A 57,448-nucleotide genomic window follows, 5' to 3' on the forward strand; every position below is an offset into this window, starting at 1 on the left:
ATCTCGCTTTGCGCAAGCCCCTCATCAGCGGCCCAATTCACCAAAGCTTCGCCCTTGTTGCCGTCCATACCAATGTCCTCAAGATCAAGGCAGAGCGACAGGATAAAGCGGTAATATTGCGGGAAGAACCCAAGGCGTTTTTCAACATTGGCGTAAAACCCGGCCATCGGCGCGAGAGTCTCTTGCGAAAGTTTGGCACCGGTCACTTCGAGAATACTCAAAAGTTCGGCGTTTTCCTTGAGCCAGAAAACATCATCGCCAAAACGGCGGTTGCTGGCAAAACCGGACACAAGCGCGCCGTAACGGTCGTCCTGGCTTTGCACGGGATTTTTCGCAGTGAATTGAATAATCTTGGACATTTGTTTTCCCCCTTAGGATGGTGCGTGGCACCGAATTTTTACGAGAGACACGATGGCTAATCGGGTCGTTCCTTGGCTATTCTGGCATGGCGCGGGGATGGCTGGCCCCGCACCACGCAAGGTGTTCTGGGTTCGGAAATTAGAGACCGCAGGTGAAGGCTTGGACTGCGTCGCCGTCTGTGGCGTCGGTGGCATGTGTGGCGCCCAATCCGCAGGTGAAAGCCTCAACCGCGTCGCCCGATTGTGCGTCAGAGGCTGTGGTTGCGCCGAGGCCGCAAGTGAAGGCTTCGACCGCATCACCCGATTGTGCGTCAGAGGCCGTTGTCGCACCAAGACCGCAGGTGAAGGCTTCGACCGCATCGCCGGACATCGCATCGGAAGCTTCGGCTTCGAGACCGCATGTGAACATCTCGACCTTGTCGCCGCTCATGGCGTCATTGGCGACAGAGGCACCCAAACCGCAGGTAAACATTTCAACCGCATCACCAGTCAGCGCCATGGTCGAGGTCGAAGCGCCAAGTCCACATGTAAAGAGGGCCGTTGCATCGCCGGAGAAGATCTCGGAGCCGGCGATCGGGCCAAGGCCGCAAGTGAACATCTCTGTCGCGTCGCCGTCCATGGCAGTGGATGCGGCAACAGGACCGAGGCCACAAGTAAACATTTCAAGGCCTTCACCCATCATCACATCGGCGCTCGATGCAGCCTCAAGACCACAAGTGAACATCTCCAGACCGTGCCCGTCAAACAGCGAAGTGGCAGAGCGCGGTGCATCAATGTTGGCGACATGTGCGAAAGTGTGGTTAGCTTTGAATTGAGTTTGCATGGTCGTTATCCCCTAGTGTTGTGTTTGGTGTTTTGCAGACACCAACAGGTTTGCACCCTAAGGTTGTATCGCCAAGCCCCTAATATTCCTTGACGTGTATTACGAAGATCCGACTCACCCCTTAAAAAACCCTAACCCCATGATTTTGAACTGTTTCGATAATAGAAACAGTGCCGATAAAATTTGATTAACAGTGGCCACTTTTGGACACACACCCATAGGTTGCATCGAGAATCGCCTCTCTCGGCAAAGTTTTTTTGACCCCGAAAAACAGAATCACCCATAGGTTGATTCTGTTTTTCCCATCGCAATCAGCCTCGCGCTTGCGCGCACCCCGCCCGCTTGCGATAGATCAGGGGGCAAAAAGGAGAGCGCCATGAAGATCGCCACATTCAACATCAACGGGATCAAAGCCCGCTATCCGGCGCTATGCGATTGGCTCGACGAGGCGGCGCCCGATGTGGCCCTGTTGCAGGAAATCAAATCCGTCGACGAAAACTTCCCGCGCGAGCTGTTTGAGGAACGCGGCTATAACGTCGAGACTCACGGCCAAAAGTCTTTCAACGGCGTGGCCATCCTGTCAAAGCTGCCCCTTGAAGATGTGCAACGCGGCTTGCCGGGGGATGATACCGACGAACAAGCCCGCTATATCGAGGCGACGGTTGTCGGTGACAAAGGCGCGGTGCGGCTCTGCGGGCTCTATTTGCCCAATGGGAACCCGGTCGAATTTGAGAACGGCGCCCCCGCCCCGGGCGGAAAATACGCCTATAAGCTATCGTGGATGGACCGGTTGGAGACGCGCGCGCGCGCGCTATTGGCCACGGAAGAACCCTTCTTGATGGCCGGTGACTACAATATCATCCCGCAAGACGAAGACGCCGCCCGTCCCGAGGTATGGCAAGACGATGCGCTTGCCCGCCCCGAAAGCCGCGCCGCATACCGACGGATCGTCAATCTTGGATTGACAGAAGCCTTCCGAACACGGGTGTCCGGCGGCGGGCATTACAGTTTTTGGGATTATCAAGCCGGCGCGTGGAACCGCAATGACGGCATCCGCATCGACCACTTCCTGCTCAGCCCCGGTTGCGCCGATCTTTTGCTCGACTGCCAGATCGACAAAGACATTCGCGCACGCGAAAAACCCTCGGACCATGTGCCGGTCTGGATCGAATTGGATATCTGACCCGTTACGCTGCAGGGCCGGTCACATCATGGGCATAGAGCCAATCCAAGCTGCGCATCATCTTTTCCGGCGCCAGCGCCCCGCCAAGCCGCAAAACCATATGCGCGCCAAAGCGCAGCGGCCCGTGGGACAGATGGTATTTCCATGCATTGCCGGACGCCGCATCAATCACACGGCACACCCGGGCACGCCGGCGGGCCTGATAGGCGGCCAAACCGGCGGTGATACTGTCGCATCCGGCCAATGCATCGCCCAAAACCCATGCGTCTTCGAGCGCCATCGACGCCCCCTGTGCCAAAAACGGCAATGTGGGATGCGCCGCATCTCCAAGCAGCGCCAGAGCCCGCCCATGCCAGGATGCCGCGACCGGATGCCGAAACAACCCCCAAAGATGCACCGTTTCAACCCGCGCAAGAATGTCCTGCACCTGCGGCCCGAACCGCGCAAAGGCCGCCCGCAGGTTCGCCGGATCGTCTTGATGTGACCACCCTTCCTCGGCCCAGAGGCTGCGTTCTTCGACAGCCACAACATTCAACATTGTCCCATCGCGCAACGGATAGCAGACAAAATGCCGGTGCGGCCCCATATACAGCCGCGCCTCCGGCCCCTGCCCGTCGATATTGGGCACCACCGCGCGCCATGCGACTTGACCGGTGAAAAACGGATCGGCCTTGGGGTTAAGCACGGCGCGCCCGTGGCCGTGCAACCCGCCGGCGTCAATCACCAGATCGGCCATGACATGATCGCCATTGGCCAGATCAATCCGCGCAAGCCCCCCCGCCGGCGCGTCCGTGACTGAGGCGACCTTTTGCAACAAACGGATTTGAACCCCCACGGCGCGCGCGCCCTGTGCCAGCATCTCGATCAAATCGGCACGATGCGTGAAGAAATATTCCTGTTCCTCCAAGCGCGTCAGATCAAGCCGCAAAACCTCCGCCCCGTTAGAGCGGTAATCACGCAAAGAGACGGCCTTGCCCTGCACCGACCCCGCCCGCAACGCATCCCCAAGCCCGAGCGCATCAAGCACCGCCGCACCATTCGGAGAAATCTGCAACCCCGCGCCCACTTCGCGGATCGCTTCGGCCTGCTCGTATACCGTGACCGATGCACCACGCTGCGCCAGCGCCTGCGCCACGGCCAAACCACCAATACCTGCGCCGATCACGGCGATTTTTTGTCCCACTAGGCTCATGCCTGCTCCGCTCGCTTTGCCGCTGCTGGGGCGGCGATATCTGCGCCGGTTGCCCGCCATTTTGGCATAGGTTTTTCACTCTATATATAGGGGCCTGTATAGCCCCCTGCTCGCCCGCGCTTTGCGCCGTATCAAATCCGCGTCTTTTTCACAAAGAAACGCGATATAGAAAACCGGCCCGCGACAAGACAAAACGCCGGGGGTTTCCCCCCGACGTTTCAAATTCATTCCGCATCGACTGCCGACAATTTCCTCACCATAGCGGGATCAATCGTCGCGGTGGACTTTTTCACGGCGCTCGTGACGCTCTTGCGCCTCAAGGCTCATGGTCGCGATCGGCCGCGCATCCAGACGTTTGAGTGAGATTGGCTCGCCGGTGACTTCGCAATACCCGTATTCGCCTTCATCAATCCGGCGCAGCGCCGCGTCAATTTTCGAGACCAATTTGCGTTGACGGTCCCGCGTGCGCAATTCCAACGCGCGGTCGGTTTCCTCGCTGGCGCGATCTGCAACATCGGGGATATTGCGCGTGCCGTCTTGCAACCCTTCAATCGTATCGCGGCTGTCGGCCAAAATATCGTTTTTCCAATCGATCAACTTACGACGGAAATACTCAAGCTGACGGTCATTCATGAACGGCTCATCATCAGCCGGGTGGTAATCCTTAGGCAGAAAACTCTCTGCTTTCATATCGTGCCCCTCGCTCAGGCCAGTGTCCGACATAACTTACATAATTCCTCTTTTGGACAGGCGGCGCCCCTGTGCGTGCAATTACCCTAAGGGATAGGTCTTGTCCAGTTCACAAACCATCGCGTTGCAGTGATTTCGACCATGGTTTAACCTGCCGTGGAATAAAATCCCATGGAGCGAACAACAGATGAAATTCGAAGGCACATCCGATTATGTGGCGACCGATGACCTGACCATTGCGGTCAATGCCGCGGTGACGCTAGAGCGCCCGCTTTTGGTCAAAGGCGAACCCGGCACCGGCAAAACCGAATTGGCACGGCAAGTGGCTTCGGCGCTTGGGCTGCGGATGATTGAATGGAACATCAAATCCACCACCAAAGCACAACAAGGCCTTTATGAATATGACGCGGTCAGCCGGTTGCGCGACAGCCAGCTTGGCGAAGAAAGCGTGCATGATGTGTCCAACTACATCAAGCAAGGCAAACTTTGGGAGGCCTTCGCGGCCGATGAAAAGGTCGTGCTTTTGATCGACGAGATCGACAAGGCCGACATCGAATTCCCGAACGATCTTTTGCAAGAGCTCGATAAAATGGAGTTCCACGTCTACGAGACCGGCGAAACCATACGGGCCAAACATCGCCCGATCATGATCATCACCTCCAACAATGAAAAAGAATTGCCCGACGCCTTCCTGCGCCGCTGCTTCTTCCATTACATCCGTTTCCCCGAACCCTCGGTGATGCGCAAGATCGTCGAGGTCCACCATCCAGGGATCAAAAATGAGCTTCTGGCAGCGGCGCTGACGCAATTTTACGAACTGCGCGAGCAAGCGGGATTGAAAAAGAAACCCTCGACCTCCGAAGTGCTCGATTGGCTCAAACTCCTGCTGGCCGAAGACCTGACCGCCGAGGATCTCAAACGCGACGGCGTCAACGCCTTGCCCAAACTGCATGGCGCCTTGTTGAAAAACGAGCAAGACGTGCATTTGTTCGAACGCCTCGCCTTCATGGCACGCAGTCAAGGAGATCGGTAAAGCGCCCCTGCGCCAAGCCTGTGGCTGAAATAAGGCCGAAATTTAACTAAATGATACAGATCCCCTGTTCTGTGGCATCTTGGAAACGCCCCGCCGTCAAAAACGGCGGGGCGTTTTGATTTCGCGCCTTGCTGGCATGGCCCGCGCACCATTGACCACGCGGCGCAAACAATCGGTTTACGCACGATCGCCCGCACCCCGATTGCATGCGCCCCCGTGCCATGGCATCGCCTCATCTCATATATGCCGCAAGTCTTTGGCAGGTTCCCCAGCTTGCCTTTCGTGTGTTGCGCGGCCCCAAACGATACAACAAGAAGAGAATTCTATGATCAAAAAGACCCTCGCCACCCTCGCGCTCCTTGGATTTGCCAGCAGCGCCCAAGCCGTCGTCATTGATTTTGACGATATCACCGGCGCCAGCATCAGCGGCTCATGGCGCTATCTTGACGTGCCAACAGAAGGATTTGCCTTCTCGCGCCCTGCCAGCGTCATCGACGTCAGCCACAGCTATTACAATTTTGGCAGCCACAGCGGCGATTTTGCCCTGCTCAACAACGGCGGATCCGGCGTGATCAACGTCACCGCGACCGACTATTCCGATTTCACCTTTGATGGTGTTTGGGCCAAAGTATGGGGAACACCGCCCGAAAGCGGCGTCAGCACCGGAAACCGCTACGGCCTTATGCAGGGCTTTAACAATGGCGCATTGATTTGGTCGGTGAACACCATTTTGCACGGCAGCTACCAGTTTCTCGAAGCACAAACCGGTTTGATCGACCAACTGGTGCTGCGCATGGGTAACTATTATCTGATCGACGATCTGGCGCTCAATGAAGTCGCCCCCTCGGTGCCCGTCCCGGCCGGCCTACCGTTGATCGCCTCCGGTCTCGCCGCTTTGGGCTTTCTAGGCCGCCGCAAAACGCGCAAAGCCTGATCCGGCGACATCTCTAGCGGCGGCCTGCACAGTCGGGCCGCCATTTTCTTTGCGGCGCGGTGCAAAGGCACATCAATGCCCCACCACAGGTGCCCAGATCCCCGCGCCCCGCCCGCAGGTAGGATGCGTTATCAATCTAGGTTAACCACTGCTTTACCATAAAAGGCTACGCTCCCCCTACGCGTAGAAAACGCGTTTAAAGCAGGAGGTCAAAATGCCCTTTACCTTTACCCTTGTCGCGGTGTTCTTTCCCTTGATCGCCCTGATCACATTGAGCTGTATCGCTTATGTGTCCGAGCATATCGCGCCGCAGTTTACCCCTGCCCACGCAGGGCAACGGCCCGCCCAACACAAACGCCGCGCCCCTATCCACCGTTAAATCCCAATCTTTGCCGACCGTGCCATGGGAACTGCCGCCAAGACCAGATCAGGATGGGTCCTTGGATCGTGCCAAGTGCGCCGCATCCTGTCGGCGCTAAAGCTGCCGGAAATCAAAACTACCCTCACCGCACTGCCGACCGACGCAAAGAATTCTGCCGCCCCCGAATGTTCGCCCACCGCGGCCACATTTATACAATAGGCGCCATCCGGTTGCGCATAGAAAAAGGGTCGTCGGTGCCAAATCACCGCCCCAGCGACACGTCATATCGGTGAATAATTCGAACATTTACCCTGCATCAACCCAAGGGGTCACGCTGGGGCAAAGCGAGCCATTCACGGCAACCCCAAGGCAGGTTTTCGCGAAATGTTGCCGCAAAAACACATACTAAACATCTAATAATATGGAATTATTTTCCCTTCGCCACATTTGGACGCGGGTCAATGATTCGGCCACATTCTTGCCTTAATTCATCCCTAGAACCGACAGGATAAGAGGCGAGGTTACGAACATCCAAGAGCGAGAAACGCCGCGATGACCGAGCAAGCAGGTAAGACCACCGCAACACGACAAGCACCTTACGAGGTCTTTATAGGTGTGCCCGCCGCAGGCCCGTTCCGTTTTTCAGCAACTGTCACTCTTGGAAATGTCGTAGCCACCCCCTGCTCCTGCGGGTCCGGCTCAAATGCACATGTAAGTTACTGAGAGCCTGATGCGCCGAATTCATACCCCAAGCCGGTTCGTATTGCCCTTTCTTTTGATGCTGGGCGCCTGCATGCCCGGCACATCGGAAATGCCCACACGCGCCATGATCGCCAGCGCCCCGCAAAGCGCCCTGCCGCCGATGAAAAGCTTTTCCGCGCCGCGTCCTGCGCGCCCGGTGCTGTCCAACCGTGATATCGCGCGCGATTTTCTGGAACTCAGCTTCCAATTGGAATCGGGCCGCCAATTGCCGGCTTTGACCCGGTTTGAAGGCCCGATCACCCTGCGTGTAACGGGCACCCCCCCTTCCAGCCTTGCACCGGACCTCAACCGCCTTTTGCACCGTCTGCGCACCGAAGCCGGCATAGAGATCAACCAAGTCGCCCAAGGCACGGCCAATATCACCATCCAAGCCGTGCCGCGCAGCGCCATTCGCGCCGCCCTGCCACAGGCCGCCTGTTTCGTGGTTCCGAACATCACCGACATCGGTGAATACCGCGCGGCCAAGCGCAGCGCCAAAACCAATTGGGCCATGTTGAGCGAACGCCGGAATTTGGCGGTCTTCTTGCCCAATGATGCCGCGCCGCAAGAGGTCCGCGATTGCCTGCACGAAGAAATTGCCCAGGCCCTCGGCCCGCTCAATGATCTTTATCGCCTGCCCGATAGTGTATTCAATGACGACAATGTGCATACGGTTTTAACCGGGTTCGACATGATGATCTTGCGGGCCTATTACGCACCCGAATTGCACAATGGCATGTCCCGGAGCGAGGTCGCGGCGCGCCTGCCCGCGATTTTGGCCCGCATCAATCCCGCCGGACAGAACATCGCGTCCCGTGCCATTTCGCGCACCCCGCGCGAATGGATCCGCGCCATTCAAACCGCGCTTGGCCCCGGGGCCAACCCGATGCAACGCCGTGCCGCAGGCGCAGAGGCCTTGCGCGTCGCAGAGGCCATGGGATGGAAGGACCATCGCCGCGCGTTTTCGCATTATGCCATGGGCCGCCTTGCATTGGCAGATGATCCGAACGGGGCGCAAGAACAGTTTGTCGCGGCGCAACGGTTTTACGAACAAACCCCCGGCACCGATTTGCACCGTGCCTATGTCGCCTCGCAGCTGGCCGCCTATGCGCTCATTCACGGACGCGGCGAAGACGCCCTGCGCTTGATCGCGCCCTATCAAAACGTCGCGGCCCGCCATGAGAACGCCGCGCTGTTGTCAACGTTGATGTTGCTGCGCGCCGAAGCGCTCGATCTGGAAGGGCGCGTGTCCGAAGCCCGCACCGTACGACTGGACAGTCTCGGCTGGGCGCGTTACGGGTTTGGCGCGGATTGGGCCGTACGTGCAAAACTGCGCGAGATCGGATCGCTCAGCCCGCTGAAAGGAAAGCGTGGCGCATTATGATCGTAGTAGTAGGAGTCATTATCGGAGCGATTTACGGCGGGCTTTTGGCGCGCAAACGCAAAGGAAAACCGCTTGATATCTTGCAATACACCGTCGTTTACGGATTGATCGGTGCATTGATCGGGCTTTTTGCAACCATCATCGCCCATCGCTCGATGTTGTGATCGCGCCGCAGGAATTCGCCGCAAAACCCGTTGATCCCACTTGGCAAATCCCGCGACCAACGCTAGCTTGGCGCCATGTTCTTACCCTTCTTTGAAAACCTGCGCTCCGCAGGGTTGCCCGTCTCGCTGCGCGAATATCTGACCTTTCTTGAGGGGATGCGCGCCGGTCTTGTCACCTATGATCCCGAGGCGTTTTATTACCTTGCCCGCGCCGCAATGGTAAAAGACGAACGCCATATCGATCGGTTTGACCGCGCCTTTGCCATCTCGTTCAAAGGGCTGGACACCATCAGCACCGACGACATGTTAGAGGCCGTGGACATTCCCGAAGAATGGCTGCGCAAGATGGCGGAAAAACACCTCACCGAGGAAGAAAAAGCCGAGATCGAAGCGCTTGGCGGCTTTGAAAAGTTGATGGAGACGCTGAAAAAACGTCTCGAGGAACAAAAAGGCCGTCACCAGGGCGGCAACAAATGGGTCGGCACGGCGGGCACCTCGCCCTTCGGCGCCGAGGGCTACAACCCCGAAGGCGTGCGTATCGGCCAAAAAGAAAGCCGGCATGGGCGTGCGGTCAAAGTCTGGGACAAACGCGAATTCAAAAACTTCGATGATCAGGTCGAATTGGGCACCCGCAATATCAAGGTCGCGCTCAAACGTCTGCGCAAATGGGCGCGCGACGGGGCACATGAGGAATTGGACCTCGACGGCACCATCCGCGCCACGGCCGAACACGGCTATCTTGATGTCAAAACCCGTCCCGAACGGCGCAATGCGGTCAAGGTTTTGCTGTTTCTCGATGTCGGCGGTTCGATGGATCCGCATATCAAAGTGGTCGAGGAATTGTTTTCCGCCGCGCGGTCCGAATTCAAACATCTCGAACACTTCTATTTCCACAACTGCCTTTATGAAGGCGTGTGGCGCGACAACAGCCGCCGTTGGGCAGACCAAGTCCCCACAGAGGAAATTTTGCGCACCTATGGGCCTGACTACAAATGTATTTTTGTAGGGGATGCCTCAATGTCCCCCTATGAGATTGCCTATCCTGGCGGGGCCAATGAACACTGGAATCCCGTGTCAGGGCAGGTCTGGCTTGAGCGCACGCGCGAACAATGGAAAAGCAATCTCTGGATCAATCCGGTTCCGGAAAAGCATTGGGGCTATACCCAGTCCATCAAGTTGATTTCGGAAATTTTCGAGGATCAAATGGTGCCGATGACCCTTGATGGGCTTGAGCGCGGCATGCGGGATTTGACCCGCTGATCTGTCATCCTTGCCGTCCGCCCTCTGCGGCCCCATATTAACGCCATGCTGCGTGTTCTCCCCATTCTTCTGGCCGTGGGCTTTGGCTTGGTGATGTATCTCTTCTCGGTGCGGCGCACGCTGTCCGAGTTGGATGAAAAATCGTCCGAACTGGTGGATCCTTCGCTGAACGACAGCTTTGCACGGCTGGCGGCGGCGCTCGATCTGCCGCGTGTGCGGGTGTATCTATACGAGATCGAACCGGTCAACGGATTGGCCGCACCAGACGGGCGGATTTTTATAACGCGCGGATTTTACAACAAATTCCGATCGGGCGAAGTGACCGCCGATGAATTGACCACCGTGATTGCGCATGAGTTGGGTCATGTCGCCTTGGGCCACTCAAAACGCCGGATGATCGATTTTTCGGCTCAAAATGCCCTGCGCATGGTGTTGATCACATTGCTCGCCCCGTTCTTGCGGCAACTGGCGGTCTATGCCGCGAATTTTCTCGCCTCGCTTTTGACGGCGCGGCTGTCACGTGGCGACGAATATGAAGCCGATGAATATGCTGCGGCGCTACTGACCAAAGCAGGCATCGGAACAGAGCCGCAAAAGAGCCTGTTCCGCAAATTGATGGCGCTAACGGGCGGCAATGCGGGCAAGGCCCCTGCGTGGCTGTTGAGCCATCCCAAAACCGAAGACCGGATTCGCGCCATCGAGACATTAGAGAAAAAATGGGCTGTGACCTGAGCGCGAAGAATGCGGCTTAATCCGCTGTTATTCCAAGGCTTTTGCCAAACGTGGCAAGCGTGCCTTTTTCATCAGTGGCCGCATCTGCCACTCCTCACCGGACAGGCGCCGCGCCTCTGCCAAAACCATGCCGCCGACATGTTCCATCATCTCGGGTTGCGCTTGCCATAGGCCATGTAGGAACCCATCGGGATCTTGTCGCACAATGCCCTCTTCAGCCAAAATTTGCTGCGGAAAATCCTTGGCGTTCATGGTGATGATCATATCCGCAGATCCGGCAATCGCAGAGGACAGAACATGAATATCCGCCGGATCAGGCAACCAGAGGCGCGCCTCCAATCGCGGCGCGACCGCCACCTCGGCCCGTGGCCATGCCGCCCCCAAAAGAGCCACCTCGCCGCGGGCCTGCGCCTCGCCGGAGGGGCCGATTTTGCGCGCGGCGCGGGCCCATTCTTCCATGATCCGTGCCGACCAAAGCGGTTCGAACGCGCCCTGCCGCGCCGCACCAAGCAACATTTCGCGCATCACGGTGGGAAACAACACGCAAGCGTCGAGCAGAACCTTCATGCGCGCGCCCTCATAGGCGGAAGAACAATGCCTTGAGGTATCCGCTTTCGGCCAATTGCGGCAAAAGCGGATGATCGGGGCCGGCAAACCCGGTGTGAATGAGCGTGCCGCGCCGACCGCCCCGCCCGATCCCGCGCGCCGAAGCATTGCGGAATTTGCTCAGATCGGCCGCGTGGGAACATGAGCACAGAACCAAATAGCCGCCTTCAGAGACCAAAGGCGCCGCCAGACGGGCAATGCGTTCATAGGCGCGCAATCCGGCCTCAAGCGATTGTTTGTTCGGAGCAAATGCCGGCGGATCGCAAACCACCACATCGAATGTTTTGCCCTCTGCCGCCAAGGCTTCGAGCGTTGTGAACGCATCGCCCTTACGGGTTTGGAACCGGTCCGCCGCGCCCATGGCTTCGGCCCCGCCCATAGCCAATTCCAAGGCCGGATCAGAGCCATCCACCGCCAAAGCAGAGGCCGCGCCATTGGCCAATGCGGCCAAGGAAAATCCGCCCACATGCGAGAATACATCCAACACCCGCGCGCCTTTTGACAGTGTCGCGGCAAAAGCATGATTCGGGCGTTGGTCAAAAAACAATCCGGTTTTCTGCCCACCGGTCAGATCGGCCAGATAGGTCGCGCCATTCATCGAAACCGGCACCGGGCCATCGGGAGCCGCACCCAGCAAAACGCCGTTCTCTTCATCCAGACCTTCGAGGCTGCGCGACCGGCCCGAGGCATTTTTGAGGATGTTTTTAACGCCCGTCACCTTGGCCAAAGCCGCCGCGAGCGGTTCAATCATCACATCGGCCCATGCCGCATTGGGTTGCACCACCGCCGTGTCGCCAAAACGGTCGATGACCACCCCCGGCAACCCATCGGATTCGGCATGCACCAAACGGTAAAACGGCGCGTCATAAAGCGTTTCACGCATTTTCAACGCGCGGGTGATTTTCGCCTCGAACCACGCTTGGTCGATAACGGCGTCCAGATCACGGTCCAAAACCCGCGCCGTGATGCGGCTATGGGTATTGACCGCGACAATGGCCATGGGGCGCCGTTCGGCATCCTCCAGAACCGCCAAAGACCCCGCAGCCAAAGATTTGGCGCGCCGGTCGAGGACAAGCTCGTTGGCATAGACCCAAGGGAACCCGTGACGAATGGCCTGCGGCTTGGTTTTGGGCAGCAGGCGAATGACGGGCAATGAAGCGGAAAAGGAGGGCTGGTTCATACCGCCCTCCTTAATCGTGTTTGATGCGCGGGGGAAGCCCCGTTGGCGCGGCTCTGATCACGGGATGATCTGGGCCACCTTTTGCGCTTCGGGTGGGGTGGGGTCGGTCAATTCCTTGTGGAAGACTTTCGCCATGTGGTCGGTGATCCGCACCTTTTGGGTAATGCCGTGGTTCTCATGGTAGATGGCTTTGGCACCGCCGTAAGCCTCCAGATCCGCTTCGATAAGACGGGTCGGCACCACAACAGCGCCGGTTTGCGGATCGGTCAGGGTCATTTTGAATTTCAACGAATGCACGCCGCCGATGGTATAGCGCGCCTTTTCGGTCAGGGCATGAAAGCGGGTGATTTCGATATTCGCCACCACGGGAACCGCACCGTCAACGCCTTCGGCACCACGTTTGAACGCGGTTTTGAAGATATCTTCGATTTGCCGCAACCGGTTGCCCGGCGCATCTTCGCGCCACACCACATCGCCCAGAGGGTAATACATATTGGCCTCGGACACGCGTAAACTGTCCGGCGCGGTGACGGTATAACCGGTGACCTTCACCGAAACCGGCGCAAGCGCGCGGGCGACATGGGGTTCAAGCGGCGCATTGCGCGTGGCGGTGTCAACCGAGCCGCAAGCCGTCAGGCCCAGACCCATCATCATCGCTGCGATCACACGGATATATGTCATGTCCCGTCCTTTAATCAGGCGTTCTGCCCGTCTATGCCTGCGGTGCTGGACCGCTGCGTGCCTCTTGGCCGTATTGACGGTTATTCCCGCTCTGGCCGGTTTGATTGCTCTGACCATCGCTGCGCAATTGGGCAAATTTGCGGCAAATTATGTGTAATATCTGGATGGTTGCGTGACATTTTGCCCGCCAATAGATAATTGTATTTCATAGCGCAGGCCGTCCCATCGGGCGGCAAAACATATTCATTGCACGGGATTTTGGCGGCAATCGCGCGCTTGTTAGCGCTAACCCGAATTGCTATAACCCTATACAACACGCCAAGCGCCCACGATCCGCCTGCCGCGCCGCCGCGCGCGCCCCAAGGCAGATGCACCAATTTTGAAGGCCCGCAAATGACATTGAACCCGACGATTGCCGCCATCACCGACCGTATCATCAAACGGTCCGAAACCAGCCGCAGCGATTACCTCGACCGCATGGCTGTGGCCGCCGATGACGGACCGCGCCGGGCGCATCTGACCTGTGGCAACCAGGCCCATGCCTATGCCGCAATGGGCGCCGATCAGGACCGTTTGGTGCAATCCCCCGCCCCGAACCTTGGCATTATTACGGCCTATAACGATATGCTGTCGGCGCATCAGCCGTTTGAAACCTATCCCGCGATGATCCGTGACACCGCCCGCGCGAACGGCGGCACCGCACAGGTGGCCGGCGGCGTGCCCGCCATGTGCGACGGCGTCACCCAGGGCCAAACCGGCATGGAACTCTCGCTATTTTCGCGCGATGTGATTGCCTTGGCCGCTGGCGTTGGCCTGTCGCACAACACCTTTGATGCGGCGATCTTCCTTGGGGTCTGTGACAAAATCGTCCCCGGATTGGTGATGGCCGCAGCGACCTTCGGTTACCTTCCCGCGGTGTTTTTGCCCGCCGGGCCAATGCCTTCGGGCCTGCCCAATGACGAGAAAGCCAACGTGCGCAACAAATTCGCCATTGGCGAAGTCGACCGCGCCGCGCTCATGGCCGCCGAAATGGCGTCTTACCACAGCCCCGGCACCTGCACCTTTTACGGCACCGCCAATTCCAACCAGATGTTGATGGAATTCATGGGGCTGCACCTGCCGGGGTCCAGTTTCGTCAACCCGAATACGCCGCTGCGCGATGCATTGACCCGCGCGGGCACCGAACGCGCCTTGCAAATCACCGCACTCGGCAATGATTACCGCCCTGCCGCCGCAATTTTGGATGAAAAAGCATTCGTCAACGGCATCGTCGGATTGATGGCCACGGGTGGATCGACCAACCTTGTGCTGCATCTGCCCGCCATGGCGCGCGCCGCAGGGGTGATCCTTGACTTGCAGGACTTCGATGAAATTTCCGCCGTGGTGCCCTTGATGGCGAAAGTCTATCCGAACGGCCTTGCCGATGTGAACCATTTCCACGCGGCAGGCGGTTTGGGATTGATGATCGCACAGCTTTTGGATGCAGGCCTGTTACATGAAGATGTACGCACCGTGGCCGGTGACGGGCTTGGCCTTTATACGCGCGAACCGCGCCTTGCAGATGGCAAATTGACCTTTGTCGACGGGCCGCGCAAATCCGAGAACGACAAGATCATCCGCCCCGCCCGCGATCCGTTCCAAAAAACCGGCGGGCTGAAGGTGCTCAAGGGCAATTTGGGCGAGGCGATTATCAAAATCTCTGCCGTCGCCCCCGAACGCCGCGTGATCGAAGCCCCCGCCCGTGTGTTCCACGACCAAGACAGCGTGAAAGCCGCATTTAAGGCCGGAGAGATCACCACCGACACCATTATCGTCGTTCGGTTCCAAGGTCCGAAATCCAACGGCATGCCGGAATTGCATGGTCTCACCCCGTCGCTGTCGGTCCTGCAAGATCGCGGATTAAAAATCGCTCTGGTCACCGACGGGCGCATGTCCGGCGCATCGGGCAAAGTGCCCGCCGCCATTCATCTTAGCCCCGAAGCCGCCGCAGGGGGGCCGCTGGCACATGTGATGGATGGCGATATTTTGCGCCTTGATGCGGATGCCGGTCGGCTTGAAAATCTCACCGCTGGCTTTCTTGATCGTCCTGCCGCTGCGGCCGATCTGTCCGGCAATGGTACCGGTGTCGGGCGCGAATTGTTTTCGGCCTTCCGCTCCGCTGTCGGCCTCGCCAACAGCGGTGCCGCCGTCGTTGTGTAACAAAGATCCCTCATTTTTAATAAGGATATGCCCCCGATGACCCCCGAAATCGCCAGCCAGAAATCCGAAGACCTATGTCGCCTTGCTCCGGTGATTCCGGTGCTCGTTCTCAATGATCCAGCCGTCGCAGCAGACCTCGCGCGCGCCTTGATCAAAGGCGGTCTGCCGGTGTTGGAGGTGACGCTGCGCACGCCGCTTGCGCTCGACGTGATCGCGGAAATGGCCAAGATCGAAGGCGGGCTGGTCGGGGCAGGATCGCTGCTGACCGCTGACAATGTCGCTGACGCAGTCAAGGCAGGCGCACGGTTTGGTGTTTCTCCGGGCAGCACGCCGCAGCTCTTGGATGTGGCCGAAGCCGCCGATCTTCCCATGCTCCCCGGTGCCGCAACCCCCTCCGAGGTCATGGCCCTTTTGGAACGCGGCTACCGCATGCAAAAGTTCTTCCCTGCGGAAATCAATGGCGGCGCGGCGGCGTTGAAAGCCATCGGCGCACCGATCCCGCAGGTCAAATTCTGCCCCACCGGCGGCGTGTCGCTCAAGAATGCGCAGGACTACCTTTCCCTCGACAACACGCTCTGCGTCGGTGGAAGCTGGGTCGCTCCGGCAGATTTGATCGCTGCCAAAAATTGGGATGCGATCACGGATCTGGCCGCCGAGGCCGCCGCCCTAGCACCTTAAAGGCACCGCGTAATGCGTTGAAATATCACGCATCCGCCACGCGGGCGCTGCGCCCGCCACGGCGTTTGGGTCCGGTCACACGGGTGTCGGCATCGCGCAGCACATGAGTCATGGGATGATCCGGTGCATCCGCGCCATAGCGTGCCACAAGCGCCGCCGCCGCCTTGGGCGCATCCGCCCCTACAGGCAAGCTCAGCGCCCAGTCCAAAAAGACCGAACGGCATTCTTCCGGGCCGATGCCCTCAATGCGATACGCCTCGCGGATCAGGGCTTTGGGATCAATCTCGTCGCCAGTCATCGGCTCACCTCTCATGTCGTTTCTTCGTCGCGGGGGGGCCGCGCGGGCTCTTTTCCGCTCTGCCGGATGCGCGCCGGATCGACAGCCAATGCCGCGTCAATCACCGCCGCAGCAGCACCAGTCTGTTCGACCACCGCCGCGCTCAGCGTTGCGATATCGTCCTGTCCTGTTTCGCGCAAGAGCAAGGCACAGCCACCGCGCCCGATCGCCTCTGGATCAAAGCGGCCCTCGGTCAGCAATTTAGACACCACCCGCACGGTCCAGCACAAGCGATAGCTTTTCTCCAAATCCGCGCGCGCGGCGGCATCAATCCATCCGGTTGCCTCGGCCGCCGCCAATCCAGAAAACACATCGCGGGCCGGATCCCCGGCCATCAACAAAGCGGCCTGCGCGAAGAGTTCAATATCTTGTATGCGTCCGGCGCCGATTTTCACATCCCATGCGTCTGCCTGTCCCTTCGCGGCGGCAATACGTGCCCGCATCGCGGCCAGTTCATGCAAGACCTCCGCCGCCGCGCCTTTATGCGCGATGAGACAGGCGCGGAAGGCTTCGATATCCGCGCCAAGCGCCGCTGCACCACCGCCGACGCCGGCCACGACCCGCGCCCGCGTCAAGGCCAAATGCTCCCATGTCCATGCCTCGCCCTCTTGGTAGTTCTGGAAGCTTTGCCAAGAGGTTGCCACCGGACCTTGGGTGCCGGACGGGCGCAAGCGCATATCTATCTCGTAAAGCCGCCCACCGGCCATCTGCGCGCTGACTGCGGTGATCAGAGCCTGCGTCAGCCGGGCATAATAGGGGCGCGCGGACAACGGTTTTCGCCCCTGTGATGCCTCAACCCCATCTGCATCATAGATCACGATCACGTCGAGGTCAGAGCCGGAATTAAGCCGCCCTGCGCCCATCGACCCCATTGCCAAAACACAAGCCCCGCGCCCGGGCGGCACGCCATGTTTGCGGGCAAATTCCGCAGCCACATGAGGAAACAGGGCTTTGAGCGCTGTGGCGGCCAGTTCAGCGTAATGCTCGGAGGCCTGCGCCGCATCGGTCAACCCGCGCAGCAAATGCACCCCGATGCCGAAATGCCATTCCTTTGCCCACCGACGGGCGGTGTCGAGCTTGGCCTCGTAATCTTGTTCAACATCCAACGTGGCAGTCAACTGCGCTTCAAGCACCTCGGCGCCGGGCCATGGCGCGAAGAAATCGCCGCCGATCACCGCGTCGAACACCCCTGAATTGCGCGACAAATAGCGCGCCAATTCCGGCGCTGTGCCTGCAATATCCGCGATTAGGTCAATCAGTTGCGGATTGGCCTTGAAGAGGGAAAACAATTGCACCCCTGCCGGAAGGCCGGCCAGAAACCCGTCAAAGGCGTCCAGGGCCTCAAGCGGGCGCGCCGCGCGGGCGAGGCAGGCAAGAATTTGCGGCGACAGCTCGTCGAAAATCTCCTGCGCGCGCGCCGAGCGCAACGCCGGATAACTGCGCCAACGGGCGATCACTTCAGGATCAAATGCCGGCATCGCGCGACGCTCGCCCTCCTCGCGCCCCACCGCCGCTGCAGACCCGTTACCCGTCACGCTTTCCTGGGTAAAAAACTGCTCGGCAATCTCATGCACCGCGCCGAGGCGCTCGGTCAATTCGACCTTAAGCCCCGCCAGATCGCGCCCCATGAACGCCGCAATCCGCGCCAACCCGTCTTCGGTTGGCGGCAAGGTGTGGGTTTGCGCATCATTGACCATTTGCAACCGATGCTCGACCTCGCGGTGCCAACGATAATGTGCGGCCAAGGTATCGGCCACATCCTGCGGCACCCACCCCTTGCCCGCCAAGGCGTGCAAGGACGGCACAGTGCGCCGGTCGCGCAGATCCGGATCGCGCCCGCCGGCAATCAATTGCCGCGTTTGGGTGAAAAATTCGATCTCGCGAATGCCGCCGCGCCCCAATTTCATATCATGCCCTAAAAGGGTAATCGCGCCGCCGGTGCCTTTGTGTTCGCGGATCGCAAGGCGCATATCATGGGCGTCCTGAATCGCGGCGAAATCCAGATGCCGCCGCCAGACAAAGGGGCTGATCGTGTGCAAAAACTGCTCTCCGGCGGCGATATCTCCGGCGCAGGCACGGGCCTTGATATAGGCGGCGCGCTCCCACGTGCGACCAAGGCTCTCGTAATACCGTTCGGCCGCCTCCATCGACATGCACACCGGTGTCACCGATGGATCAGGGCGCAACCGCAAATCGGTGCGGAACACATACCCTTCGGCGGTGATTTCGCTGAGCGTGGCGGCCATTTTACGGGTGGCACGGATCAGCGAGGCCCGCGCCTCATGGTAATCATCGGGCGCATACCGGCTTTCGTCAAACAGGCAAATGAGGTCCACATCGGAAGAGTAGTTCAACTCTCCTGCGCCCATTTTTCCCATCGCCAGTAGTGTGATGCCGCCTGCGGTGGCGATATCATCTTCGGTTGCACCGGGCAATTTTCCGCGCTTGATCTCTGCGCCAACGGCGGATTTGATCGCCAGATCGGCGGCCAATCCGGCAAAATCGGTCAACGCGCCGGTGACTTCTTCGAGACACCAGACCCCGCCGAGATCCGCCAGTCCGGTCAACAGCGCCGCGCGACGTTTGGCTTGTCGCAGCGCATTGGGCAACTGCGCCGCATCGACGCCGCGCAGGGCCTCCGCCTGCGCCGCAAGCGCCGCCTCCGGGGCCTCCAACGCGGCGGCGATCCAATCGCGTTCACGTGCCATCAACCCCAAGAGATAGGGCGAACAGCCCCCCGCGCCGGTGATCAATTCGGCAACGGCACCAGAGAATTCGGGAAACAGCGCCCGCGCTTCTGCGCCGCGCGCAGGGTCAAAGGCATGGGGGCTGCGCGTGATGCGGGCGGCAAAGGAATTTGGCTCTGTCATGCGGGCAAAATGCGCCTCTGTGTCAGGCTGGTCAAGCGGACTTGCAACGGGAATACTGGCAACGGGAATACTGGCAACGCGAATACTGGCAACGCGAATACTGGCAACGCGAATACTGGGCGCAACACGGCACAGGGAGAGAACAGATGAGCAAAAGTTTGAAACGGGTGCGCGCCGCGCTGGAACAGGCGGGCGTCGCGGTCGACATCCGCGAGGTCGGGGTGGCCCGCACGGCGGCAGAGGCCGCGGATGCGGCGGGCTGCGACATCGATGCCATCGCCAAATCCATCATCTTTCGCGGCGAAGACAGCGGTGCGGCGCTTCTGTTCATCACGGCGGGTGGCAACCGCGTCGATGCCGCCAAGGCCAGCCATTTGGCAGGCGAAGCTTTGGGCAAGGCCGACGCGGGATTGATCCGCGCGCAAACCGGATTTGCCATCGGCGGTGTCGCGCCGGTTGGCCATTTGACACCGCCGCGCGCATTTCTTGACCCACGGTTGATGGATTTTGCCGAAATTTGGGCCGCTGCGGGCACGCCGCGCCATATCTTCGCCCTCGCCCCGCAAGAGGTTTTGCGATTGTCCGGCGCACAATTATTTGATTTTATTCAATAATACAAGGTAATGTAAAAAACATTCACATACCCTCTTGGCAAATCACGCCCAAAGACCCATCTTATCAATGTGAAAGATATAAACATTACCCAAGGGGCCAAACAAACAGCCCCCAAATACCGGAGACAAACATGACCCTCGCCGCCCAAACCACCCACACCACAGCACAGCCCATGAGTTGGCTCGCGCGCAGCGAGGCATGGCTTGACAGCAAAGGCAAAGGCGCGTGGATCGCCGCCATGGTGCTCGGCTTTATTTTTGCTTGGCCCGTCGGCCTTGCCCTTCTGGCCTATATGATATGGAGTAAAAAAATGTTTTCGAAAAACTGCACCCGCCGCACCCGCTCTACCCATCATGGCATGTCGGCGTTGAAGCCTTCGGGCAACTCGGCCTTTGATGCCTACAAAACGGAAACCCTGCGCCGTCTCGAGGACGAGCAAGAGCAGTTCGAAGCCTTCTTGCAACGCCTGCGCGAGGCCAAGGATAAATCCGAATTTGACGCCTTTATGGAAGACCGTGCCGAACGGGCCGCCGCCCCCGCGCAAGCCGATCCCGAGGCCGATCACCCCAAGGCCTAACCTCTAAAGGACGGACCTCCCAAGCGGCCCGTCTTTGCCCCGCCCGCGTGTAACAATATGCGGGCGGGGATTTATTTGCTTTACTGCGGTGGGGAGACCCCTGCCCCCGCGATTCCCCCTTTCAGGAGCCCCAAGATGCCCCATGCCGACGATCCGCGTTTTCTACCTGACCCCGACACCCAGCCGGAGTTTTACGCCGATGTGGCGACTAAACGTTTGTTGGCGTTCTTGGTGGACGTGGTTTTGATCGCGCTGTTGACCTTGATCGCCATTGTTCTTTCGCTGTTTATCCTAAGCTTTTTCGCGCCGCTGCTCTATGCGGTCATCAGCTTTGTCTATCGCACCATGAGCCTTGCCAACCGCTCTGCCACGCCCGGCATGCGGTTGATGGCCATCGAGATGCGCACGTTGAACGGCGCACCGCTGAGCCTGCCGATGGCCGCCGCACATACGCTTGGCACGACGATGTCCTTTGCCGTTTTTCCCGTGCAAATCGCCTCTGTGGTGATGATGTTGATGACGCCGCGCGGACAGGGATTGACCGACCATGTGATCGGCACCGTGGCATTGAACAAGCGCGCCGGATATTGACCCGAAGGACGGCGGCGCACGCCCGCCGCCGCCCTCTGTTGCAAGACGCGGCCCGAACCCTGACGACCCTTCGACCGAACATGGCAGCGGTGAAACATCTAGATTTTGGGCAAGAGCACAGCAAGGCCACCGCCAATGCGGAGCGCACAAGACCCGCGCCGCAAAACCAAACGCGCCACCGCCAAGCCACAAATTGCCAGACGACAACAAGATGTCTCAAAGGGATTCGCAGCGGTCAGAATCATATCACGCCCCTGCCACACCGCAGCCGCAGTCATGTTTTTATGTAGTTCACGTGACAATTAACCGAATTTTAAACAAGGGTTGGCGCTATGAGAGATCATTGTTATCTTTTTATGTGAATCCTGCGTAACGGAGTTTCGATGCGCCATACTCTGCCTCTTGCGCCACAATTTTATGTGACGGCCCCGCAACCCTGCCCCTATCTTGAGGGCCGGATGGAGCGGAAGTTGTTCACTTCCCTGCAAGGCGACAGCGCCGAGAAGCTGAACGACTCTCTGTCGCATCAAGGCTTCCGGCGCAGTCAGAACGTGCTCTATCGCCCCTCCTGCACCGATTGCGCGGCCTGCCTCTCGGCGCGCATTGATGTGTCAACCTTCAAGCTGACCAAAAGCCAGAAGCGGATTTTGAAGCGCAATGCGCATTTGACCCGCCGCGCCACGTCGCCTTGGGCCACCGAAGAACAATACGAACTGTTCCGCCGCTATCTGGAAACCCGTCACGCCGATGGTGGGATGGCCGATATGGATGTGTTCGAATTTGCTGCGATGATCGAAGAAACGCCGATCCGCACCCGCGTCATTGAATACACCGATCGCAAGACCGAGGAATTGGTCGGCAGTTGCCTGACCGATGTGCTCTCTGACGGGTTGAGCATGGTTTACAGCTTTTATACCCCTGATCGCCCGCAAGACAGCCTTGGCACTCATGTGATCCTCGACCATATCCAGATCGCACAGGATGCGGGCCTGCCCTATGTCTACCTCGGCTACTGGGTGCCCGGCAGCGACAAAATGGGGTATAAAGCGCGGTTTTCCGGGCTCGAGGTCTATTCGGGCGGGACGTGGCAACCAGTGGCCAACCCCGATGACTATGAGGCACCGGCGCATCCCTTGTCGAACGATCCGATTTCCGAGCAGGTCGCCAATATTGCCCTGCCGGACCTCAGCCCCAAGCGCAGCAGCGAGCGCGGCTAACCGACGCTCTCTTACGGCACCGGATTTGCGCCTCCCATAGCGGGGCTTTTCCATTCCGTCACCGGCAAAACAAATAGGGATGCCGCGCAACCGGCGCGGCCGTTTTCACACCATATCCTGCCGCGATCCGTCCGGCACAAACATCAGCATGGCCATGGGCGTCACCTGCCCTCCCCCGCAGGCGGTAAACGCTAGGAGGCACGCACCAACACAAGCCGCGATCGGGACGACTTTGTTATGCCGCGATGGGGCCTTGGCCGCGCCGCTGGCGAAACGTCCGCATTTCGGCTGTGATATTTGTTAAAATTCCGGCGAATACGCAGATGGCGCAATAAAATTACCGAAAAATAGCGCCTCAAGATAGATTCTTGGCGCAAAACGCGGTTGACGCCCTTATGCCAGCCCCATAATGTCACAAACGCAATCAAAGGAGTCCCCGATTATGGGCACACTCGTCGTAAATGTAGGATTTTGGCGCATGGGCCGGTAACGGCACCCATCAGGGAACCCCATGCGCCCCCGCCAAAACGGGGGCTTTTTTTATTGCAGATCGAACAAGATACGTCAGTCACGGAGCAAACAAGATGACACGTCAGATGACCGGAGCAAAAATCGTGGTGCAAGCGCTCAAGGACCAGGGCGTTGAAGTCGTCTTTGGCTATCCTGGCGGCGCGGTACTACCGATATATGACGAGATCTTTCAACAAAACGCCATTCGGCACATCCTTGTGCGCCATGAGCAAGCCGCGATCCACGCCGCCGAAGGCTATGCCCGTTCGACCGGCAAACCCGGTGTGGCGCTTGTGACCTCCGGCCCCGGCGCGACCAATGCCGTGACCGGATTGACCGATGCGCTGCTCGACAGCATCCCGATCATCGTGTTCTCGGGTCAGGTTCCGACATTCATGATCGGCAATGACGCCTTTCAAGAGGCCGATACCGTCGGCATCACCCGCCCCTGCACCAAGCACAATTGGTTGGTGCGCGAAACCGATGCGCTGTCTTCGACCATCCACGAGGCCTTTCACGTTGCCACATCGGGCCGCCCCGGTCCGGTGCTCATCGACGTGCCAAAAGACGTGCAATTCGCCAATGGCACCTACGAGGCTCCGACCAAAACCCGCACCTCGCATTACCAACCGCAAGTCAAAGGCGACATGGATGAGATCACCAAATTGGTCGATGCTTTGGAACGCGCCAAACGCCCGATTTTCTATACTGGCGGCGGGGTGATCAACTCCGGCTCGGCCGCCTGCCAACTTTTGCGCGAATTGGTCGATGCCACCGGCGCGCCGATCACCTCGACGTTGATGGGGCTTGGCGCCTATCCGGCGAATGGCAAAGGCTGGCTCGGGATGCTCGGCATGCACGGCCTCTATGAGGCCAACATGGCGATGCACGACTGTGATTTGATGATCAATATCGGCGCGCGGTTTGACGACCGCATCACCGGCACGATTGACCATTTCAGCCCGAACTCCACCAAGGTTCATATCGATATTGACCCCTCGTCGATCAACAAGGTGATCCGCGCCGATATTCCGATCGTCGGCGACGTCGGCCATGTTCTCGAAGATGTTTTGAAAGTGTGGAAAGCCCGCGGGCGTAAAACAAATACCGAAGCCATGGCGAAATGGTGGAAGAAAATCGAGGAATGGAAAACCCGCGATTGCCTGTCCTACAAACAGACCGGCAAGATCATCAAGCCGCAGTATGCGCTTGAACGGCTTGAGGCGCTGACCAAGGATCACGACCGTTACATCACCACCGAAGTCGGCCAACACCAAATGTGGGCGGCGCAGTTCTTGGGCTTTAACGATCCGCATCGTTGGATGACCTCGGGCGGTCTGGGCACGATGGGGTACGGGTTCCCCGCATCCATCGGCGTGCAACTGGCCCATCCCGAAAGCCTTGTGATCAACGTCGCAGGCGAAGCCTCGTGGCTGATGAACATGCAAGAAATGGGTACGGCAATCCAGTTTGATTTGCCGGTGAAACAATTCATCTTGAACAACGAACGCCTTGGCATGGTGCGCCAATGGCAAGAATTGCTGCATGGCGAACGCTACAGCCATTCGTGGTCCGAAAGTTTGCCTGACTTCGTGAAATTGGCCGAAGCCTTTGGCGCCAAAGGCATCCGCTGTGACGATCCTGAAAAACTCGATGACGCAATCATCGAGATGCTCGAATATGATGGGCCGGTGATCTTTGATTGCCTCGTTGAAAAGCATGAAAACTGCTTCCCGATGATTCCTTCGGGCGCCGCGCACAATGAAATGCTGATGGGCAATGATTCCACCGGTGATGCCATCGGCGCCAAGGGCGCAGTTCTGGTTTAAGCCTTGCCTTGCGCCCCCGAACGGGGGCCTTGGCGCTTGATCAACTACATTAAGGAAGGCACTTAAATGTCTGCTCTAAAAATCAAAAAAGGCTCCAACAAACATTCAGCCTATAACCTGCGTCCGAATTTCTCCGACGTCACCGAACGCCACACATTGGCGGTTCTGGTCGATAACGAAGCCGGCGTTCTGGCCCGCGTTATTGGTCTTTTCTCGGGGCGCGGCTACAATATCGAAAGCCTGACCGTGGCCGAGGTGGATCACCTCGGGAAGCTGTCGCGGATCACCATCGTCACCACCGGCACGCCGCAGGTGATCGAGCAGATCAAAGCCCAACTGGGCCGTATCGTTCCCGTGCATGATGTGCATGATCTCACCGTCGAAGGCGCCTCGGTCGAGCGCGAATTGGCACTTTTCAAGGTCGCGGGCGAAGGCGACAAACGGGTCGAGGCGCTGCGGCTTGCGGATATCTTCCGCGCCAATGTGGTCGACAGCACGCTGGAGAGCTTTGTTTTTGAAATCACCGGCACGCCGGAGAAAATTGACGCCTTTGCCGATCTCATGCGTCCTTTGGGCCTCGAGGAAGTGGCGCGCACCGGCGTCGCGGCTCTGTCACGCGGCGTGTAACGCAGCCCGGCACGGGGGCCGCCAACATGCTGCATAGCATCCTCTAAAATCAGGGGTCACAAAACACAAAAAGGGGCGCCGGGAGAACACGGCGCCCCTTTTCCTTGGGACGGCGCGCAAGTGAGGGAACCTGCACACCAGGGAGCATCAAGCCGGAGGCCGTGGGGCCATCTGGCAGTAGTGCCGGCGCGGCGCGAGGGAGCGCGCGGGCCCTTGGGGGACGTTAATGCGCCGCAGATGCAACGCGATTGCGCCGCGCCATCGCACCGCCACCCGCCGGCCGGAACGGCACAACATTGCCTTCGGAGGCGGGCGCAGGCGCCGCTGTCTTGCCAGCCAGCTCGGCGGCGAGGGTCGGATATTGCCCTTCGGCGATCAAACGCGGATTGCGCGCGATCCGCGTGGCTTCGGCGGTGTCGATCTCGAATTGAACCAAATCGCCAGCATCCAAAGAGCAGCCGTCAAAGCAGCTTTGCGCATCGGTTTCCTGACCCGCATTATAGAATGCAAGGTCGCCATGATCCTCGCACCAGATCACTGCTTTTTGGTCTTGGGTATCGCTCCAAAGAACTACGCCGAACATATTGTCATCCCCTCAATGTCGTTTCGTGAGCTTTATTTCCTACAACCAAGGTTGAGCATCCGGCGGGTAAAAAACATTCCCATTTCAGTGTCGCCTCACCCGAATTTTGTGTCGCATCTCACGCGATGTGATGCTATTAAGCACCCACGAGGATCAAACTAGCGTCACAAAGATGCGGATATGGCGCATTCAACCTACGGGAAACCAATATTTCGGAGGTTCGCGCTTAAATACGGGGGGATAAATGTCCGAAAAGGTTCAAAATCGTGACAGGCATGTAGACCCGGTCGAATTGCGCGGAATCTTTGGTGAGAACCTGCGGAGTTTGAGCCGGAACTACCCTTCGGTTGCCGGACTTTGCCGCGATTTGGGAATCAACCGGACACAATTCAATCGCTATCTGTCCGGTGAAAGCTTCCCGCGCCCCGATGTTTTGCACCGAATCTGCAACTTCTTTGACGTTGACGCCCGTATTCTGCTCGAACCGGTCGAGAACCTGTCGCCGATCAGCGCCGGATTATTGTCACACCCGGAAATCGCAGAATATGTCGGACATGGATCGACCAACCTGCCGGAAACGGAATTTCCTTCGGGATTTTACCGCTTTTCACGCCGTGCCTTTATCGACAACAGCCTCTATGCCCGTGGGCTTTTGTATGTGACGCGCAAGGACGGCTATACATTGATGCGCGGGTTCGAGCCGAAAAAGGCAATGCTGCATCAAGGCCTGAAGGCCACCAAGGACGCGCGCGAGTTTCGCGGTCTGGTCCTGCGTCAGGAAGAGGGCATCGCGGCGCTGGTGTCTCATCGGCATGCGATGACCTGCACCTATAACTTCCTGTCGAAAGTGACCTCGTTCCAAGCGAATTTCTTTGAAGGCTATGCCACCCGCACCGTGCGCGAAAGCGTCACGGGCCGCCGCGCGACGCGCATGGTTTATGAACATCTGGGCAATCAGACCGGTGAAATCCTGACCACGGCGCGCACAGCAGGGATTTGCAACCGCGAGGATCTGTCTCCCTTCCATCTGCGTCTGTTGCGGCCGGATGAACAGTTCCAATAGGTCCTAATCGCGCGTGCTGCCCTCGATCGCGGTCAAGCGGTATAGATGCCAGGTCGCATGACCAAACAGCGGCAGGGTGAAGAACAGCCCCAAGAACCACGGCAGCAATGCCGCAAAGGTCGCCACCGCAATGAAGACGCCCCAAAGCAGCATCGGCACAAAGTTTGCCGTCACAGTCTGCACACTGACGATCATCGCGGTGACAAAATCCACCTCACGGTCGAGCAAAAGCGGCAATGCCATCACCGTGATGCTATAGAGCAGCATCGCAAAACCTGCCCCCACCACCGTACCAACCGCGATCATCGTCAACCCGTTGGCGGTGAAGTAAACCTCATAGCTCGACGAGATATTCGTCATGGTCGATAATCCGAGGAACAGCGCAAAAATCATATGCGCCAGGAAGAACCAGAACAAAAACACGATGATGATCACGGCACAGATAGACGGCAATTGTCGTTTACTTTGGTTGAAGACCACGCCGAAAATCTTATAAAAATTCAGCGGCGCGCCGCGCTCCAATCGCCGTGAGACTTCGTATAGTCCCACCGCAGCAAACGGCCCGATCAAAGGGAAGCCGATGGCCGCGAAGACCAGCCAATAACTTTGCCCCGTCGCCCATGTCACCATCGCCATGCCGTAGCCGATCAACACATAGACGCTGGAGAACATCAGGCCAAAGACCGGCGCACGCCTCATATCGCCCCATGCCAATCGCAAAGACTGCCCCAACATCGCCCATGTCACCCTGCGCATCTGTGGCGCGCCAAGCTGCGGCGGCGCATCTTCGTCGGTGCGCCGCCCCGGCGTTTGCGGCACTGGCTGTGCTGTCTCCTCCATACCCCGTCCCCGCTCCTGTGATACCATCGCCAAGCAGAACCTGTTTTGACGCCCAAATCAACCCTGCGCCGCAGTGCGCAGTGTAAAATCTCTTTGGCCTCAACGCGTTACTTTGAACCTGTGTTCGGTGCATCGCGCCCCACGGCGGGTGATTATGCGGATATTTGGCCGCATTGTGATAGGCATGGCCGATTTACAACATGACCGGATCATCCGTCCACAGCCGGGTCAGTTGCCGCCCCGCCCGATGGCAAGCGTATCGAGTGTGGGAATACCGTCATGCAACAGCGGCGCCCCCTTCGTCGACGGGTACCCGCCACCACGTTGGAAAAAATCTTTGACCGCCATTGGCACGTCAGGCAGCGGCCCTTGTGGCAGGCATTGGCAGTTTGCGCCGCTGCGATCACCCCGTCCCGATCATGTCATACGGCAATCGCGTTGACGCCGCCATTAACCGCATCAATGGGGGCCACACAGAAGATCATACCTCAACGGTCGAGATCGTGCGCTGCAGGGGAAAGGCAAAAGGATAATCCACCAAGCACGGCCCGCCTGTGATCAGCGGCGCGTTCCTGTAGACCGAGGCGTCAAAACCGAAGGCAGTGCGTTACTCGTTTTGTGCCTCTGCACGGCTTTTGCCCGACACATCCATCGCCAATGTCGCGGCCATAAAGCCATCGAGATCGCCATCAAGAACGCCTTTGGTGTCCGATGTCTCATAGCTGGTGCGCAAATCCTTGACCATCTGGTAGGGCTGCAAAACATAGGACCGGATTTGGTTGCCCCACCCCGCATCGCCCTTGTTTTCATGCGCCTCGTTGATCGCTGCGTTGCGCTTATCCAACTCCAATTGATAGAGTCGGGATTTCAACGCCTTCATGGCAATATCGCGGTTTTGGTGCTGTGATTTCTCGGAGCTGGTCACCACGATGCCCGTCGGATGGTGGGTGATCCGCACCGCCGAATCCGTGGTGTTGACGTGCTGCCCGCCTGCGCCGGACGACCGGTAGGTATCAATACGGATATCCGCAGGGTTCACATCGATTTCGATATTGTCATCGACCACCGGATAGACCCAAACCGAAGAAAACGAGGTGTGGCGTTTGGCGGCGCTGTCATAGGGCGAAATGCGCACCAAACGGTGCACGCCGCTTTCGGATTTGAGCCAACCATAGGCATTATGCCCTGAAATTTTATAGGCGGCGGATTTGATCCCCGCCTCGTCGCCACGGCTTTCCGATTGCAGTTCGACCTTATAGCCTTTTTTCTCGGCCCAACGCACATACATCCGCGCCAGCATCGACGCCCAGTCACAGCTTTCGGTGCCGCCCGCGCCGGCATTGATTTCGAGGAAGGTGTCGTTGCTGTCGGCCTCGCCGTCGAGCAGCGCCTCCAACTCTTTCTCGGCGGCCACAACCGCCAGAGACACAAGCGCCTCTTCCGCATCGGTGACGACCTCTTGGTCGTCCTCCATTTCGCCCAATTCAATCATCTCGAGATGATCGGAAAGCTCTTGTTTGATCTTGTCATAGGTGCCGATTGCATCCACCAGCATCTGCCGTTCGCGCATCAATTTTTGCGCCGCCTCGGGGTTATCCCATAGGGTCGGATCTTCAACGCGCGCGTTGAATTCTTCCAAACGGTGCGGCGCGGTTTCGCCATCCATCCGTTGATACAGCAGCTCAAGCGATTTTTCGATCTCGGCCACGGTGTTTTGAAGCTCTGCGCGCATGTTCATCCCTCGAAATTAAACCCCGCGCGCGCCTTGCCGCACGGGGGTTCACCTATAGTGGGCCTCGCGCGCGCTCGCAAGGCCAGCCCCCCCTTTGGCATAGGCGAAGATGCCGCCGCGCCGCCATTCCCGTCACTCCGGCGCACCACTCTAAAAATGCCACGCGAGGTATAGGCCAATGAACCGCAAAGAGATGGCAGGCACCCGACAAGAATCAGGCCAAAGGCACAAGAACGCCGCCCCTTCATCCGGTCGCGAAAGCTCTGCGCCCGGATCGGTCAGCGAACAGGATGCCGGATATACCGGCGCGGGTGGCTCGGGCACAAAATCGCGCGGCGTCCCGACATAAATGGCGTTGCTTTGCGTGCTTTGCCGGAGACCCGAGGCTACAGACCTAATACAGCCCGCCGGCGCTGAGCGATCCAAAGCTGGCTTTCGGACCGACAGTGGCTTTCTTACCCGTGGATGTCGTGACCTGTTTGCCCCCCTCGCCGCCGTCGCGTCCGATCAACGGCAATCCTTCGCCCATTGCGAAACCACCATCAAAGGTGATGCCGAAAATCGGTTCTTCGCCATCGCGGAAATACTCCGCCACGACGTAATCGCCGCTGGCCTCATCGGACAAACGCGCACCGGTGAACCGGTCAATTTTGATGAAGTGGCCGCCGGGGGGGATTTCGAAATCACCGCCGCCGTATTTGGCCGTAGCTTTTTGCATAAATTGCTGAAACACCGGACCGCACATGCGGCCGCCCGTCGCCCCGCGCCCCATAGGCCGCGGATTGTCATACCCGATGAAACATCCCGCGACGATATTGCTGGTGAAGCCCACAAACCAAACATCTTTGGCCTCGTTGGTGGTGCCGGTTTTGCCGGCCACAGGCACCGACAATCCCACCGTGCGCGCCGCTGTGCCCCGCTCAACCACGCCCCGCATCATCGAGGTCAATTGATAGGCCGTGATCGCATTCATGACCCTGTCGCGATTCGATACGATGCGCGGGCCCACCCCCTCGGGCAAGAATGGTGCTTCGCAATCCACGCAAGCGCGTTTGTCATGCCGGTAAATCGTCTTGCCAAACCGGTCCTGCACCCGGTCGACCAAGGTAGGCTCGACCCGCTCTCCGCCATTGGCGAACATCGCATAGGCCGCCACCATGCGGAACAATGTGGTTTCCTCGGAGCCCAAAGAATTGGCCAAAAACCGACCCATATTGTCATAAACCCCGAAGCGTTCGGCGTAATCGGCGACAACATCCATACCCACCTCTTCAGCCAGACGGATGGTCATCAGGTTCCGCGATTGTTCGATCCCCGTGCGCAGCGGCGTCGGCCCGTAAAATTTGTTCGACGAGTTGCGCGGGCGCCAAAGGCCCTGCGGCGTGTTGATCTCGATCGGTGCGTCAATCACGATTGTCGCCGGGGTATAGCCGCTGTCGAGCGCCGAGGCGTAGACAAAGGGCTTGAAGCTCGAACCGGGTTGGCGGCGCGCTTGGGTGGCACGGTTGAACACCGAATGCTGGTAGGAAAACCCGCCCTGCATGGCGATCACGCGGCCGGTGTTGACGTCCATTGCCATGAACCCGCCTTGCACCTGCGGCACTTGGCGCAGGGTCCAACGAATAAAGCTACCGTCGCTATCGGCGACCATACGGCGCACCAGAACCACTTCGCCCACCTTGAGCAGATCCGCCGCAATACGCGCCTTGCTGCCCAATTTGCCATCCGCATTCATCCGGCGCGCCCATTGCACGTCCTTGGCAGGGATCCAATGCCCGCCCTCGACCTCTGCGACATTCTCGATCCCGATGCGCGCGTCGGTCTTGCCGATCTCCAACACCACGGCCGGATACCACTGCGCCTCAAGATCAATATCGCGCGAAATGGACACCGCGCCGAGCGCTTCACGCCATGCGGCTTCGTCCCCGAGCACGTCTTCGGGCAAGGTTTTGCCGGTCGGACGCCAAACGCCAAGCCCGCGATCATAGGCTTCCAGCTCGCGGCGCAATGCATCGGCGGCTTCGATTTGCATTTCGGGATCAACTGTCGCCCGCACGGTCATCCCGCCGGAGAAAAATTCTTCCTCGCCGAAATCCTTGCTCAATTGGCGACGGATTTCATCGGTAAAATAATCACGCGGCGGCAATTGATCGCGGAAGGGTTCAAAGTCCCCATTTTGCACCGATTTGAGCGGCAGTTCCCGCTCGGCCAAATAAACCTCCTGGCTGATGTAACCATTTTCCGCCATCTCGCGCAGAACGTAATTGCGCCGTTTGGTCACCCGTTCCTTGCGGCGGACCGGATGGTAATCGGACGGCGCCTTCGGCAAGGAGGCCAAGAACGCCGCCTCATGCGGGGCCAGATCCGTCAGAGGCTTGTTGAAATAGGTCTGCGCCGCTGCTGCAACGCCGTAGGAATTCTGTCCCAGATAAATCTCGTTGAGATACAGTTCGAGAATTTTATCCTTGCTCAGGCTCTTTTCCAGCCGTGTTGCCAGAATGATTTCCTTGATCTTGCGTTCGGCCTGTCGATCACCGGAAAGCAGGAAATTCTTCATCACCTGCTGCGTGATCGTTGACGCCCCGCGCACATCTCGGCCCCGCGACTTTACCGCGTCCACCGCCGCCGAGATCATCCCGCGCGCATCATACCCTTTGTGCGAATAGAAATTTTTGTCTTCCGCCGAGATAAACGCGTATTTGACCAGATCGGGAATTTCGTCGGCAGGCGCAAAAAGCCGGCGTTCCTTGGCAAATTCGTCGATGATCTGCCCCTCGCCCGAATAAATCCGGCTGATCGTTGCCGGTTGATATTGCTTGAGAAATTCATGGCTTGGCAGGTCGCGGCCATAGATCCAGAACACCGCGCCAATGGTCACCGCGACCATCATCAAGCCGAGCGTTACAAGGCTGAACAGCGCCCCGAAGATGGAAAAGATGAATCTGAACAAAGGCCGGCCCCCACACCAATTTCACCCCATATACGCGCGCGCGGGCGTCGGGTCAAAACACATCCGCGTCACAGCTGCGCGCACGCAAGGCTTTGCGCATTCGCGGCGCCCCCGCGCTCTACTGCCGCCGCAATCCTGCCGCCGCCGCATCCTCGGCGCGCCAGACATCCAACGCCGTAACAATCGCCGCAATCATTTTCGCACGCCACGCCGCATCCAGCAAATTCGCCAAATCGCGCGGGCTCGACATATATCCCATCTCGATCAAAACCGACGGAATATCCGCCGCCTTCAACACCGAGAAATCCGCGTGCCGATGCGCGCGTTTGTTCACCGGACCGCCCGCATCGCGCATCGCTTGGACAATCGCCTTGGCCAAAACTTCCGACCGTGGCCGCGTCTCCAACCGCGCCAAATCCAAAAGCACATCTGCGATCTCGTCGTCCTTGCCACTCAAATCCACGCCGGACAACATATCGGCACGGTCGTGTCGTTCCGCAAGCCGCGACGACGCCCGATCCGAGGCCGTGTGCGACAGGGTGTGCACGCTTGCCCCATGCGCCAAACCTTCGGCCAAAGCATCCGCATGCAGCGACAAAAATACATCCGCACCGGCGCGATGGGCCATCGCCACACGACGTTCAAGCGAGACGAATATATCCGAATCCCTCGTCAAATAAACCGTGTAGTTCCCGTTCCTTATCAACGCTTCTTCAAGTTCTCTTGCGATTCGTAGGGTCAAATCCTTTTCGCTCGTGTTGCCGCTTTGCGCGCCGGGATCAATGCCGCCATGGCCCGGGTCAATCACCACCACCATCGGGCCATCCGCCTGCCCCGGCGCCGGTTTGCGCGGCAAGGCTTGGGCGGCGGGCAAATCCCAGATCGGATCGCGGGGCGCCCCGGCCATGGCAGCAAATTCTTCCGGCGTCGCCTTGGTCAGCGACACGGTCAACTCTGCTGCACCGGTTCGTGAATTGACCTGCATGCTTGCCCCGTCCAACGCCAGCGGCGCCGCCAGATCCACCACCATGCGCGACCAGCCAAGCCGGAATCCCCCCATTCGCACCCCGATGGCACGATCCGCATTGAGCAAGCTTTCGCGATTCAATTGCGACCAATCCACCTCGCGGAAGTCCAGGACCAGACGCGGCGGCGCATCCAAGGTAAACACACGATAAGGCACGCCTTGGCTCAATCGCAACGCCACCTCCATCCCGCCCCAAGTGTCACGGATTTGGCTGCCCGCCGGATCCGCGCGCGCCAAAGCGCTGAATGCCGGCGGGGACGCGGAAGTATAAGAAGAGGTGGTAGAGGCTTGCTGCGCATACCCATCGGCGGGCATCACCGCCATGAGCAACACGGCCAGACAAAGGCGAAGATAAAGACCACCAAGCATCTTATTGATTATCCTGCACTTCCATCCGTCTGCGGTATCTTTTTGTCCCGAACGATACCGCATCGACGCCCAAAACCCAAGCCACGTCAAACATGCCCGCGCTCTGCCATAAAGGTCTTGAGCCGCGCCAGCCCTTCAATGATATCCTCGGTGCTGCGCGCATAGGAAAACCGCAATGTTCCGGCGCCGCGATCCGGATCGAAATCCAGCCCCGGCGTCACAGCAACCCCCGCCTCGCGCAATATCTCATCAGCGAAGGCGCGGCTGTCATCGGTGATATCGCTGACATCCGCATAGACGTAGAATGCCCCGTCCGGCGGCGCGAACCGGTCAAATCCGGCGGCGCGAAGCCCCTCTTGCATCACCTTGCGGTTCGCCTTGTAAACCTCCAGATTTGCTTGCAATTCCGCGTCGCATTCCATCGCGCCGAGCGCGGCGATCTGGCTGGCATGCGGGGGACAGATAAACAGGTTCTGCGCCAGCCGTTCAATCACCCTCACGTGATCCTCGGGCACCACCATCCATCCGATGCGCCAGCCCGTCATCGAAAAATATTTTGAAAAGGAATTGATGACATAGGCTTCATTGCTGATCTCCAAAGCGCTGACAGCTTTGGCCTCATATTCAATGCCATGATAAATCTCGTCGGAGATAAAGCTCGCGCCCTGCTCTGCGGCCGCGCCCATCAATGCCGACAATGCACCGCGATCCAACATCGTGCCGGACGGATTTGCCGGAGACGCGACAAGCAGGCCCTGCAAGTCCAGATTTGCAAAGTCCTGCGGCACCAATTGATAGCGGTTTTCCGCCTGTGCCTCGATGGCGACCACATCCAAATCCAGCGCCTTCAAAATCTGCCGGTAAGACGGGTAGCCCGGCATGCCAATACCAACCCGGTCGCCCGCGTCAAACAGCGCGGTAAACGCCAAAATAAACCCCGCAGACGATCCGGATGTCACCACCACGCGGGCCGGATCGAGATCAATATTATACCAATCCCCATAAAGCCTTGCGATCCGTGCCCGCAATTCGGGCAATCCCAGACCGACGGTATATCCCAAGGGCGATTGCTCCATCGCGCGCGTCAAAGCGGACCGCGCGCCCGCCGGCGCCGGCGTGCCCGGTTGACCGACCTCCATGTGAATAATGCGGTGCCCTTCGGCCTCGGCCTGCCGTGCCGCCTCCATGACATCCATCACGATAAAGGGATCGACCGCGCCGCGCCTTGATGTTCGCATCTATTTATTCCTAAGCTGCATCACTTATCGGGTTCCGGAACACAATGTCCGGCCCCACCACTTGTCACAGGCAATGAGGCCCCTCGTCAATGCGTCTTCTACGCTCGTTCTACGCCGCCGTCACGGTGGCTTCGCTCGCCATGCTGATGCTGGCATCCCCGGCCCGCGCCGCCAGCCTGATCCGTGACCCCGATATCGAATATGCGCTTGGCCAATTGGCCGCACCTTTGCTCAAAGCCGCAGGGCTCAGCCCCAACCGCGTCAAGGTTTTGGTCATCAACGACAGCAACCTCAATGCTTATGTAATTGATAGTGATCATATTTTCATCCACTCCGGTTTGATCCTGCGCATGGAGCGGGCGGCGCAATTGCAATCAGTGATCGCCCATGAAGCCGCCCATATCGCAGGCGGGCATTTGACCCGGCGCCGCAACAACATGGCCAATATGCGCTCGGTCGCGGGGATAGGTATTGCCTTGGCCGCCGCCACGGCCGCCGCCTCGGGTAATGTGCAAGCGGCTTCCGGCGTCGGCCTCGGGATCAGCTCCTCGGCGGCACGATCTTTTATGGCCCATACCCGCGATGAAGAGAGCGCCGCAGACAATGCCGGCCTGCGGTATATGGTGCGGGCCGGCGTTGATCCCAAAGGCGCACTCGAAGTGCAATCCATGTTCAAAGGCCAAGAGACGCTGAGTGCGGCGCGGCAGGATCCCTATGCGCGCACCCACCCGCTGAGCCGCGACAGGTACCGCCGGTTGGAAGCCGCCACTGCGGGGCTCAAAGGCAAAGTGCCCGACGGCGACAGCGATGCCGCCCGTTATTGGTTCGACCGCGCCAAGGGCAAACTTTCGGCGTTTCAACGCGCCCCGAAATGGACCATGCGCCGCGCCAAGGAAAGCGTTTCTGCTGATATCACATTGATGCGCCAAGCCATTGCCTACCATCGCCAGAGTAAAACCAGCGCAGCACTGGCCGCCTTGGATCGCGCGATCGTGATGCGCCCCAAAGATCCGTATTTCATGGAACTCAAAGGACAGATATTGATCGAGAGGCGGCAATTCCGCGCCGCCGTCGGGGCCTATGAAAGCGCGGCACGTATGGCCCCCAACAACCCGCTGATACTCGCCGGATTGGGGCGGTCCTTATTGGCACTCGACACGGCCGATGCAACACGCAAGGCATTGACCGTGTTAGAAAAATCTCGCGCGCGTGATTACACAAACGGCAATGCCATGCGCGATCTGGGCATGGCCTACGCCCGTCTTGGCAATCACGGCATGGCCTCTTTGGCGGTGGCCGAGCGCCACGCTTTGCGCGGACGGATGAAAGATGCGGCGCTTCATGCCAACCGCGCCGCAGGTCTTTTGCCGCAAGGCTCTGGCGCTTGGCAACGGGCGCAGGATGTGATCTTTGCTGCAAAAGCCGCATCGAAACGGAGATAGCCGATGACCCGACCCTTTTCCGCCGTCCTGACCAGCGCCCTGCTCATGGCCACACCGGCATTTTCATTTGATATCAACAACATGAACCGCGCCGAAACAGAGGCCTTTGGCGCCGAAGTGCGGGCCTATCTGATGGAAAACCCGCAGGTCATCATGGATGCGGTCAACACGCTTGAAGAACGTCAGGCCGCCGCGCAAGCGCAAAGCGATGTCGACATGGTTGCGGTCAACGCCAAGGATATTTTCGAAGATCCCACCTCTTGGGTCGGTGGCAACCTAGATGGCGACATCACCTTGGTCGAATTCACCGATTACCGCTGTGGCTACTGCCGCAAAGCCGTGGCCGATGTTGAAAAGCTGATCAAGACCGATGGCAATATCCGGTTTATCATCAAGGAATTCCCGATCCTCGGCGAAGCCTCCGTCGCCTCGTCACGGTTTGCCATTGCGGTGCGTATCTTGCACGGCGATGACGCCTATAAAAACGCGCATGACGCGCTGATCGCTCATAAAGGCGGGGTGGGTGATGCGAGCCTGACGAAAATTGCCCGAAAGCTTGATCTTGAGGCCGCGCCGCTGCTTGAGAAAATGAACTCCGATGAGGTCACCCAAGTGATCGCGGACAATCATGCGCTTGCGCAACGGCTGCAGATTTCCGGCACCCCGACCTTTGTATTGGAAGATCGGATGCTGCGTGGCTATGTGCCGTTTGATGGCATGCAACAATTGGTCGCCGAAGCTCGCAAGGACTGACCCCATGCGCCGCATTATGGCAACCTTGGCAGCGACGGGGATCCTCGCCGCGCCGGCCTATGCCACCGATATCACCGCCCTATCACCCGCAGAACGCGCCGCCTTCGGACGTGCGGTTGCACAGTATTTACACGCCAACCCACAGGTGATCGCCGATGCCATAGAGGCCGCGCAACCCAAACCGCCAGATCTTTATGCCGAGGACCGTGAAAGGGATCTGTCGTTAATCGCACAGCATGGGAAAATGCTGTTTGACCGCAACGCTGACGGCTTCGGGCCAACCGCCGCGCCCGTTGTCATCGCCCTGATCCGCCACCCCGACTGCCCCTCGTGCGATACAGCCGAGGCAGATTTACGGGCCTTGTCCAAGCAGGTGCCGTTTCGCACCCGCCTGCTCTCGATGGAAGAGGCGGCGCCGTTCATGGCGGCGATGGATATGACCGATGCCCCCGCCTATGTGTTTGAAAATATGGTGCTAAGCGGCGCAATGCCCCCTGCTGTGATCGAACGGTATATCAAGGATCGTCTGCCGTAACACCGGCCTCTGGGCTACTCCGCCGCCTCTGCGGCCATCTGCGTTTCGATCAATTCGGCCTTTTTCTCGACCTCCTCGACAATATGGTCGATCATTTTGTCATTGCTCATCTTATGGCTCTGCTTGCCCGCAAGATAGACCATCCCTGCGCCCGCACCGCCGCCGGTAAAGCCGACATCCGTCATCAAGGCTTCGCCGGGGCCATTCACCACGCAGCCAATGATCGACAGGCTCATCGGGGTTTTGATGTGCTCAAGCCGTTTTTCGAGCGCCTCGACCGTTTTAATCACGTCAAACCCCTGCCGCGCGCAGGACGGGCAGGAAATGATGTTGACGCCGCGATGGCGCAGGCCGAGCGATTTAAGGATGTCATAGCCGACTTTGACCTCTTCGACCGGATCGGCCGACAATGACACGCGGATCGTATCCCCGATGCCCATCCACAACAGGTTGCCAAGTCCGATCGCCGACTTGATCGTGCCAGACATCAGCCCGCCTGCCTCGGTGATCCCGAGATGGATCGGCGCATCCGTGGCCTCGGCCAAAGCTTGATAGGCCGCAGCGGACAAAAACACATCGGAGGCTTTGACCGAGATTTTGAACTCGTGAAAATCATTGTCCTGGAGAATCTTGATATGATCGAGGCCAGATTCGACCATCGCGTCGGGGCACGGTTCGCCGTATTTTTCCAAGAGGTGCTTTTCAAGGCTACCGGCGTTGACGCCGATGCGGATCGAACAGCCGTGATCCTTGGCGGCTTTGATCACCTCTTTTACACGGGTCTCGTCGCCAATATTGCCCGGATTGATCCGCAGGCATGCCGCGCCCGCCTCTGCGGCCTCAATCGCGCGTTTGTAATGGAAATGGATATCGGCAACGATCGGCACAGGACTTTCGCGGCAGATTTCCTTGAGCGCGGTGGTCGCGGCGACATCCGGCGCGGAAATGCGCACGATATCGGCCCCGGCTTCTGCGGCGGCGATCACTTGACCCAGCGTCGCCTTCACATCCCCGCTGTCGGTGTTGGTCATGGTTTGCACAGTGATCGGCGCATCGCCTCCGACCGGCACATTGCCGACCATGATCTGGCGGCTTTTGCGGCGATAGATGTTTTTCCACGGGCGGACATGATTGAGCGACATGAAGCGGGCCTTTCGGGTCGGTCACGGGAATGCTTTGCCTTTGGATACGCTCTTGGGCGCGGGGCTGCAATCGGGCATTCCTCACCTTGGCGCGAGGCGCATAAAAGAGATTAGCGCCTCCGGCGGGGATATTTACACAAAGTAGAAAGCGCCGGGTGGATCAGGTGCGCGCCTATGTCGGACCTTAGGTCCCTAGTTGCGCGGCGCCACCAATTCGGCCACGACGCGGGCCAAATCACCGTCTTTTTCCAAACTGGCCACTTGATACGTTTGGGTCAAATGGGCGACCGACAGCGGCAGTTTCGAGGTGACAGAGCCGCTTGGCCCGGCGGGGCCGACATGCTGCCCGTTGACGGCGAAATAGATAGCGCCGGATTCGCCCACACGCAGGGTCGCGGGCTCTTCTGTAGCGGGCACTGCGTAACGGTCACCGGCGTTCATGATGCCTTCGAAGATCACCGTGCCATCGGCGGCGCGCACGCGCACCCATGCCGGACGGGCCGCGACGACGACAACCTCAGGCGCAGGGCCTTCGACGACTTGCACGTTTTGAGGGGTATGATCCGCCATATGCGCATCCGCCATCATTGGCGTAGAATTTGGCGATTGGCCGAAATTGGGGGACTGACCGGAAAATGTGCCGACCATCGACGGGTCCAGCATCGAGATCGGCGCGTCGCGCGCGACCATCACAGGCACGTCCAGGGCCTGCGGCCGATAAAGCCGGTCCATCGCATTTGCGGGCGGCGCGAAAATACCGGTCGGGCTCTCACCCGTGTCGGCGGCGCGCATCTCGTCTGTCCCGGACGACGCAATCATCGCCCCCTCAAGCGGATCCAGATCCGAAAGGACCGTCGGGGTGTTTTCAACCGGCGCGAATTGCACCCGTTGCACTTCGTTCAAAACGCTGTAGCCGCCATAACCAATGCCGCCAATCAGCAACGCCAGAACCAGAACCGAGCCAATGGCACCCGGTTCGATCCGCGACAGGAAGCTGTCCCCAATCGGTGTAAAGGGTGCGGCGACCCCGCCAAAGGGATCTTTCTCGGCCCGTTGCGCAGGGGCTGCCTCGCGGCGCGGGCTGGAGGCCTCCGACGACATGCCGTGCGCGATGGAAAAGCCGCTCTCGGTGCAAAACTGCGCAAAGGCGGCATCGGGATCCATATTCAGATAGCGCGCATAGGAGCGCACATAACCCGCAATAAACCCGGGCGTATCAAAAGCAGAAGGATCGGTGTTTTCGATCGCCGCGATATAGGAGGCCTTAATTCTGAGCTCGCGCTGCACATCAAGCAAGCTTTTGCCCATTGTGGCGCGTTCCCCGCGCATGGTGTCGCCAAGACGCAATTCAAACGCATCGAAGCCGCGCGGTTGATCCACGGATACTTCGACCTTATCGCGCGACAATTTGCGCCTGATCATCGTTGCTGCCCCACTTCAGAATACGCCCCGAACCATCCCCGATTCGAGTTGCTTATTTCTTTATGGATGCATAGCACAGTGCAACCCAGATTGCACCTTACCCACTGGTTAGCCGGCCAATTCGGCGCGATTCAGCGCACAATGGCTCCAAAGAGCGTCCATTGCTTTGACAAGATGATCCATTTCGCCCGATCCGTGCACCGGCGACGGCGTAAACCGCAACCGTTCGGTGCCGCGCGGAACCGTGGGGTAGTTGATCGGTTGAACATAGATACCGTAGGTCTCAAGCATCATATCCGACAGTTTCTTGGTGTGCACCGGATCGCCGACAATCACCGGCACGATATGGCTGCCGTGATCGATGATCGGCAATCCCAAACCCTTGAGGCGGGTCTTGAGGATCTTGGCTTGGGTTTGGTGCCGCTCACGCAGGGCAGTGTCGGTTTTCAAATGCCGCACAGAGGCCGCCGCCCCCGCCGCAATTGCCGGTGCCAGCGAGGTGGTAAAAATGAATCCGGGCGCAAAGGAGCGCACCGCATCACACATTTTTTCCGACGCGGCGATATAGCCCCCCATGACGCCATAGGCTTTGGCCAATGTGCCATTGATGATGTCGATGCGGTGCATCAACCCGTCGCGTTCGGCCACACCGCCACCGCGCGGGCCGTACATGCCAACGGCGTGCACCTCGTCAATATAAGTCAGCGCACCGAATTCATCAGCCAGATCGCAAATCTCTTCAATCGGGCCAAAATCGCCATCCATCGAATAAACCGATTCGAAGGCAATCAACTTCGGCGCAGCAGGGTCATCGGCGGCCAGAAGTTCGCGCAGATGTGCCAAGTCATTGTGACGGAAAATCCGTTTCGCCCCACCATTGCGGCGCACGCCTTCAATCATCGAGGCGTGGTTCAATTCGTCAGAATAGATGATCAGTCCGGGGAAAAGTTTCGGCAACGTCGAAAGCGTCGCATCATTGGCGATATAGGCCGAGGTAAACAGCAACGCCGCCTCTTTGCCATGCAGATCGGCCAATTCGGCTTCCAGCTGCTTGTGGTAGACCGTGGTGCCGGAAATGTTGCGCGTGCCGCCCGATCCGGCGCCTGCCGCATCAATGGCTTCGTGCATCGCGGCCAAAACCACCGGATGTTGCCCCATGCCGAGATAGTCATTGCCGCACCATACGGTGATCGGCGTCTCGGCCCCGTCGGGACGGGTCCATGTCGCATGCGGGAATTGCCCGTTCTTGCGTTCAATGTCGATAAAGGTGCGATAGCGCCCTTCATCGTGCAGGCTGTTGATGGCTTGATCCAGCTTGGCCGTGTAGTCCACGGGCAGTCCTCCGTCTTGCTCTTACCGCGTGGATATAGACCATCTTTTTGGAAAGTCCCACCCCGCGAAGGTCGATATTCCCGCGCCATGACGTCGCGGCCTCAGCCGGAATATCAACCATTCAATTTCATGAATGAATACCCTTAGTGCACCCATTTCGCAACCGTTTTAGACATGCATTTATTTTACCACATTGATTTCGATCAAGCCGCTCTGGACAGTGACGCACAGAGCGTTAGGCTATTGGAAATACAGATGAAGGACGCTTTCCGATGTCATTAAATGCCGATGCTGCCGCCGCTCTTGCCCCCGTGTTGGAACGTATTGATGCCGATCTTGACGCTGCGACCGCGCGCCTGCTCACGTTGATGCGCATCCCGTCGATTTCCACCGACCCGGCCTATAAATCCGATTGCCTGAGCGCGGCACAATGGCTTGTGCGCGATTTGCAAAGCATTGGCGTGGATGCCGAAATCCGCACCACACCGGGGCACCCGATGGTCGTGGGCCATGTCGGCGACGACACTGCCGCCCCGCATGTTTTGTTCTACGGGCACTACGATGTGCAACCGGTGGACCCGCTTGATCTTTGGGACAACCCGCCGTTTGAACCCGCGATTGAGGATGGGCCCGACGGTCCGGTCATTCGCGGTCGCGGCTCCTCGGATGATAAAGGCCAATTGATGACCTTTATCGAGGCCTGCCGCGCGTGGAAATCGGTGCACGGCACCCTGCCCTGCCGCATCACATTCTTTTTCGAGGGCGAAGAGGAATCAGGCTCGCCCTCCTTGGTCCCCTTCATGACGGACAATGCCGAAGAATTGAAAAGCGACATCGCCTTGATCTGCGACACGGCGTTGTTCCAATCGAAAACTCCGGCGATCACCACCATGCTGCGCGGGCTTTTGGGCGAGGAAATCACCATCAGCGGCCCGACCAAAGACCTGCATTCGGGATTCTTTGGCGGCGCGGCGATCAACCCGATCCGCGTTCTAGCCAAAGTCATCGCCGCGCTGCATGACGACCAAGGCCGCATCACCGTTCCCGGCTTTTACGATGGCATCCAAGAGTTGCCCGACGACATCGCCGCGCAGTGGCAGGCGCTGTCTTTTGACGAAAAAGCCTTCCTTGGCGATGTGGGCCTGTCGACCCCTGCGGGCGAAGTGGGCCGCACGGCGCTTGAAATGGTGTGGTCGCGCCCGACCTGCGAAGTCAACGGGATCACCGGCGGTTATACCGGCGACGGGTTCAAAACCGTGCTGCCCGCCCGCGCCAGCGCCAAGATCAGCTTTCGCCTCGTTGGCGGGCAGGATCCGCATAAATTGCGCGAGAGCTTTCGCACCTATGTGAAATCCATGCTGCCACCCGATTGCGATGTGGAATTTCGCGGGCACGGCGCATCGCCTGCCTCGGTGATGTCCACCCAAAACCCCGCCTTCGAGGCCGCGCGCGGCGCATTGAGCGATGAATGGCCCGACACCGCCGCCTATATCGGTTGCGGCGGGTCGATCCCGATTGCCGGCTACTTCAAACAGATCCTCGATATGGATGCGATGCTGATCGGCTTTGGCAAGGATGACGACCAAATCCATAGCCCCAACGAGAAATACGATATGGAAAGCTTTCACAAAGGCACGCGGTCATGGGCACGAGTGTTGGCGGCGCTGAGCGCTTAGGGCGCTTTGCGCCCGCCGCCGCACTCGCGCAGGCGAAGATCCAAAACGACCTCGCAGGCAACTCGCAAGAAAAACGGCCTCGCAAAAGGGCCGTCGCGTGCATTCCAAATTTCAAGAAGAAAGTGGCGCGGTTGACGGGACTCGAACCCGCGACCCCCGGCGTGACAGGCCGGTACTCTAACCAACTGAGCTACAACCGCGCATACGTTTGTGTGGGCTTTTGTGGGCAGCGATGGCGCGGTTGACGGGACTCGAACCCGCGACCCCCGGCGTGACAGGCCGGTACTCTAACCAACTGAGCTACAACCGCTCGCTGCCGTCCGAAAGCCTTCGAACGTGAGGGGCGTTCTAGGGCCAAGCCCCTGCCCCGTCAAGCATCAATGACAAGAAAAGCGCGGCCATTTTCAAATGCACTGTAAAGCGTGGAAAATCGCGGCGCGCACGGCCTTGAAATACAAAAGCGGCGCCCCGAAACGGAACGCCGCCTTGCACGGGGCATCACGCCCCGCGCAGATCACAAACCGCTATTTTGTTATGATCTCCGGTCCCATGATCATGTTGGGCAGATAGGTCGAGATCGACGGAATATAGGTCACCATGATCAAAAACACGAAGAGCACGGCAAGGAAGGGCAAAGCCGCCCGCACCACCGCCATCATCGGCATTCCGGCCACGCCCGAGGTGACAAAAAGATTAAGCCCCACCGGCGGTGTGATCATCCCGATTTCCATATTCACCACCATGATGATGCCCAAATGGATCGGATCAATCCCCAATTGGATCGCAATGGGGAAAACCAATGGCGCGACAATCACCAACAGGCCCGATGGCTCCATAAACTGCCCGCCAATGAGCAAGATGATATTGACCACAATCAGGAACATCACCGGGCCAAATCCTGCAGACAACATCGCGTTGGCGACATGTTGAGGCACTTGTTCGTCGGTCAGTACATGTTTGAGAATCAAAGCATTGGCGATCACGAACATCAACGTGACGGTCAATTTACCCGCCTCAAACAGCGTGTTGCGCGTGTCTTTATGCCCCCATGCGGTCAACAGCGCGGCCGGCTTGGACAACAGCGAGATTTTGCGCGCCCCGTCCTTGGCCGATAATGGCCCCATGTCGCGGTAGACAAAGCTGGCAATGAGAAACGCATAGACGGCTGCAACCGCCGCCGCTTCGGTTGGGGTAAAGATCGCATTGGTCACGCCGGGGATGCCGTAGATGCCGACCATGATAATCACGATCAACCCAAGGCCCCATGCCGCATCCTTGAACGATGCGCCGATTTCGCCCCAACCGGCCCATTCGCCTTTAGGCATATTCTTGATCCGCGCCATGACGTAGATGGCGATCATCAACATGCCACCCGCCATCAACCCCGGAATCACACCGGCAAGGAACATCCGCCCGACGGAAACTTCGACCGCAGCGGCATAGACCACCATTACGATGCTGGGCGGGATCAAAATTCCCAATGTGCCGGCGTTACAAATCACGCCTGCGGCGAATTCTTTGGTATAGCCCGCCTGCCGCATCGCCGCGATAACGATAGATCCAATCGCCACAACCGTCGCGGGCGACGAGCCCGACAGCGCCGCAAAAAGCATACAGGCAAACACCCCCGCAATCGCCAAACCGCCACGCAAATGGCCCACGCAAGCAATGGAAAACCGGATGATCCGTTGCGCCACGCCGCCCGTCGACATGAAAGACGACGCCAGAATAAAGAACGGAATCGCAAGCAAGGTCGCGTGCCCCTCAAAGGCCGCAAACAAGGTCTGCGCGATCGAGGCCAGCGAGCTGTCGGAAAAGATCAACAAGAACAGGATCGAGGAGGTGCCAAGGCTGACCGCGATCGGCACGCCAACAAGCATCAACCCGACGATCATCACGAAGAGAAGAAACACCTCCATCAGTTAAACTCCCCGCGCTGCTCGCGTATTTCCTGAATTTCGTCCTCGACCTCATGGCTCGCGACCAAGCGGTCCACCTTGCCCAACCACACCAGGCGCGCCGCCTGTGCAAACCGGAAGAGCAGCAACGCCATCGACAAGGGCAAAACAAAATACGGCACCAAACGCGGCAATTTCTCGTAGGGTTCGCCTTCGTTGAACACATCCGCCAACCAAGCCAATGCGCCCGGATTTGGCACGCTGTCGGCCGAATACCATCCTTTGGCGAGGAACCGGTCCTCAAACCCCAAGGGGAACCAACGGCCTTCGGTGGCGGGCAGGTTGGCGAAATTCGCCCAATAATCCCATGCGCCTTTCAACAGCAAAAACGAATAGATCAGGCACACCGCAACCGCAAAAATCGCAAGGCCCCGGCGCACCGGCGCACCAAAAAGATCGATAATCGCATCAACACCCAGATGCGCATTTTTCTTCACCGCATAGGAGGCGCCCAAAAGCCCCAGCCATGCGAACATGAACACCGTCAATTCGCCGCCCCAAAGCCCGATATTTTCAAGCTTGAGCCATTCGACGAAGGCCGGCGGATCATTGGAAAACAATTTGCGCACGATGACATTGATAAAGGTAACCATGGTCATCAGCCCCATGAGAACCGCAATAAGCGTCTCCTCGAGCCGGTCCATGAGGCTTTCACTCGGATGCGGCTGCATCGCGTCCCTCCCCCTATTGCGTGAGTGTTTTGGCGTTTCAAAAAGGCGGACCAATCTATGCGGCCCGCCTCCGTGAACATTCAAACCTGTGGCATCTCCCTGCCGGCGCCGCGCGCATCAATACGTCCGAGCAAACGGGCCGATTGCGCCACGTGACAGGGAAGAACCGGCCTAGTGCGTGGCGTTGATGGCCTGCGCCGCGTCGATCATGTCCTGACCAACGTCACCGGCGAATTTCGCCCAAACCGGCATCATCACATCCACCCAAGCCTGACGCTGTTCGGGGGTCAATTCGCGGATCACACCGCCCGCATCCAAAATCGCCTGACGCGCTTGTTGGTTGACGGCAAAGCTTTCCTTGTTGCGGGTTTCGGTGACCTCTTTGACGATGGTCATGAATTGGTCGCGCACGTCCGCATCAAGATTTTCCAGCCATTCCACATTGGTCACAACCAGATAATCAATCACCCCGTGGTTGGTTTCGGTGGTGCCATCTTGCACCTCGAAAAACTTCTTGCCGTAGATGTTCGACCATGTGTTTTCCTGGCCGTCGACAACCCCCTGCTGCAATCCGCCATAGACTTCGGAAAAGGCCATTTTTTGCGGGCTGCCGCCAATGGCTTCCATTTGTGCGACCAGAACATCTGAGGATTGCACGCGGAATTTCAAACCATTGGCATCGCTCGGTTCAATCAGCGGTTTATTGGCCGACATTTGCTTCATGCCATTGTGCCAAAACGCCAACCCCTGCAATCCGCGCCGCTGCATCGAATCGAGCATCGCCTGACCGTTGTCGGAATTTTGGAAATCATCGACCGCGTCGATGTTTTTGAACATGAAGGGCAAATCAAACAGGCGGAATTGCTTGGTGAATTGCTCGAATTTCGACAGGCTCGGCGCGGCCAATTGCACATCGCCCTGCAACATGGCCTCAAGCACTTTATTGTCATCATAAAGCGTCGAGTTGGGGAAGACCTCCATACAGGCCTTGCCGTTCATCTCGTCATTGACGCGCTGCTCCAACAACGATGCGGCGATGCCTTTGGGGTGTTTGTCGGTGTTGGTGACATGGCTGAACTTGATGACGATTTCGCCCGCATCACATGCGGCACTTGCCGCACCGGCGGTAAAGCTCAGAGCCACGGCGGTGGCGGCTGCGGTGATGAATTTCATGTGAGGTCTCCTCCCTCTAAGTCAAACTGTGATCATCGCGGTGCGCATCGGCCCCGCAGGATGGGCGCAGAATTGGCCTTTCCGGCACGCGGCTCAAGAGTTTGTGAGATCCGCGTGATTGCACCCCATCTTTTATATACAAATCAATCACTTGAATGGCATTGCAAACGTGAAGTTCCATGCTGCGCCGCCGCGCTGTGCGAAAACCCGCACAGTGGCGCGCCGGATCTGTGCGAAAACCCGCACAAAGTGTTAACATCCCGCTAACGATAGTCTTCGGGTCTAATCCCGTAGCGCGCCAATTTGTCGTAGAAGGTCTTGCGCGGCAATCTCAACTCCTTCGCCGCCACACTGGCGCGCCCCTCGGCCCGCCGGAGCGCCGCCACCAATAGCGAGCTTTCGACCTGTGCCATTTGCTGCGTAAGGCCCATCTCCCCCGTCTCATGCTGCGCCATCCCGCGTCCGACCCCCAAAACGAATCGCATCGCTTCGCTCATCAAGGCCCGCGCATTGCCCGGCCAATCACGGGCCATCAATCCAGCGACCACCTCCGGCGTAATTTCTGGCGCGGCCAACCCGGCCTGCTCTGCGGCCTGGGCGACATATTGGCGGAACATCTCCGCGATATCTTCGGGACGCTCAGCCAAGGAAGGAATGCGCACGCGCGTGACATCAAGGCGGTAAAACAAATCGGCGCTGATCTGCCCTGCGGCCACATCATCGGCCAAATCGCGTGTGGTGCCCGCCATAACCCGCACGGTCGCGCTGCCTTCCATCACGTCAAGCAACAAGAACTGTGCCTCACGGGGCAATGCGCCGATCTCGTCCAGATAGAGGCTACCGCCCTCTGCCGCCTCATAGGCCGCGATCAAATCCGCGCGGGTCACCCCCGCCGCCCCGCGTTTGACAAAGGGGGCCTTGGCCTGCGCCGACATCAAATGGATCACCTCGGCGACTTTGGAGGTCCCCGATCCGGGCGCGCCGGTGATCAACACTTCGGCCCGCGTCTGTGCCACCTGCCGCACCATATCGCGCAATTTTTCCGAGCTTTCGGAGGTGCCAAACAACATCCGCGCCGCCGGATCACCGGTTTGCAATTGCGCCTTCAACCGCCGGTTTTCCAAAACCAAAGCACGGGTTTTGAGCGCCCGCTCCACCTCGGCCAACAGATCCGCAGGGCTACAGGGTTTTTCCAAGAACCCGAAGGCACCCTGCCCCATCGCCCGCACCGCCATCGGAATATCACCCTCTCCCGTGAGTAAGATCACCGGCAATTCGGCATCAACCTCTTGGGTATGGCCGAGCAAATGAAACCCGTCGCGCCCCGGCATGCGAATATCGGACAAGATGACGCCGTCGAACTCCGGGCGAATATGGTCCTTGGCCTCGATGAAACTGCCGGCGACCTGCGGAAGCAAATCGCCCAATTCCAATGTCTGCCGCAGCGCCTCGCGCACCGCAACATCATCATCCACACATAAAACCCGCCGCGTCATGCCGTTGCTTTTGCCTCGTTCCAGCGTTCCAATTCGACGGTGAACACCGCCCCGCCGTCCGGCGCATTGGCCCCGCGAATGACGCCGCCAAAGCTTTGCACCAAACCATATGAAATAGACAGGCCCAGCCCCATACCGTCTTCTCCTGCCGCGCCTGCGGCAACGGCCTTGGTCGAATAGAACGGCTCGAAGATCTTTTCGCTGTCTTTGATCCCCGGCCCCGTGTCGCGCAAAATAACGCTAAGCCGTCGGCCCTCTTCGAGGGTGATGCGGATCCGGCCGCCACCCTGCCCCGACATCGCATCTGCGGCGTTGGTGATCAAATTGACAAACACCTGTACAAGGCGCACCTCGCCGCCCCAAACATAGACCGGCGCGCCGCCTTCCCAATCACAAATAATACCGTCGCGCTCGCGCCGCGCCTCGGTCATTTCAACAGCTGTATCAATCACTTGAACAAGGTTCACCTTGCCCATCGGTTCGCTTTCGTTGCGGGCAAATGCCCGCAGGTTCTTGATGATCCGCGCCGCCCGGGCCGCCAATGACGATATCCGCCCGAGGTTCTCACCCGCGACATCCGCCTTGCCCTTTTTCAAGAACAGCGCGCCATTGTCGGCAAACTGTTGAATCGCCATGAGAGGCTGGTTCAGCTCATGGCTGATCCCTGCCGACATCTGCCCCAACGCCGACAATTTTTCCGCCTGCACCAATTCGGCCTGTGCCTGCTTCAATGCCGCCTCCGCCGCGACGCGCTCGGCCACCTCGCGGCGCAGGGCCGCATTACTATTGGACAATTCACGGGTGCGGCGCGCCACACGGCGTTCCAATTGCGCATTGGCCCGCGCCAGAACCCGCCGCCGCGCCAAAATCGGCACCATCATCGCCGCAAAAGCCACGCAAAGCGCCAAAAACACGCCGGTTTGAAGCCCCGCAATCCGCCGCGCAGGGCCAACGTCGATCAAGGCCACCCCGCGCATCCCGATCACCGGTAGGTCACGCATCAAGGCCATCGCGCGGGTTGGCAAATACGGGCCCCAATCAAGCCTGAGCAAATCATAAGCGCCGCTCTGCCAACGCCGCGCCGGGGCGCCAAGCGCCGGTGCCCCATCGGGCGGGATCAGCACGCGGGCCGCATCCGCGCGCGAAAACAGCAATTCGCGGCGGTTGGAGATAAACACCTCACCGGCCTCATCCAGGAAATAGACCGCCGGATTGCCGCCGATCCAATCCCATTCCATCATGTCGATATTCACCACAACGATCAACGCGCCCACCACGGATCCGGACTTGGAAAATTGCGGCGCGGCGTAAAAATAGGCGCGCTGCGGACGTGGCTCACTTGCCCCGGCGCGGGCGTTATCGCCGCCCAAAAGATCGGGCATATCCAAGGCGCCGCGCCCGTAAACCCCATGCCCCGTGCCAAGCGCCCCCTGCATCGCGCGGGTAAAATATCCGGCGCGGCGTAGATCCAACTCCCCCGCCTCGCCCCCCCGCGTGGCCCGCGCCAAAATCTGCCCCGATGTGTCGGCAAAGGCGATGTCCAGCGCCGCAGTTTTATCCGCCGCCGCCGTCAGCAACGCCCGCGCGGCGGCCTGCGCTTTTTCCTGCGCGCCCTGCTGCTGTGCCTCTACGCGGCCTGACCCTTCGTCTTGCGCTCCGCCTTCGGTCAGGGCCGACAACACCGGATGATCCGCCATCAACACTGCAAGCTCCTGATACCGCTTGAGCTGCGCGGTGATCCGGTCCGAGGCCAATGACAAATCTGCTTGGCCCTGTTGGGCCAGTCCCGCCAAAGCCTGCCGCTCGGAGGTGCGCCAGATCGCCATCGCCACCAGACACACCAACAACAGCGCCCCCATAGCGACCCAGACCCGCGCGCCTGTGCCAGCCTCCGCGCGGGCACTGCGCCGCTGCTGTGTCAAAACCTCATCCATCGCGGACACGCTATCGCATGGTCCCTTGCCTTGACCAGAAGGGCGGGCGAAAAACATCTATGATCCATTTGAGCCAATCCCCGACCGCCCCCGATTTTGTCCAAGACCCCTATGCGTTCTACACCCGCGCCCGTGCGGCGGAACGCGGTGGGGGCCTGCCGTTTTGGGACGATTATGCCATGGCGGCGGCCTTTACCCATGCCTCGGTGCAGGGCATTTTGCGCGACCGCCGGTTTGGCCGCACCCCGCCCGAAGGATCTGCGCCGGTGATCCCGCCCGCCCTCGCACCATTTTATGACATTGAAGCCCATTCAATGCTTGAATTGGAACCGCCGCGCCACACGCGGTTGCGCGCACAAGTGCTGCGCGCCTTTACCTCGCGCCGGATCAACGCCATGGCGGGCGAGGTCGAAACGCTGTGCCATACTTTGATCGACGGTTTTCCGGTCGGCGACTTCGATCTCTTGCCCGCCTATGCCACGCCGATCCCCGTGATCATCATCGCGCGGCTGTTGGGCGTGCCCGAGCGCGACGCGGACCGTCTTTTGCTCTGGTCCAATGCCATGGTGCAAATGTATATCGCCGGTCGCTCGCCGACAATGGAGGCCGAAGCCGTCGCCGCCTCTTGCGCGTTTTCCGCTTATCTGTCGGACTATATCGACGTGCGGCGCAATGATCCGCGCGATGACCTGATCACGGCGTTGATCGCCGCCGAAGACGCGGGCGAAAAGCTCAGCCGCGCCGAGTTGATCTCGACCTGTATTTTGCTGCTCAACGCCGGACATGAAGCGACGGTGCATGGGCTGGGCAATGCGGTGTCTTGCCTATTGGTGCATGGCGACGCACCTGCCCAATGCAGCAGCAAAACCGCCGCCCGCAGCGTCGAAGAGGTGCTGCGCTATGATCCACCTTTGCACAAATTCACCCGCTATGCCTATGAGGATATGGAGGTTTTCGGGCATCGGTTTTCACGTGGCGACGAGGTCGCATTGATCTTGGGCAGCGCCGGGCGCGACGAAGAAATATGGCAAGAGGCCGATCAATTCCGCCCCGGCCGCACGCCACAAACGCACAGCGCCTTTGGCGGCGGATTACATTTTTGCCTCGGCGCACCGCTGGCGCGATTGGAGATGCAGATTGCGCTGCGGGTTTTGTTTGAACGCTGCCCCGATCTGTCCCTCACCGCGCCGCCGCTTTACCGAAGCACCTATCATTTTCACGGGTTGGATCAATTGCGCGTCCAACTGTGATCACAGCGGCAGCATCGTCGTGGATTTTATCTCCTCCATCGACAAAAGCGCCGTCACATTATGCACCTTTACCTCGGAAATCAGCGCTTGGTAGAAGGCATCATAGGCGCGCGCATTTTTCACCCGCACCTTCAAAATGTAATCGATATCGCCTGCCAACCGATGCGCTTCTTGCACTTCGGGCCGCTCTTTTAGCGCCTTCAAAAACGCCGCTTGCCAATCGGCTTCATGTTCGGATGTGCGGATCAACACAAAGAAACACGCCTCAAAGCCAAGCGCCTCTGCGTCCAATAAAAACGTCTGCTGGCCGATGATCCCTGCATCGCGCATTTTGCGAATCCGGTTCCATACCGGCGTCTTGCTTGACCCCACCTGACGGGCGATTTCATCCAAAGACTGCCCTGCGTCGCGCTGCAACTGCGAAAGGATTTTCCGGTCTGTGTCGTCTAGGCGGACTGTCATCACGCTTTTCCTTTGATCCGTGGAACTTGGCCTGCGCGCCTACGCGCTGCCGGAACCATGTTCTTAATTCTTCGCCCATCTGGCGCCAAGGTGGGAATATTTCCTATATTGCAGCAAAGGTCAAACACGCCGGTGTGTGATCCGTCAATCCGAATTGCCCAGCCAGAACAGGAGGCCCGCCATGGCCCGCCCCTTCACGCCCAAGGTTGTCACCGCCAACGCCCTATTAGAGGGCGATGTGATCTATCAATGCAGCGACGACAGCTGGACCCGCGATTTGCGCCGCGCCGAATTACTGATGGATGCCGACACCGCCGCCGCGCGGCTGGCGCGTGCCGAAACCCAACAGCATGCCATCGTCGGCCCGTATCTGACCGACATGGCAGCGGGTGAAAACGGCCCCGAGCCGGTGCATTTTCGTGAAGATTTTCGCCGCACCGGCCCTTCGAATTATGCCCACGGCAAACAGGTGGAGTTGTCCTGATGTATCGCTACAACGATTTTGACACCGCCTTTTTGGCCGAACGCAATGCACAGTTTCGCGCGCAAGTCGAACGCCGCATCAATGGATCGCTGACCGAAGAAGAATTCCGGCCACTGCGCTTGATGAACGGTCTTTATCTGCAATTGCATGCCTATATGCTGCGGGTTTGCGTGCCCTATGGCACCCTGTCGAGCGCGCAAATGCGCCAATTGGGGATGATCGCCGCCAAGTGGGACAAGGGCTATGGCCATTTCACCACGCGCCAGAACATCCAATACAATTGGCCGAAATTGAACGACGTGCCCGATATTCTGGATGCGCTTGGCGAGGTGGGCCTGCACGCGATCCAAACCTCGGGCAACACCATCCGCAATACCACGGCGGACCATTTCGCCGGTGCCGCCGCCGACGAAATCGCCGATCCGCGTCCGGTCGCGGAACTCATCCGCCAATGGTCAACCGACCATCCGGAATTCCAATTCCTGCCGCGCAAATTCAAAATCGCCATCACCGGCAGCCCCAACGACCGCGCCGTCACCCGCGCCCATGACATCGGCCTGCGGATGATTGAGCAAGACGGCAAAGACGGGTTCGAGGTCATCATCGGCGGCGGCCTTGGCCGCACCCCGATGATCGGCAAAGTCATCCGCGATTTCCTGCCCAAGGCCGATCTTTTGCCTTATCTTGAGGCCTGCGTGTCGGTGTGGAACACGCTTGGCCGCCGCGACAACAAATATAAGGCCCGCATCAAGATCACCGTGCATGAGAACGGGATCGAAAAGATGCAAGAACTGGTCGAGGCCCGCTTTGCCGAGCTACGCCCGCAGTTCACCGGCGTCGATCAGGAGATGCTTAAAGAGATCGAGGCGCAATTCACCGCGCCGGATTTCAAAACCGCCCCCACGGACGGGTTCGATCGGGCCTATGCCAATGATCCGGTGTTCCGGTCGTGGATCGACACCAACATCACCGCGCATCGCAATGCCGATTATGCCATCGTGTCGATCTCGATCAAGAACCACGGCGAAACCCCCGGCGATGCCACCGCAGAGCAAATGGCGGCAATGGCCGATCTGGCGGCGCAATATGCCCATGACGAATTGCGCATCAGCCACGAGCAAAACGTAATCCTGCCACATGTGCATCGCGGCGACCTGCCTGCGCTGCACGCGGCGCTCAAAGAGGTGCATTTGGCCACGGCCAACATCGGTCTGGTGTCCGATATGATTGTTTGCCCCGGCATGGATTATTGCGCCTTGGCGACCGCCCGCTCGATCCCGATCGGTCAGCAGATCAGCAATCGTTTCAATGCGTTGAAGCTTGAGCATGATATTGGCGAGCTGAAACTCAAGATCTCCGGCTGCATCAATGCCTGCGGGCATCACCATGTTGGCCATATCGGGATTTTGGGCCTCGACCGCGCGGGGGTGGAGAACTACCAAATCACGCTTGGCGGTGATGCAACCGAAACCGCGGCCGTCGGCGAACGCGCCGGTCCCGGCTTTGCTTATGACGAGATCGTGCCAGCGGTCGAACGCATCATCTATGCCTATCTCGATCTGCGCGAAGGTGCCGACGAGACATTCTTGATGGCCTATCGTCGCCTCGGCATGGCCCCGTTCAAGGCCGCGCTCTATCCACAGGACAATGCCAATGCCGCCTGATGCCAGCCTTGCCCGCGCCGAGGACATCGGCCGCAGCTATGGCAGCGAGAATGCCGACGGGTTTACCGCCCGCGTGGCGGCGTTGAATGCCGCCTATGAGCACCACAGCGCCACCGCCGTTCTCAAACGCGCGCTGCGCGATCCTGATGTCGGGCGTCTTGCGTTGGTATCCTCCTTCGGGGCGGAATCGGTGGTCTTGCTGCATCTCGTTTCGGTGATCAACAAACACACGCCGGTTTTGTTCATCGACACGCAGATGTTGTTTGAAGAAACGCTGGACTATCAACGCGACCTCAGCGACCGCCTTGGACTTGAAGATCTGCGGGTTGTGCGCGCCTCCGAGGCGATGCTCGCCGCCGAAGATCCCGATGGCACCTTGCATAAACGCAGCACCGATTCCTGCTGTGATCTGCGCAAAACCCGGCCTTTGCAAATGTCGCTTGCCGGTTTTGACGGTTGGATCACGGGGCGCAAACGGTTTCAGGGTGCCACCCGCGCCTCGCTTGAATTCTTTGAGGCCGACGGCGATCAAATCAAAGTCAATCCTTTGGCACATTGGACCCCAGAGGACATTCAAAATTATATGATCGAAAACCGCCTGCCACGGCATCCATTGGTTGCCAAAGGCTATCCTTCGATCGGCTGTGCGCCCTGCACGTCGCCAGTCAAAGAAGGCGAAGACCCCCGCGCGGGGCGTTGGCGCGGCGAAGAGAAAACCGAATGCGGCATTCATTTCGTGGATGGCAAGATGGTCCGGATAGGAGCAAATACATGAGCGTGATCGTAACCGACAGCGGCTTTGCCGAAGATGACTTCACCGGCAATTTCGCCCCCTTGAACGAGGATGGCAGCCTACCCGACACCAGCGCGATTGACATCAATCCCGCCGATGATGTGACCGCCTTGGCCGGACAGCTTGAAGGCGTCAGCATGATCCGCATCGCATTCCCGTCATTTTCCGACGGGCGCGGTTTCACCCATGCGCGCTCCTTGCGCTTGATGGGCTACACCGGCCGGTTGCGCGCAGCGGGCCACGTTATCGCGGATCAATATGCCATGGCGCGCCGGTCGGGGTTTGACGAGGTGGAAATCGACGCCGCGCTTGCCACCCGCCAACCAGAGCCGCAATGGCGCGCCCGCGCCAATTGGCAAGAGCATGACTATCAGTCGCGGCTGCGGGCGCGCTGAAACACTTTCAATAACTGAAATATATCGTTAGAAAGACGCGCAAACGCGCCCTCTATTGACCTTGATATACATGAGCGAGAGCATTCCCGTGACCGAGATCCAAACCCAGACACCGACACAGACAAGCCCCAAAGTGCCTGCCCTGCCTGATGCGCAGACCGTCACATCGGTCAAGCATTGGAATGACAGGTTGTTTTCGTTTCGCGTGACCCGCCCGCAAAGCCTGCGGTTCCGGTCGGGTGAATTTGTGATGATCGGATTGATGAATGATCCCGACCCGAAAACCGGCAAACAAAAACCATTGCTGCGCGCTTACTCCATCGCCTCGCCGTCGTGGGACGAGGAATTGGAGTTTTATTCGATCAAGGTTCAAGATGGCCCGCTGACCTCGCGCTTGCAACATATCGAGGTCGGGGATGAAATCATCCTGCGCCCCAAACCCGTCGGCACATTGGTGCTCGACGCGCTTTTGCCGGGCAAACGGCTTTGGATGTTTGCCACTGGCACCGGGATTGCGCCTTTCGCGTCCCTGATGCGCGATCCGGAAACCTATGAGCAATATGACGAAGTGATCCTCATGCACACCTGCCGCGAGGTGTCGGAATTGGAATACGGCCGCCAATTGGTCGAAAGCCTGCCCAATGATCCGTTGATCGGCGAATTGGTCGGCGACAAGTTGCGCTATTACCCGACCACCACCCAAGAACAGAGCGCCCAGATGGGCCGGATCACCGACAACTTAAGTTCGGGCAAGGTCTTTGCCGACCTCGACCTGCCGCCGATGGACCCCGAACATGATCGCGGCATGGTTTGCGGCAACCTGGCGTTTAACAAGGATATCATGGCGGTGCTCGAAGGCTTTGGCCTTGAAGAAGGCGCCAATTCCGATCCGAAGCATTATGTGGTGGAAAAGGCCTTCGTCGACTGATTTCGCGCCGTTTTCTGCTCAAACTCTGGGCCTGTCCGCAATTCCTTAGGTGCGCGTTGCGGGGGCCTCTATGATCGGGGCATGCATTTGCCCCGCCTGCTCCCTGATCTCCAATTTGATCGCCTCGGCCCAAGCCAGAGCGACTTTTGCTATTCCTATGAGATAAAGCGCGCCGCGATGGCCCCCCATGTCGCCCCACATTGGGGATGGGACGAGGATGTGCAACGCGAAATCCATCGCGGCCACTACGCCACAAAACCATTCTACGCGATCCGGCGCCACGAGAAAAATATCGGCGCCTTGTCCTTCCATTTGCGCGCCACCGACATCCGCCTTGGTGAATTCTACCTGCACCCCCAATGGCACAACCAAGGGATTGGCAGCCGGATATTGGCTCATTGCCTCGGTGTGGCCGATAATATGGGATTGCCGGTCCGTCTGGAGTATTTGCGCTGGAACCCTGTGGGCCGCCTTTATGCCCGCTTTGGATTTCACGAGGTCGGGCGCAGTGACATTCATATTCAAATGCAGCGCCCCGCCCCGGCGCATGGCGTTCATCCGGCGCGACGGTCATAGGCGGCGTTCCCCCACGCCAAAAACAAAAAACCCGCGCGGATCGCTCCACGCGGGGATCATATCATGCGACGCGGCCCGTTAGGCCCGCGTCAAACGGTTTTACATGCCAACCGCCGATTTGATTTGCTCAAGCACTTTGCCAAGCATTTCAGGATCGTCTTGGGCCTTCTGCAGACCGGTTTTCAGC

At 58.9% G+C, this 57,448-nt stretch carries 54 protein-coding genes and 2 tRNA genes (2 of these 56 cut by a window edge); 29 read left to right on the forward strand and 27 right to left on the reverse strand.

Annotated elements, in window-relative coordinates; translation table 11 throughout:
- Both DI396_RS05530 and DI396_RS05535 read right to left on the reverse strand, forming a co-directional pair.
- Positions 1-359: the start of a DUF6902 family protein gene (locus DI396_RS05530; protein WP_110795174.1), read on the reverse strand. It extends 718 nt beyond the left edge of the window; 359 of the gene's 1,077 nt are visible here — the first part of the coding sequence; it begins with the start codon at positions 357-359; its stop codon lies beyond the left edge, outside the window.
- Between the two features lie 139 nt (positions 360-498).
- On the reverse strand, positions 499-1,182 hold the full coding sequence (locus DI396_RS05535) for a DUF6749 family protein (protein WP_110795175.1): 684 nt from the start codon (positions 1,180-1,182) through the stop codon (positions 499-501).
- A gap of 376 nt (positions 1,183-1,558) precedes the next feature.
- Here DI396_RS05535 and xth point away from each other — a divergent pair, with 376 nt between their 5' ends.
- Positions 1,559-2,365 carry an exodeoxyribonuclease III gene (xth, locus tag DI396_RS05540; protein ID WP_110795176.1) on the forward strand — a complete coding sequence of 269 codons (807 nt, stop codon included), beginning with the start codon at positions 1,559-1,561 and terminating at the stop codon, positions 2,363-2,365.
- Positions 2,366-2,369: 4 nt separating this feature from the next.
- Here xth and DI396_RS05545 read toward each other — a convergent pair whose 3' ends face one another.
- Positions 2,370-3,557, reverse strand: a complete 1,188-nt coding sequence (locus tag DI396_RS05545) for an FAD-dependent monooxygenase (protein WP_110795388.1) — start codon at positions 3,555-3,557, stop codon at positions 2,370-2,372.
- 267 nt (positions 3,558-3,824) lie between these two features.
- Entirely contained in the window at positions 3,825-4,247 is a 423-nt protein-coding gene (gene dksA, locus DI396_RS05550; RefSeq protein WP_110795389.1) for an RNA polymerase-binding protein DksA, read from the reverse strand.
- A 187-nt stretch (positions 4,248-4,434) separates the two neighbouring features.
- On the opposite strand from dksA, the gene DI396_RS05555 reads away from it, so the two are divergent.
- From DI396_RS05555 to DI396_RS05580, 7 genes are all read left to right on the forward strand, one after another.
- Complete coding sequence (locus DI396_RS05555) at positions 4,435-5,280, forward strand: AAA family ATPase (protein WP_110795177.1); 846 nt, start codon at positions 4,435-4,437, stop codon at positions 5,278-5,280.
- Positions 5,281-5,605: 325 nt separating this feature from the next.
- Entirely contained in the window at positions 5,606-6,214 is a 609-nt protein-coding gene (locus tag DI396_RS05560; protein ID WP_110795178.1) for a VPLPA-CTERM sorting domain-containing protein, read from the forward strand.
- Positions 6,215-6,428: 214 nt separating this feature from the next.
- Entirely contained in the window at positions 6,429-6,593 is a 165-nt protein-coding gene (locus DI396_RS16405; protein ID WP_162617162.1) for a hypothetical protein, read from the forward strand.
- 712 nt (positions 6,594-7,305) lie between these two features.
- Entirely contained in the window at positions 7,306-8,700 is a 1,395-nt protein-coding gene (locus DI396_RS05570; RefSeq protein WP_110795180.1) for a DUF2927 domain-containing protein, read from the forward strand.
- A complete protein-coding gene (locus DI396_RS16590) occupies positions 8,697-8,864 on the forward strand; it encodes a hypothetical protein (protein ID WP_204362798.1) in 168 nt (55 codons plus the stop codon). The genes DI396_RS05570 and DI396_RS16590 overlap by 4 nt, the downstream gene beginning before the upstream one ends.
- A 75-nt stretch (positions 8,865-8,939) precedes the next feature.
- Positions 8,940-10,124, forward strand: a complete 1,185-nt coding sequence (locus DI396_RS05575) for a vWA domain-containing protein (protein ID WP_110795181.1) — start codon at positions 8,940-8,942, stop codon at positions 10,122-10,124.
- Positions 10,125-10,169: 45 nt separating this feature from the next.
- The gene (locus tag DI396_RS05580) at positions 10,170-10,856 is read left to right on the forward strand and encodes a M48 family metallopeptidase (protein ID WP_110795182.1); all 687 of its coding nucleotides are present in this window, start codon (positions 10,170-10,172) and stop codon (positions 10,854-10,856) included.
- 27 nt (positions 10,857-10,883) lie between these two features.
- Here DI396_RS05580 and DI396_RS05585 read toward each other — a convergent pair whose 3' ends face one another.
- The 3 genes from DI396_RS05585 to DI396_RS05595 are packed head-to-tail and all read right to left on the reverse strand — an operon-like array spanning position 10,884 to position 13,323.
- Entirely contained in the window at positions 10,884-11,423 is a 540-nt protein-coding gene (locus tag DI396_RS05585; RefSeq protein ID WP_110795183.1) for an RSP_2648 family PIN domain-containing protein, read from the reverse strand.
- Positions 11,424-11,433: 10 nt separating this feature from the next.
- Positions 11,434-12,642: an RSP_2647 family RNA methyltransferase gene (locus DI396_RS05590; RefSeq protein WP_110795184.1), complete on the reverse strand. Its 1,209-nt coding sequence runs from the start codon at positions 12,640-12,642 to the stop codon at positions 11,434-11,436.
- A gap of 57 nt (positions 12,643-12,699) precedes the next feature.
- Positions 12,700-13,323, reverse strand: a complete 624-nt coding sequence (locus DI396_RS05595; protein ID WP_110795185.1) for a DUF6778 family protein — start codon at positions 13,321-13,323, stop codon at positions 12,700-12,702.
- Between the two features lie 393 nt (positions 13,324-13,716).
- Between DI396_RS05595 and edd the strand changes: the two genes are divergently transcribed.
- Complete coding sequence (edd, locus tag DI396_RS05600; protein WP_110795390.1) at positions 13,717-15,522, forward strand: phosphogluconate dehydratase; 1,806 nt, start codon at positions 13,717-13,719, stop codon at positions 15,520-15,522.
- 36 nt (positions 15,523-15,558) lie between these two features.
- Positions 15,559-16,200 carry a bifunctional 4-hydroxy-2-oxoglutarate aldolase/2-dehydro-3-deoxy-phosphogluconate aldolase gene (eda, locus tag DI396_RS05605; protein ID WP_110795186.1) on the forward strand — a complete coding sequence of 214 codons (642 nt, stop codon included), beginning with the start codon at positions 15,559-15,561 and terminating at the stop codon, positions 16,198-16,200.
- A gap of 25 nt (positions 16,201-16,225) precedes the next feature.
- On the opposite strand, the gene DI396_RS05610 is transcribed toward eda, so the two are convergent.
- Together DI396_RS05610 and DI396_RS05615 are read right to left on the reverse strand one after the other, a co-directional pair.
- A complete protein-coding gene (locus tag DI396_RS05610; RefSeq protein ID WP_110795187.1) occupies positions 16,226-16,498 on the reverse strand; it encodes a hypothetical protein in 273 nt (90 codons plus the stop codon).
- 11 nt (positions 16,499-16,509) lie between these two features.
- A complete protein-coding gene (locus tag DI396_RS05615; protein WP_110795188.1) occupies positions 16,510-19,407 on the reverse strand; it encodes a bifunctional [glutamine synthetase] adenylyltransferase/[glutamine synthetase]-adenylyl-L-tyrosine phosphorylase in 2,898 nt (965 codons plus the stop codon).
- A gap of 146 nt (positions 19,408-19,553) precedes the next feature.
- Between DI396_RS05615 and DI396_RS05620 the strand changes: the two genes are divergently transcribed.
- The 6 genes from DI396_RS05620 to ilvN all read left to right on the forward strand — a co-directional run bounded on the left by DI396_RS05620 (position 19,554) and on the right by ilvN (position 25,373).
- Positions 19,554-20,021 carry a YbaK/EbsC family protein gene (locus DI396_RS05620; RefSeq protein ID WP_110795189.1) on the forward strand — a complete coding sequence of 156 codons (468 nt, stop codon included), beginning with the start codon at positions 19,554-19,556 and terminating at the stop codon, positions 20,019-20,021.
- 131 nt (positions 20,022-20,152) lie between these two features.
- Entirely contained in the window at positions 20,153-20,599 is a 447-nt protein-coding gene (locus tag DI396_RS05625; protein WP_110795190.1) for a DUF2852 domain-containing protein, read from the forward strand.
- Positions 20,600-20,734: 135 nt separating this feature from the next.
- Complete coding sequence (locus DI396_RS05630; RefSeq protein WP_110795191.1) at positions 20,735-21,190, forward strand: RDD family protein; 456 nt, start codon at positions 20,735-20,737, stop codon at positions 21,188-21,190.
- A gap of 383 nt (positions 21,191-21,573) precedes the next feature.
- Positions 21,574-22,407 carry an arginyltransferase gene (locus DI396_RS05640; RefSeq protein WP_110795193.1) on the forward strand — a complete coding sequence of 278 codons (834 nt, stop codon included), beginning with the start codon at positions 21,574-21,576 and terminating at the stop codon, positions 22,405-22,407.
- 584 nt (positions 22,408-22,991) lie between these two features.
- Complete coding sequence (locus DI396_RS05645; protein WP_110795194.1) at positions 22,992-24,746, forward strand: acetolactate synthase 3 large subunit; 1,755 nt, start codon at positions 22,992-22,994, stop codon at positions 24,744-24,746.
- Between the two features lie 66 nt (positions 24,747-24,812).
- The gene (gene ilvN, locus DI396_RS05650; RefSeq protein WP_110795195.1) at positions 24,813-25,373 is read left to right on the forward strand and encodes an acetolactate synthase small subunit; all 561 of its coding nucleotides are present in this window, start codon (positions 24,813-24,815) and stop codon (positions 25,371-25,373) included.
- Positions 25,374-25,596: 223 nt separating this feature from the next.
- On the opposite strand, the gene DI396_RS05655 is transcribed toward ilvN, so the two are convergent.
- Positions 25,597-25,956: a hypothetical protein gene (locus tag DI396_RS05655; RefSeq protein WP_110795196.1), complete on the reverse strand. Its 360-nt coding sequence runs from the start codon at positions 25,954-25,956 to the stop codon at positions 25,597-25,599.
- Between the two features lie 244 nt (positions 25,957-26,200).
- Here DI396_RS05655 and DI396_RS05660 point away from each other — a divergent pair, with 244 nt between their 5' ends.
- Complete coding sequence (locus DI396_RS05660) at positions 26,201-27,019, forward strand: helix-turn-helix domain-containing protein (RefSeq protein WP_110795197.1); 819 nt, start codon at positions 26,201-26,203, stop codon at positions 27,017-27,019.
- A 3-nt stretch (positions 27,020-27,022) separates the two neighbouring features.
- Here the strand turns inward: DI396_RS05660 and DI396_RS05665 are convergent, their stop codons facing one another.
- Together DI396_RS05665 and prfB are read right to left on the reverse strand one after the other, a co-directional pair.
- The gene (locus tag DI396_RS05665; protein WP_235851768.1) at positions 27,023-27,775 is read right to left on the reverse strand and encodes a DUF2189 domain-containing protein; all 753 of its coding nucleotides are present in this window, start codon (positions 27,773-27,775) and stop codon (positions 27,023-27,025) included.
- Between the two features lie 691 nt (positions 27,776-28,466).
- Entirely contained in the window at positions 28,467-29,591 is a 1,125-nt protein-coding gene (prfB, locus tag DI396_RS05670) for a peptide chain release factor 2 (protein ID WP_110795391.1), read from the reverse strand.
- 178 nt (positions 29,592-29,769) lie between these two features.
- Here prfB and DI396_RS16410 point away from each other — a divergent pair, with 178 nt between their 5' ends.
- Positions 29,770-29,940 (forward strand): hypothetical protein, encoded by a 171-nt coding sequence (locus DI396_RS16410; protein WP_162617163.1) that lies wholly within the window; start codon positions 29,770-29,772, stop codon positions 29,938-29,940.
- A 45-nt stretch (positions 29,941-29,985) separates the two neighbouring features.
- Here the strand turns inward: DI396_RS16410 and DI396_RS05675 are convergent, their stop codons facing one another.
- The 3 genes from DI396_RS05675 to DI396_RS05685 all read right to left on the reverse strand — a co-directional run bounded on the left by DI396_RS05675 (position 29,986) and on the right by DI396_RS05685 (position 35,175).
- Positions 29,986-32,541 (reverse strand): penicillin-binding protein 1A, encoded by a 2,556-nt coding sequence (locus DI396_RS05675; RefSeq protein WP_110795199.1) that lies wholly within the window; start codon positions 32,539-32,541, stop codon positions 29,986-29,988.
- A gap of 118 nt (positions 32,542-32,659) precedes the next feature.
- Complete coding sequence (locus DI396_RS05680) at positions 32,660-33,937, reverse strand: N-acetylmuramoyl-L-alanine amidase (protein ID WP_204362799.1); 1,278 nt, start codon at positions 33,935-33,937, stop codon at positions 32,660-32,662.
- Between the two features lie 86 nt (positions 33,938-34,023).
- Positions 34,024-35,175: a pyridoxal phosphate-dependent aminotransferase gene (locus tag DI396_RS05685; RefSeq protein ID WP_110795200.1), complete on the reverse strand. Its 1,152-nt coding sequence runs from the start codon at positions 35,173-35,175 to the stop codon at positions 34,024-34,026.
- 89 nt (positions 35,176-35,264) lie between these two features.
- Here DI396_RS05685 and DI396_RS05690 point away from each other — a divergent pair, with 89 nt between their 5' ends.
- The 3 genes from DI396_RS05690 to DI396_RS05700 are packed head-to-tail and all read left to right on the forward strand — an operon-like array spanning position 35,265 to position 37,905.
- Positions 35,265-36,617 (forward strand): M48 family metalloprotease, encoded by a 1,353-nt coding sequence (locus DI396_RS05690; RefSeq protein WP_110795201.1) that lies wholly within the window; start codon positions 35,265-35,267, stop codon positions 36,615-36,617.
- A gap of 3 nt (positions 36,618-36,620) precedes the next feature.
- Positions 36,621-37,370 (forward strand): DsbA family protein, encoded by a 750-nt coding sequence (locus DI396_RS05695; protein WP_110795202.1) that lies wholly within the window; start codon positions 36,621-36,623, stop codon positions 37,368-37,370.
- A gap of 4 nt (positions 37,371-37,374) precedes the next feature.
- Complete coding sequence (locus tag DI396_RS05700; protein ID WP_110795203.1) at positions 37,375-37,905, forward strand: hypothetical protein; 531 nt, start codon at positions 37,375-37,377, stop codon at positions 37,903-37,905.
- 14 nt (positions 37,906-37,919) lie between these two features.
- On the opposite strand, the gene ispG is transcribed toward DI396_RS05700, so the two are convergent.
- From ispG to hemA, 3 genes are all read right to left on the reverse strand, one after another.
- Positions 37,920-39,047 (reverse strand): flavodoxin-dependent (E)-4-hydroxy-3-methylbut-2-enyl-diphosphate synthase, encoded by a 1,128-nt coding sequence (gene ispG / locus DI396_RS05705; protein WP_110795204.1) that lies wholly within the window; start codon positions 39,045-39,047, stop codon positions 37,920-37,922.
- A 192-nt stretch (positions 39,048-39,239) separates the two neighbouring features.
- Positions 39,240-40,469 (reverse strand): helix-turn-helix domain-containing protein, encoded by a 1,230-nt coding sequence (locus tag DI396_RS05710; protein WP_110795205.1) that lies wholly within the window; start codon positions 40,467-40,469, stop codon positions 39,240-39,242.
- Between the two features lie 108 nt (positions 40,470-40,577).
- Positions 40,578-41,801 (reverse strand): 5-aminolevulinate synthase, encoded by a 1,224-nt coding sequence (gene hemA / locus DI396_RS05715; protein WP_110795206.1) that lies wholly within the window; start codon positions 41,799-41,801, stop codon positions 40,578-40,580.
- 272 nt (positions 41,802-42,073) lie between these two features.
- On the opposite strand from hemA, the gene DI396_RS05720 reads away from it, so the two are divergent.
- Positions 42,074-43,477: a M20/M25/M40 family metallo-hydrolase gene (locus DI396_RS05720; RefSeq protein WP_110795207.1), complete on the forward strand. Its 1,404-nt coding sequence runs from the start codon at positions 42,074-42,076 to the stop codon at positions 43,475-43,477.
- 123 nt (positions 43,478-43,600) lie between these two features.
- Here DI396_RS05720 and DI396_RS05725 read toward each other — a convergent pair.
- The 7 genes from DI396_RS05725 to DI396_RS05755 form a co-directional block, all read right to left on the reverse strand.
- Positions 43,601-43,677: transfer RNA gene (locus DI396_RS05725), tRNA-Asp, on the reverse strand.
- 33 nt (positions 43,678-43,710) lie between these two features.
- Positions 43,711-43,787 (reverse strand) — tRNA-Asp (locus tag DI396_RS05730).
- Between the two features lie 214 nt (positions 43,788-44,001).
- Entirely contained in the window at positions 44,002-45,396 is a 1,395-nt protein-coding gene (locus DI396_RS05735) for a TRAP transporter large permease (protein WP_110795208.1), read from the reverse strand.
- On the reverse strand, positions 45,396-46,106 hold the full coding sequence (locus DI396_RS05740; protein WP_110795209.1) for a TRAP transporter small permease: 711 nt from the start codon (positions 46,104-46,106) through the stop codon (positions 45,396-45,398). Before DI396_RS05740 ends, DI396_RS05735 begins: the two co-directional genes overlap by 1 nt.
- 171 nt (positions 46,107-46,277) lie before the next feature.
- The gene (locus DI396_RS05745) at positions 46,278-47,279 is read right to left on the reverse strand and encodes a DctP family TRAP transporter solute-binding subunit (RefSeq protein WP_110795210.1); all 1,002 of its coding nucleotides are present in this window, start codon (positions 47,277-47,279) and stop codon (positions 46,278-46,280) included.
- A gap of 263 nt (positions 47,280-47,542) precedes the next feature.
- The gene (locus DI396_RS05750) at positions 47,543-48,775 is read right to left on the reverse strand and encodes a sigma-54-dependent transcriptional regulator (RefSeq protein ID WP_110795211.1); all 1,233 of its coding nucleotides are present in this window, start codon (positions 48,773-48,775) and stop codon (positions 47,543-47,545) included.
- A complete protein-coding gene (locus DI396_RS05755; protein WP_328588332.1) occupies positions 48,772-50,766 on the reverse strand; it encodes a sensor histidine kinase in 1,995 nt (664 codons plus the stop codon). The genes DI396_RS05750 and DI396_RS05755 overlap by 4 nt, the downstream gene beginning before the upstream one ends.
- 2 nt (positions 50,767-50,768) lie before the next feature.
- Here DI396_RS05755 and DI396_RS05760 point away from each other — a divergent pair, with 2 nt between their 5' ends.
- Entirely contained in the window at positions 50,769-51,959 is a 1,191-nt protein-coding gene (locus DI396_RS05760; RefSeq protein ID WP_110795212.1) for a cytochrome P450, read from the forward strand.
- Here the strand turns inward: DI396_RS05760 and DI396_RS05765 are convergent, their stop codons facing one another.
- Positions 51,960-52,421 (reverse strand): Lrp/AsnC family transcriptional regulator, encoded by a 462-nt coding sequence (locus DI396_RS05765; RefSeq protein ID WP_110795213.1) that lies wholly within the window; start codon positions 52,419-52,421, stop codon positions 51,960-51,962.
- A gap of 181 nt (positions 52,422-52,602) precedes the next feature.
- Here DI396_RS05765 and DI396_RS05770 point away from each other — a divergent pair, with 181 nt between their 5' ends.
- From DI396_RS05770 to DI396_RS16915, 6 genes are all read left to right on the forward strand, one after another.
- Positions 52,603-52,905, forward strand: a complete 303-nt coding sequence (locus tag DI396_RS05770; RefSeq protein WP_110795214.1) for a DUF2849 domain-containing protein — start codon at positions 52,603-52,605, stop codon at positions 52,903-52,905.
- Complete coding sequence (locus DI396_RS05775) at positions 52,905-54,569, forward strand: nitrite/sulfite reductase (protein ID WP_110795215.1); 1,665 nt, start codon at positions 52,905-52,907, stop codon at positions 54,567-54,569. Before DI396_RS05770 ends, DI396_RS05775 begins: the two co-directional genes overlap by 1 nt.
- Positions 54,559-55,344, forward strand: coding sequence for a phosphoadenylyl-sulfate reductase (locus DI396_RS05780; protein ID WP_110795216.1), 786 nt, complete (start codon positions 54,559-54,561; stop codon positions 55,342-55,344). The genes DI396_RS05775 and DI396_RS05780 overlap by 11 nt, the downstream gene beginning before the upstream one ends.
- Positions 55,341-55,757, forward strand: coding sequence for a DUF934 domain-containing protein (locus DI396_RS05785; RefSeq protein ID WP_110795217.1), 417 nt, complete (start codon positions 55,341-55,343; stop codon positions 55,755-55,757). The genes DI396_RS05780 and DI396_RS05785 overlap by 4 nt, the downstream gene beginning before the upstream one ends.
- A gap of 70 nt (positions 55,758-55,827) precedes the next feature.
- Positions 55,828-56,685, forward strand: coding sequence for a ferredoxin--NADP reductase (locus tag DI396_RS05790; RefSeq protein WP_110795218.1), 858 nt, complete (start codon positions 55,828-55,830; stop codon positions 56,683-56,685).
- 177 nt (positions 56,686-56,862) lie between these two features.
- A complete protein-coding gene (locus DI396_RS16915) occupies positions 56,863-57,261 on the forward strand; it encodes a GNAT family N-acetyltransferase (RefSeq protein ID WP_407936297.1) in 399 nt (132 codons plus the stop codon).
- Positions 57,262-57,360: 99 nt separating this feature from the next.
- Here DI396_RS16915 and DI396_RS05800 read toward each other — a convergent pair whose 3' ends face one another.
- A protein-coding gene (locus DI396_RS05800) for a translation initiation factor 3 (RefSeq protein WP_110795220.1) crosses the window boundary here: on the reverse strand, positions 57,361-57,448 show its 3' end. The gene runs 779 nt beyond the window's last position; 88 of the gene's 867 nt are visible here — the last part of the coding sequence; the start codon falls outside the window, past its right edge; it ends in the stop codon at positions 57,361-57,363.

Origin of the sequence: Litorivita pollutaquae (genome assembly GCF_003205515.1) — a bacterium.
GTDB lineage: Bacteria > Pseudomonadota > Alphaproteobacteria > Rhodobacterales > Rhodobacteraceae > Litorivita > Litorivita pollutaquae.

Bases quoted from the DNA above. Each gene is read 5' to 3' on its own strand.
- DI396_RS05645 (WP_110795194.1), top strand. From the start codon at position 22,992: ATGACACGTCAGATGACCGGAGCAAAAATCGTGGTGCAAGCGCTCAAG.
- DI396_RS16405 (WP_162617162.1), top strand. From the start codon at position 6,429: ATGCCCTTTACCTTTACCCTTGTCGCGGTGTTCTTTCCCTTGATCGCC.
- DI396_RS05740 (WP_110795209.1), bottom strand. From the start codon at position 46,106: ATGCAGCCGCATCCGAGTGAAAGCCTCATGGACCGGCTCGAGGAGACG.
- DI396_RS05690 (WP_110795201.1), top strand. From the start codon at position 35,265: ATGCGTCTTCTACGCTCGTTCTACGCCGCCGTCACGGTGGCTTCGCTC.
- DI396_RS05780 (WP_110795216.1), top strand. From the start codon at position 54,559: ATGCCGCCTGATGCCAGCCTTGCCCGCGCCGAGGACATCGGCCGCAGC.
- DI396_RS05585 (WP_110795183.1), bottom strand. From the start codon at position 11,423: ATGAAGGTTCTGCTCGACGCTTGCGTGTTGTTTCCCACCGTGATGCGC.
- DI396_RS05535 (WP_110795175.1), bottom strand. From the start codon at position 1,182: ATGCAAACTCAATTCAAAGCTAACCACACTTTCGCACATGTCGCCAAC.
- DI396_RS05745 (WP_110795210.1), bottom strand. From the start codon at position 47,279: ATGAAATTCATCACCGCAGCCGCCACCGCCGTGGCTCTGAGCTTTACC.
- DI396_RS05665 (WP_235851768.1), bottom strand. From the start codon at position 27,775: ATGCGCAGGGTGACATGGGCGATGTTGGGGCAGTCTTTGCGATTGGCA.
- DI396_RS05560 (WP_110795178.1), top strand. From the start codon at position 5,606: ATGATCAAAAAGACCCTCGCCACCCTCGCGCTCCTTGGATTTGCCAGC.
- DI396_RS05640 (WP_110795193.1), top strand. From the start codon at position 21,574: ATGCGCCATACTCTGCCTCTTGCGCCACAATTTTATGTGACGGCCCCG.
- DI396_RS05755 (WP_328588332.1), bottom strand. From the start codon at position 50,766: ATGTTTTTCGCCCGCCCTTCTGGTCAAGGCAAGGGACCATGCGATAGC.
- xth (WP_110795176.1), top strand. From the start codon at position 1,559: ATGAAGATCGCCACATTCAACATCAACGGGATCAAAGCCCGCTATCCG.
- DI396_RS05595 (WP_110795185.1), bottom strand. From the start codon at position 13,323: ATGACATATATCCGTGTGATCGCAGCGATGATGATGGGTCTGGGCCTG.
- DI396_RS05570 (WP_110795180.1), top strand. From the start codon at position 7,306: ATGCGCCGAATTCATACCCCAAGCCGGTTCGTATTGCCCTTTCTTTTG.
- DI396_RS05765 (WP_110795213.1), bottom strand. From the start codon at position 52,421: ATGACAGTCCGCCTAGACGACACAGACCGGAAAATCCTTTCGCAGTTG.
- DI396_RS05615 (WP_110795188.1), bottom strand. From the start codon at position 19,407: ATGACAGAGCCAAATTCCTTTGCCGCCCGCATCACGCGCAGCCCCCAT.
- ilvN (WP_110795195.1), top strand. From the start codon at position 24,813: ATGTCTGCTCTAAAAATCAAAAAAGGCTCCAACAAACATTCAGCCTAT.
- DI396_RS05720 (WP_110795207.1), top strand. From the start codon at position 42,074: ATGTCATTAAATGCCGATGCTGCCGCCGCTCTTGCCCCCGTGTTGGAA.
- DI396_RS05625 (WP_110795190.1), top strand. From the start codon at position 20,153: ATGACCCTCGCCGCCCAAACCACCCACACCACAGCACAGCCCATGAGT.
- DI396_RS05620 (WP_110795189.1), top strand. From the start codon at position 19,554: ATGAGCAAAAGTTTGAAACGGGTGCGCGCCGCGCTGGAACAGGCGGGC.
- eda (WP_110795186.1), top strand. From the start codon at position 15,559: ATGACCCCCGAAATCGCCAGCCAGAAATCCGAAGACCTATGTCGCCTT.
- DI396_RS05575 (WP_110795181.1), top strand. From the start codon at position 8,940: ATGTTCTTACCCTTCTTTGAAAACCTGCGCTCCGCAGGGTTGCCCGTC.
- DI396_RS05735 (WP_110795208.1), bottom strand. From the start codon at position 45,396: ATGGAGGTGTTTCTTCTCTTCGTGATGATCGTCGGGTTGATGCTTGTT.
- DI396_RS05770 (WP_110795214.1), top strand. From the start codon at position 52,603: ATGGCCCGCCCCTTCACGCCCAAGGTTGTCACCGCCAACGCCCTATTA.
- DI396_RS05775 (WP_110795215.1), top strand. From the start codon at position 52,905: ATGTATCGCTACAACGATTTTGACACCGCCTTTTTGGCCGAACGCAAT.
- DI396_RS16590 (WP_204362798.1), top strand. From the start codon at position 8,697: ATGATCGTAGTAGTAGGAGTCATTATCGGAGCGATTTACGGCGGGCTT.
- DI396_RS05610 (WP_110795187.1), bottom strand. From the start codon at position 16,498: ATGACTGGCGACGAGATTGATCCCAAAGCCCTGATCCGCGAGGCGTAT.
- DI396_RS05580 (WP_110795182.1), top strand. From the start codon at position 10,170: ATGCTGCGTGTTCTCCCCATTCTTCTGGCCGTGGGCTTTGGCTTGGTG.
- DI396_RS05695 (WP_110795202.1), top strand. From the start codon at position 36,621: ATGACCCGACCCTTTTCCGCCGTCCTGACCAGCGCCCTGCTCATGGCC.
- DI396_RS05680 (WP_204362799.1), bottom strand. From the start codon at position 33,937: ATGCTTGGTGGTCTTTATCTTCGCCTTTGTCTGGCCGTGTTGCTCATG.
- DI396_RS05545 (WP_110795388.1), bottom strand. From the start codon at position 3,557: ATGAGCCTAGTGGGACAAAAAATCGCCGTGATCGGCGCAGGTATTGGT.
- prfB (WP_110795391.1), bottom strand. From the start codon at position 29,591: ATGCGCGCAGAGCTTCAAAACACCGTGGCCGAGATCGAAAAATCGCTT.
- DI396_RS05760 (WP_110795212.1), top strand. From the start codon at position 50,769: ATGATCCATTTGAGCCAATCCCCGACCGCCCCCGATTTTGTCCAAGAC.
- DI396_RS05630 (WP_110795191.1), top strand. From the start codon at position 20,735: ATGCCCCATGCCGACGATCCGCGTTTTCTACCTGACCCCGACACCCAG.
- DI396_RS16915 (WP_407936297.1), top strand. From the start codon at position 56,863: ATGGCCCCCCATGTCGCCCCACATTGGGGATGGGACGAGGATGTGCAA.
- DI396_RS05590 (WP_110795184.1), bottom strand. From the start codon at position 12,642: ATGAACCAGCCCTCCTTTTCCGCTTCATTGCCCGTCATTCGCCTGCTG.
- DI396_RS05700 (WP_110795203.1), top strand. From the start codon at position 37,375: ATGCGCCGCATTATGGCAACCTTGGCAGCGACGGGGATCCTCGCCGCG.
- ispG (WP_110795204.1), bottom strand. From the start codon at position 39,047: ATGTCGCTCAATCATGTCCGCCCGTGGAAAAACATCTATCGCCGCAAA.
- DI396_RS05660 (WP_110795197.1), top strand. From the start codon at position 26,201: ATGTCCGAAAAGGTTCAAAATCGTGACAGGCATGTAGACCCGGTCGAA.
- DI396_RS16410 (WP_162617163.1), top strand. From the start codon at position 29,770: ATGAACCGCAAAGAGATGGCAGGCACCCGACAAGAATCAGGCCAAAGG.
- DI396_RS05785 (WP_110795217.1), top strand. From the start codon at position 55,341: ATGAGCGTGATCGTAACCGACAGCGGCTTTGCCGAAGATGACTTCACC.
- dksA (WP_110795389.1), bottom strand. From the start codon at position 4,247: ATGAAAGCAGAGAGTTTTCTGCCTAAGGATTACCACCCGGCTGATGAT.
- edd (WP_110795390.1), top strand. From the start codon at position 13,717: ATGACATTGAACCCGACGATTGCCGCCATCACCGACCGTATCATCAAA.
- DI396_RS05685 (WP_110795200.1), bottom strand. From the start codon at position 35,175: ATGCGAACATCAAGGCGCGGCGCGGTCGATCCCTTTATCGTGATGGAT.
- DI396_RS05750 (WP_110795211.1), bottom strand. From the start codon at position 48,775: ATGACGCGGCGGGTTTTATGTGTGGATGATGATGTTGCGGTGCGCGAG.
- DI396_RS05710 (WP_110795205.1), bottom strand. From the start codon at position 40,469: ATGATCAGGCGCAAATTGTCGCGCGATAAGGTCGAAGTATCCGTGGAT.
- DI396_RS05790 (WP_110795218.1), top strand. From the start codon at position 55,828: ATGAGCGAGAGCATTCCCGTGACCGAGATCCAAACCCAGACACCGACA.
- DI396_RS05655 (WP_110795196.1), bottom strand. From the start codon at position 25,956: ATGTTCGGCGTAGTTCTTTGGAGCGATACCCAAGACCAAAAAGCAGTG.
- DI396_RS05555 (WP_110795177.1), top strand. From the start codon at position 4,435: ATGAAATTCGAAGGCACATCCGATTATGTGGCGACCGATGACCTGACC.